Origin of the sequence: Rubrobacter marinus (genome assembly GCF_011492965.1) — a bacterium.
Classification (GTDB): domain Bacteria; phylum Actinomycetota; class Rubrobacteria; order Rubrobacterales; family Rubrobacteraceae; genus Rubrobacter_F; species Rubrobacter_F marinus.
On record NZ_CP045121.1, the window covers coordinates 1,523,146 to 1,579,283 of the forward strand.

56 protein-coding genes and 3 pseudogenes (1 of these 59 running past the window's edge) are annotated in these 56,138 nt (G+C 68.6%); 18 read left to right on the forward strand and 41 right to left on the reverse strand.

What is annotated here, in order from left to right:
• The 7 genes and pseudogenes from GBA65_RS07790 to GBA65_RS07820 all read right to left on the reverse strand — a co-directional run.
• On the reverse strand, nt 1-641 hold the 5' portion of the coding sequence (locus GBA65_RS07790) for a glutamate-cysteine ligase family protein (RefSeq protein WP_166396093.1). 958 nt of this gene lie to the left of the window's left edge; the window shows 641 of its 1,599 coding nt (coding positions 1-641); it begins with the start codon at nt 639-641; its stop codon lies beyond the left edge, outside the window.
• 392 nt (nt 642-1,033) lie between these two features.
• Nucleotides 1,034-2,074 (reverse strand): cytochrome d ubiquinol oxidase subunit II, encoded by a 1,041-nt coding sequence (cydB, locus tag GBA65_RS07795; RefSeq protein WP_166396094.1) that lies wholly within the window; start codon nt 2,072-2,074, stop codon nt 1,034-1,036.
• A gap of 16 nt (nt 2,075-2,090) precedes the next feature.
• Nucleotides 2,091-3,452, reverse strand: a complete 1,362-nt coding sequence (locus GBA65_RS07800) for a cytochrome ubiquinol oxidase subunit I (protein WP_166396095.1) — start codon at nt 3,450-3,452, stop codon at nt 2,091-2,093.
• Between the two features lie 125 nt (nt 3,453-3,577).
• Nucleotides 3,578-5,314 (reverse strand): thiol reductant ABC exporter subunit CydC, encoded by a 1,737-nt coding sequence (cydC, locus tag GBA65_RS07805; RefSeq protein ID WP_166396096.1) that lies wholly within the window; start codon nt 5,312-5,314, stop codon nt 3,578-3,580.
• Nucleotides 5,311-5,559 carry a hypothetical protein gene (locus GBA65_RS25095; RefSeq protein WP_166394801.1) on the reverse strand — a complete coding sequence of 83 codons (249 nt, stop codon included), beginning with the start codon at nt 5,557-5,559 and terminating at the stop codon, nt 5,311-5,313. Before GBA65_RS25095 ends, cydC begins: the two co-directional genes overlap by 4 nt.
• A 42-nt stretch (nt 5,560-5,601) precedes the next feature.
• Nucleotides 5,602-6,680 (reverse strand): annotated as a pseudogene (locus GBA65_RS07815) (ABC transporter ATP-binding protein/permease); the annotation flags it as partial.
• A 20-nt stretch (nt 6,681-6,700) separates the two neighbouring features.
• A complete protein-coding gene (locus GBA65_RS07820; protein ID WP_166396098.1) occupies nt 6,701-6,850 on the reverse strand; it encodes a hypothetical protein in 150 nt (49 codons plus the stop codon).
• A 1,277-nt stretch (nt 6,851-8,127) separates the two neighbouring features.
• Here GBA65_RS07820 and GBA65_RS07825 point away from each other — a divergent pair.
• The 8 genes and pseudogenes from GBA65_RS07825 (at nt 8,128) to GBA65_RS07850 (ending at nt 18,075) form a co-directional block, all read left to right on the forward strand.
• A complete protein-coding gene (locus GBA65_RS07825) occupies nt 8,128-9,723 on the forward strand; it encodes a 4Fe-4S dicluster domain-containing protein (protein WP_207956225.1) in 1,596 nt (531 codons plus the stop codon).
• Nucleotides 9,724-9,738: 15 nt separating this feature from the next.
• On the forward strand, nt 9,739-12,396 hold the full coding sequence (locus tag GBA65_RS07830; protein WP_207956226.1) for a molybdopterin-dependent oxidoreductase: 2,658 nt from the start codon (nt 9,739-9,741) through the stop codon (nt 12,394-12,396).
• A gap of 100 nt (nt 12,397-12,496) precedes the next feature.
• Nucleotides 12,497-14,458, forward strand: coding sequence for a SulP family inorganic anion transporter (locus GBA65_RS07835; protein ID WP_228281741.1), 1,962 nt, complete (start codon nt 12,497-12,499; stop codon nt 14,456-14,458).
• A gap of 91 nt (nt 14,459-14,549) precedes the next feature.
• A pseudogene (locus GBA65_RS26250) lies at nt 14,550-15,064 on the forward strand (MBL fold metallo-hydrolase); the annotation flags it as partial.
• A 95-nt stretch (nt 15,065-15,159) separates the two neighbouring features.
• On the forward strand, nt 15,160-15,294 hold the full coding sequence (locus GBA65_RS25100; RefSeq protein ID WP_266096556.1) for a hypothetical protein: 135 nt from the start codon (nt 15,160-15,162) through the stop codon (nt 15,292-15,294).
• A 50-nt stretch (nt 15,295-15,344) separates the two neighbouring features.
• The gene (locus tag GBA65_RS22915; RefSeq protein WP_207956228.1) at nt 15,345-15,947 is read left to right on the forward strand and encodes a rhodanese-like domain-containing protein; all 603 of its coding nucleotides are present in this window, start codon (nt 15,345-15,347) and stop codon (nt 15,945-15,947) included.
• An 86-nt stretch (nt 15,948-16,033) separates the two neighbouring features.
• On the forward strand, nt 16,034-16,366 hold the full coding sequence (locus GBA65_RS07845) for a rhodanese-like domain-containing protein (RefSeq protein ID WP_207956229.1): 333 nt from the start codon (nt 16,034-16,036) through the stop codon (nt 16,364-16,366).
• 8 nt (nt 16,367-16,374) lie between these two features.
• Nucleotides 16,375-18,075, forward strand: a complete 1,701-nt coding sequence (locus GBA65_RS07850; RefSeq protein ID WP_166396101.1) for a SulP family inorganic anion transporter — start codon at nt 16,375-16,377, stop codon at nt 18,073-18,075.
• A gap of 63 nt (nt 18,076-18,138) precedes the next feature.
• Here GBA65_RS07850 and GBA65_RS22920 read toward each other — a convergent pair whose 3' ends face one another.
• From GBA65_RS22920 to GBA65_RS07860, 3 genes are all read right to left on the reverse strand, one after another.
• Nucleotides 18,139-18,474: a YgaP-like transmembrane domain gene (locus GBA65_RS22920; RefSeq protein ID WP_228281742.1), complete on the reverse strand. Its 336-nt coding sequence runs from the start codon at nt 18,472-18,474 to the stop codon at nt 18,139-18,141.
• Nucleotides 18,366-18,737, reverse strand: a complete 372-nt coding sequence (locus GBA65_RS26255) for a rhodanese-like domain-containing protein (RefSeq protein ID WP_207956231.1) — start codon at nt 18,735-18,737, stop codon at nt 18,366-18,368. The genes GBA65_RS22920 and GBA65_RS26255 overlap by 109 nt, the downstream gene beginning before the upstream one ends.
• Before the next feature lie 243 nt (nt 18,738-18,980).
• Entirely contained in the window at nt 18,981-19,325 is a 345-nt protein-coding gene (locus tag GBA65_RS07860) for an ArsR/SmtB family transcription factor (protein WP_207956232.1), read from the reverse strand.
• 481 nt (nt 19,326-19,806) lie between these two features.
• Between GBA65_RS07860 and GBA65_RS07865 the strand changes: the two genes are divergently transcribed.
• The 3 genes from GBA65_RS07865 to GBA65_RS07875 all read left to right on the forward strand — a co-directional run bounded on the left by GBA65_RS07865 (nt 19,807) and on the right by GBA65_RS07875 (nt 21,198).
• Complete coding sequence (locus tag GBA65_RS07865) at nt 19,807-20,052, forward strand: PRC-barrel domain-containing protein (RefSeq protein ID WP_166396103.1); 246 nt, start codon at nt 19,807-19,809, stop codon at nt 20,050-20,052.
• A 225-nt stretch (nt 20,053-20,277) separates the two neighbouring features.
• On the forward strand, nt 20,278-20,733 hold the full coding sequence (locus GBA65_RS07870; RefSeq protein ID WP_166396104.1) for an NADH-quinone oxidoreductase subunit J family protein: 456 nt from the start codon (nt 20,278-20,280) through the stop codon (nt 20,731-20,733).
• Between the two features lie 24 nt (nt 20,734-20,757).
• Nucleotides 20,758-21,198 carry a DUF6069 family protein gene (locus GBA65_RS07875; RefSeq protein WP_166396105.1) on the forward strand — a complete coding sequence of 147 codons (441 nt, stop codon included), beginning with the start codon at nt 20,758-20,760 and terminating at the stop codon, nt 21,196-21,198.
• Between the two features lie 159 nt (nt 21,199-21,357).
• Here the strand turns inward: GBA65_RS07875 and tatA are convergent, their stop codons facing one another.
• The 4 genes from tatA to GBA65_RS07895 form a co-directional block, all read right to left on the reverse strand.
• A complete protein-coding gene (gene tatA / locus GBA65_RS07880) occupies nt 21,358-21,633 on the reverse strand; it encodes a twin-arginine translocase TatA/TatE family subunit (protein WP_166396106.1) in 276 nt (91 codons plus the stop codon).
• 156 nt (nt 21,634-21,789) lie between these two features.
• Nucleotides 21,790-23,403, reverse strand: a complete 1,614-nt coding sequence (locus tag GBA65_RS07885; protein ID WP_166396107.1) for a chitobiase/beta-hexosaminidase C-terminal domain-containing protein — start codon at nt 23,401-23,403, stop codon at nt 21,790-21,792.
• 139 nt (nt 23,404-23,542) lie between these two features.
• Nucleotides 23,543-23,863 carry a DUF4352 domain-containing protein gene (locus GBA65_RS07890; protein ID WP_166396108.1) on the reverse strand — a complete coding sequence of 107 codons (321 nt, stop codon included), beginning with the start codon at nt 23,861-23,863 and terminating at the stop codon, nt 23,543-23,545.
• Between the two features lie 119 nt (nt 23,864-23,982).
• The gene (locus tag GBA65_RS07895; RefSeq protein WP_166396109.1) at nt 23,983-24,648 is read right to left on the reverse strand and encodes a response regulator transcription factor; all 666 of its coding nucleotides are present in this window, start codon (nt 24,646-24,648) and stop codon (nt 23,983-23,985) included.
• 375 nt (nt 24,649-25,023) lie between these two features.
• On the opposite strand from GBA65_RS07895, the gene GBA65_RS07900 reads away from it, so the two are divergent.
• Nucleotides 25,024-26,964: a multicopper oxidase family protein gene (locus GBA65_RS07900; protein WP_207956233.1), complete on the forward strand. Its 1,941-nt coding sequence runs from the start codon at nt 25,024-25,026 to the stop codon at nt 26,962-26,964.
• A 98-nt stretch (nt 26,965-27,062) separates the two neighbouring features.
• Complete coding sequence (locus tag GBA65_RS07905) at nt 27,063-27,467, forward strand: hypothetical protein (RefSeq protein WP_166396110.1); 405 nt, start codon at nt 27,063-27,065, stop codon at nt 27,465-27,467.
• Nucleotides 27,468-27,561: 94 nt separating this feature from the next.
• Here the strand turns inward: GBA65_RS07905 and GBA65_RS07910 are convergent, their stop codons facing one another.
• The 10 genes from GBA65_RS07910 to GBA65_RS07950 form a co-directional block, all read right to left on the reverse strand.
• On the reverse strand, nt 27,562-28,386 hold the full coding sequence (locus GBA65_RS07910; RefSeq protein WP_207956234.1) for a PPK2 family polyphosphate kinase: 825 nt from the start codon (nt 28,384-28,386) through the stop codon (nt 27,562-27,564).
• Nucleotides 28,387-28,441: 55 nt separating this feature from the next.
• The gene (locus GBA65_RS07915) at nt 28,442-28,924 is read right to left on the reverse strand and encodes a hemerythrin domain-containing protein (protein ID WP_166396112.1); all 483 of its coding nucleotides are present in this window, start codon (nt 28,922-28,924) and stop codon (nt 28,442-28,444) included.
• A gap of 158 nt (nt 28,925-29,082) precedes the next feature.
• Nucleotides 29,083-29,937, reverse strand: coding sequence for a magnesium and cobalt transport protein CorA (locus GBA65_RS07920; RefSeq protein WP_266096557.1), 855 nt, complete (start codon nt 29,935-29,937; stop codon nt 29,083-29,085).
• Nucleotides 29,938-30,145: 208 nt separating this feature from the next.
• Complete coding sequence (locus tag GBA65_RS07925; protein ID WP_166396114.1) at nt 30,146-30,784, reverse strand: YIP1 family protein; 639 nt, start codon at nt 30,782-30,784, stop codon at nt 30,146-30,148.
• A gap of 302 nt (nt 30,785-31,086) precedes the next feature.
• The gene (locus GBA65_RS07930; RefSeq protein ID WP_166396115.1) at nt 31,087-32,133 is read right to left on the reverse strand and encodes an FAD-binding oxidoreductase; all 1,047 of its coding nucleotides are present in this window, start codon (nt 32,131-32,133) and stop codon (nt 31,087-31,089) included.
• 273 nt (nt 32,134-32,406) lie between these two features.
• Complete coding sequence (locus tag GBA65_RS25105) at nt 32,407-32,535, reverse strand: hypothetical protein (RefSeq protein ID WP_266096558.1); 129 nt, start codon at nt 32,533-32,535, stop codon at nt 32,407-32,409.
• Complete coding sequence (locus GBA65_RS07935) at nt 32,532-33,155, reverse strand: universal stress protein (RefSeq protein ID WP_166396116.1); 624 nt, start codon at nt 33,153-33,155, stop codon at nt 32,532-32,534. The genes GBA65_RS25105 and GBA65_RS07935 overlap by 4 nt, the downstream gene beginning before the upstream one ends.
• 41 nt (nt 33,156-33,196) lie before the next feature.
• Nucleotides 33,197-33,478 (reverse strand): universal stress protein, encoded by a 282-nt coding sequence (locus tag GBA65_RS07940; protein ID WP_166396117.1) that lies wholly within the window; start codon nt 33,476-33,478, stop codon nt 33,197-33,199.
• The gene (locus GBA65_RS07945; protein WP_166396118.1) at nt 33,475-34,116 is read right to left on the reverse strand and encodes a hypothetical protein; all 642 of its coding nucleotides are present in this window, start codon (nt 34,114-34,116) and stop codon (nt 33,475-33,477) included. Before GBA65_RS07945 ends, GBA65_RS07940 begins: the two co-directional genes overlap by 4 nt.
• Before the next feature lie 162 nt (nt 34,117-34,278).
• On the reverse strand, nt 34,279-35,025 hold the full coding sequence (locus GBA65_RS07950; RefSeq protein ID WP_166396119.1) for a LuxR C-terminal-related transcriptional regulator: 747 nt from the start codon (nt 35,023-35,025) through the stop codon (nt 34,279-34,281).
• Nucleotides 35,026-35,309: 284 nt separating this feature from the next.
• On the opposite strand from GBA65_RS07950, the gene GBA65_RS22930 reads away from it, so the two are divergent.
• Entirely contained in the window at nt 35,310-38,549 is a 3,240-nt protein-coding gene (locus GBA65_RS22930) for a PAS domain S-box protein (protein WP_207956235.1), read from the forward strand.
• A 286-nt stretch (nt 38,550-38,835) separates the two neighbouring features.
• Here the strand turns inward: GBA65_RS22930 and GBA65_RS07975 are convergent, their stop codons facing one another.
• The 16 genes and pseudogenes from GBA65_RS07975 to GBA65_RS08045 all read right to left on the reverse strand — a co-directional run bounded on the left by GBA65_RS07975 (nt 38,836) and on the right by GBA65_RS08045 (nt 51,943).
• Nucleotides 38,836-39,237 carry an Hsp20/alpha crystallin family protein gene (locus tag GBA65_RS07975; RefSeq protein ID WP_228281743.1) on the reverse strand — a complete coding sequence of 134 codons (402 nt, stop codon included), beginning with the start codon at nt 39,235-39,237 and terminating at the stop codon, nt 38,836-38,838.
• Nucleotides 39,238-39,366: 129 nt separating this feature from the next.
• Nucleotides 39,367-40,405, reverse strand: a pseudogene (locus GBA65_RS26260) (zinc-dependent alcohol dehydrogenase family protein).
• A 246-nt stretch (nt 40,406-40,651) separates the two neighbouring features.
• A complete protein-coding gene (locus GBA65_RS07985) occupies nt 40,652-41,251 on the reverse strand; it encodes a GNAT family N-acetyltransferase (RefSeq protein WP_166396121.1) in 600 nt (199 codons plus the stop codon).
• A gap of 349 nt (nt 41,252-41,600) precedes the next feature.
• On the reverse strand, nt 41,601-42,497 hold the full coding sequence (locus GBA65_RS07990) for a universal stress protein (protein WP_166396122.1): 897 nt from the start codon (nt 42,495-42,497) through the stop codon (nt 41,601-41,603).
• A gap of 548 nt (nt 42,498-43,045) precedes the next feature.
• Complete coding sequence (locus tag GBA65_RS26265) at nt 43,046-43,324, reverse strand: GyrI-like domain-containing protein (RefSeq protein ID WP_207956237.1); 279 nt, start codon at nt 43,322-43,324, stop codon at nt 43,046-43,048.
• Nucleotides 43,325-43,802: 478 nt separating this feature from the next.
• Complete coding sequence (locus GBA65_RS08000) at nt 43,803-44,579, reverse strand: DUF4386 family protein (protein WP_166396123.1); 777 nt, start codon at nt 44,577-44,579, stop codon at nt 43,803-43,805.
• Nucleotides 44,570-45,292 (reverse strand): DUF4386 family protein, encoded by a 723-nt coding sequence (locus tag GBA65_RS08005; RefSeq protein WP_166396124.1) that lies wholly within the window; start codon nt 45,290-45,292, stop codon nt 44,570-44,572. Before GBA65_RS08005 ends, GBA65_RS08000 begins: the two co-directional genes overlap by 10 nt.
• A 173-nt stretch (nt 45,293-45,465) precedes the next feature.
• Nucleotides 45,466-46,197: a hypothetical protein gene (locus tag GBA65_RS08010; RefSeq protein WP_166396125.1), complete on the reverse strand. Its 732-nt coding sequence runs from the start codon at nt 46,195-46,197 to the stop codon at nt 45,466-45,468.
• 308 nt (nt 46,198-46,505) lie between these two features.
• On the reverse strand, nt 46,506-46,718 hold the full coding sequence (locus GBA65_RS08015; RefSeq protein WP_166396126.1) for a hypothetical protein: 213 nt from the start codon (nt 46,716-46,718) through the stop codon (nt 46,506-46,508).
• A 364-nt stretch (nt 46,719-47,082) separates the two neighbouring features.
• Entirely contained in the window at nt 47,083-47,634 is a 552-nt protein-coding gene (locus GBA65_RS08020) for a DUF998 domain-containing protein (RefSeq protein ID WP_166396127.1), read from the reverse strand.
• A 65-nt stretch (nt 47,635-47,699) separates the two neighbouring features.
• Nucleotides 47,700-47,978 (reverse strand): nitroreductase/quinone reductase family protein, encoded by a 279-nt coding sequence (locus GBA65_RS08025; protein ID WP_166396128.1) that lies wholly within the window; start codon nt 47,976-47,978, stop codon nt 47,700-47,702.
• A 774-nt stretch (nt 47,979-48,752) separates the two neighbouring features.
• Nucleotides 48,753-49,739, reverse strand: coding sequence for a zinc-dependent alcohol dehydrogenase family protein (locus tag GBA65_RS08030; RefSeq protein ID WP_166398402.1), 987 nt, complete (start codon nt 49,737-49,739; stop codon nt 48,753-48,755).
• Nucleotides 49,740-49,782: 43 nt separating this feature from the next.
• A complete protein-coding gene (locus GBA65_RS08035) occupies nt 49,783-50,163 on the reverse strand; it encodes a TraR/DksA family transcriptional regulator (protein ID WP_207956238.1) in 381 nt (126 codons plus the stop codon).
• Nucleotides 50,164-50,317: 154 nt separating this feature from the next.
• Nucleotides 50,318-51,409: a lycopene cyclase family protein gene (locus tag GBA65_RS08040; protein WP_166396129.1), complete on the reverse strand. Its 1,092-nt coding sequence runs from the start codon at nt 51,407-51,409 to the stop codon at nt 50,318-50,320.
• Nucleotides 51,410-51,473: 64 nt separating this feature from the next.
• Nucleotides 51,474-51,602 carry an RDD family protein gene (locus GBA65_RS25110; RefSeq protein WP_266096559.1) on the reverse strand — a complete coding sequence of 43 codons (129 nt, stop codon included), beginning with the start codon at nt 51,600-51,602 and terminating at the stop codon, nt 51,474-51,476.
• Nucleotides 51,599-51,943, reverse strand: a complete 345-nt coding sequence (locus GBA65_RS08045; RefSeq protein ID WP_166396130.1) for an RDD family protein — start codon at nt 51,941-51,943, stop codon at nt 51,599-51,601. The genes GBA65_RS25110 and GBA65_RS08045 overlap by 4 nt, the downstream gene beginning before the upstream one ends.
• Before the next feature lie 922 nt (nt 51,944-52,865).
• Between GBA65_RS08045 and GBA65_RS22950 the strand changes: the two genes are divergently transcribed.
• From GBA65_RS22950 to GBA65_RS08060, 4 genes are read left to right on the forward strand one after another with little or no spacing between them, the layout of a single operon-like run.
• Entirely contained in the window at nt 52,866-53,024 is a 159-nt protein-coding gene (locus GBA65_RS22950; RefSeq protein WP_207956239.1) for a hypothetical protein, read from the forward strand.
• A 40-nt stretch (nt 53,025-53,064) separates the two neighbouring features.
• Complete coding sequence (locus tag GBA65_RS08050) at nt 53,065-53,451, forward strand: flavodoxin domain-containing protein (protein WP_207956240.1); 387 nt, start codon at nt 53,065-53,067, stop codon at nt 53,449-53,451.
• A complete protein-coding gene (locus GBA65_RS08055) occupies nt 53,448-54,311 on the forward strand; it encodes a hypothetical protein (RefSeq protein WP_166396131.1) in 864 nt (287 codons plus the stop codon). Before GBA65_RS08050 ends, GBA65_RS08055 begins: the two co-directional genes overlap by 4 nt.
• Before the next feature lie 48 nt (nt 54,312-54,359).
• Nucleotides 54,360-54,620, forward strand: coding sequence for a hypothetical protein (locus GBA65_RS08060; RefSeq protein WP_166396132.1), 261 nt, complete (start codon nt 54,360-54,362; stop codon nt 54,618-54,620).
• A gap of 595 nt (nt 54,621-55,215) precedes the next feature.
• Here GBA65_RS08060 and GBA65_RS26270 read toward each other — a convergent pair.
• Nucleotides 55,216-55,761 carry a Crp/Fnr family transcriptional regulator gene (locus GBA65_RS26270; RefSeq protein WP_407691050.1) on the reverse strand — a complete coding sequence of 182 codons (546 nt, stop codon included), beginning with the start codon at nt 55,759-55,761 and terminating at the stop codon, nt 55,216-55,218.
• Nucleotides 55,762-56,138 lie beyond the last annotated feature (377 nt).

Genomic DNA, 56,138 nt, shown 5'->3' on the forward strand with positions numbered 1-56,138 from the left:
GCGTGCAGAAACCTCCCGCGCCCTATGACGCGGGACTTGAGCCAGTAGCGGGGGGCGTTGCGCATGACGGTTCCGGCGGGCAAGGGGTAGGTGCCCAGAGGATAGAGCCTGAGGCCGAGGCTTTCGCACGCTCTCAACGCCAGGCTCAAGTTGCTCAGGTAGACGTCGGCCAGAGCTTCGAACGTGGGGCTCGGGGGCGTGAGGATCTCGACCATGCCCATCGCGCACTCCCCTTTGAAGCAGGACGGGTCGAGCCCTGTTTCCCGGGCCTCCTCGCGGCAGAGCCCGAGGAAGCGATCCGCCTCCTGACGGAGCTCCCCCTTCTCGTCCACCAGAAAGAACTCCTGCTCCAGGCCGATCCTGCGCGTCGGGACCCATAAGCCGATGTCCTCGAGAGCATCGGCGCGCGTTGTGTCCGTGATGGTCTCGGACTGGGGAGGGGCGTTCCCAACGCCGTAGGGTGGGACGACGGTTGGGTTCGCCGACGAAACCCCCTTGGCCTCCGCACCTCGCGCCACCGGGACTGAGGAGTCGCTCCTGGAGAAGGGCGTCTCGACCGGCTTATCGGCGGCTACGGGCACCTCTGCCGAATAAGGGAGCTTGCCTTGCGCTTCGAGGCGCGTGGTGCCGTCGGTGATCACGCTGGGGAAGCCCCTTCGCGCGTTGCGATCCTGCCCGTCGGTTCCCGGGAGGTACGCCCCTCGCTAGCGGACGGCTCCTCGCGGTCGCTGGGAGTTTCGGGGGATCGGCCGGAGCCTCTAGTGCGGACGACCGGTCGTCTGGCCCCCGGCGCGCTTCTGGGCACGTGCTCCACGCGCGCGGGGGGCTCCGTAAAGCTGTGCGCCACGGCGGCCTTTATGAGCACACCTTCCTCGTGTTCCTCCACCGGTGCTCGTAGCCCCTGCTCCCGGGCACCGGCCTTTCCCACCACGCGGACCAGATTAGCGCTCGCCGTCCGTCCCGCATTGACCACAATTGACCGTATGAGTAACAAATCTTGATCGGGGGCCAAAGGACGTTGCCCGACGACTTCCTAATAACCTTCGTCCTCGAGACGCACCTTGCCGCGGAAGAGGCGGTAGATGACGACGAAGTAGACCGCGGCGAGCGCCATGCCAATGCTCCACCAGACGAGCCCGACCGCCTGGCTGTAGTCCGAGGAGGCCGCGTTGAAGATCGTGAGGCTGTTCCTCGGGTCCACGGCGGGGAGCACGTTCGGGTAGACGGCGAAGACGGTGCTGGTGAGCATCCCGACGATGTAGGCGCCGGAGGAGAGGAAGGCCGCCCGGTCGCGCCCCCTGAACGCGAAGTAGACCGTGCCCGCGAGGCCGGCGGCGGCGACGAGCGGCAGGACGTAGCCGTAGGGGCGCTCGGAGAAGCTCTCGAGCATCCAGGGGCTCACCCAGAACGTGGCGGGGGTGGCGACGGCGGTGAGCAGGACGAGGGCGAGGGAGAAGGCGCGGGAGAAGCGGAGGGCGCGGGCGTTCAGCTCGTCCTCGGTCTTCAGGGCGATCCAGTTCGCCCCGTGCACGATCAGGGTCGTCAGGGCGAGGACGCCTATGAGCACGGTGTAGGGGTCGATGATGCCGGGGTTTTCGGAGAATGGGTTAAAGTCCGTCCACAGCGGCTGGAAAAAGTCGCCGTCCTCGTTCAGCGGGACGCCGCGCACGACGTTGCCCAGGGCCACCCCGAAAAAGACCGCCAGGAGCGCGCTCCCCAGGAAGAAGCCCGCGTCCCAGAAAGAGGCCCAGAGGGGGTTCTCTATGTGCCCGCGCAGCTCTATGGAGAGGCCGCGGATTATGAGGAGCCAGAGCACGACGAAGAGGGGCAGGTAGAAGCCGCTGAAGCCCGAGGCGTACAAGAGCGGGAAGGCAAAGAAGAGGGTGCCGCCGGCGGCGATGATCCAGACCTCGTTCCCGTCCCACACCGGCCCGATCGAGCGCAGGACCAGGCGTCGCTCCCGCTCGCCTTTGGCGACGAAGGGGTGGATGGCCCCCGCCCCGAGGTCGAAGCCGTCCAGGAGGACGTACACGGTGATCATCAAGGCCACCGCTATAAACCAGACCGTTTCCACGGGGAGGCTCCTTTCTTCAGGTGGTCGCGGGCTCGGAACCGGGGACGTCCAGCTCGCCCTCTTCGGCCTCGGGGCCGTGGCTCACCTCGCGCACCATCAAGACGGCGTAGAGCAGGCCCATGACGAGGTACATCCCGGCGAAACCTATGAGCGTGAAGAGCACGCTGCCGGAGGAGATGAGCGGGGAGACCCCGTCGGCGGTGCGCATGAGGCCGTAGGCGAGCCAGGGCTGCCGGCCGAGCTCGGCGGTGAGCCAGCCGGCCGTATTCGCGATAAACGGGAACGGGATGGCGAGCATCAGGGCCCAGAGCATCGGGCGCGTCCGGTAGAGCCGGCCGCGCCACAGGAGGAGGGCCGCGATGACCAGGAGCCCTATAAAGATCGTCCCGAGGCCGACCATGACGTGGTAGGAGTAGTAGAGGAGCGGGATGTTGTCCGGCCAGTCCTCCCTGGGGAACTCCTCGAGGCCCCGGATCTCGGCGGTCGGCGAGCCGTACATCAGGATGCCCAGGCCCCCGGGCAGGGCGACGGCGTTGTCGATGCGCCTGTTCTCGACGTCCGGCTGCCCGATGAAGACCAGGTCGCCCTGGCCGGTCTCGAAGTGGCCCTCGATCGCGGCGAGGGTGACCGGCTGCTTCTCGGCGAGCAGGTCGCTGTGGGCGTGGCCCGTCGGCCAGAGCATCCAGACGCTCGCGACGACCCCCACGATCACGCCGACCTTCAAGAAGATCCTGCCGTAGGGCTCGGACCGGCCGGAGAGCAGATAAAAGGCTCCGAGGCCGGCCATGGCGAACGCCCCGCAGACCGTGGCGCCGCCCATGGTGTGGGCGTACTGCGGGATCATCCACGGGTTCGTGAGCACGGCCCAGTAGTCGTTGAGCTCGATCTCGCCGTTCTCCAGCGTCCGGTAACCCACGGGGTTCTGCAACCAGGCGTTCGTCGTGATGATGAAGTAGCCCGAGGCCCACGTGCCCAGGAAGACCATGAGGGAGGAGAACCAGTGGACCCTCTGGCCGAAGCGGCGCTCGCCGAAGAGGAAGAGCCCGACGAAGGCTGACTCGAGGAAAAAGGCGAAGGCGCCCTCCATCGCCAGGGTCTGGGCGATGATGTCGCCGGTGAACGCGGAGAAGCGGGCCCAGTTGGTGCCGAACTGGAACTCCATCGGGATGCCGGTCACGACGCCCATAACGAAGGTGATCGCGAAGATCTTCCCCCAGAACCGCGCCGCCCTGTTCCAGGTCTCGTTGCCGTTCCTCATGTAGACGCTCTTGAGGATGAACACGAGCAGCGCGAGCCCCATGGTGAGCTGCGGAAACAGAAAGTGGTAGGCCGCCGTGAAGGCGAACTGCAATCGGCTTGCCAGCAACGCGTCTTCCAAATCCTTACCTCCCGTCGAGACGGCCCCCGCGGGTCCGCCGATGTTTGCATTCGAGTCCCCGGGCCGCGGAGCGTTTCGCGGCCCGGCGAAAGCCGGTCATTCGAGGCGAACGGGAGGCTTCTCCTTCACGCTGTTGCCAGCATCCCGTTCTGCACGTCGCGCATCCTGTTGTAGAGGCCGCCCGCCCCCGCGAGCTCCGCGTGCGTGCCGCGCTCGACGACGCGCCCCGCGTCGAGGACCAGGATCTCGTCCATCGCCTCCAGCCCGACGAGGCGGTGCGTGACCAGGAGGAGGCTCTTTTCCTGCCCGGGGTCCAGAATGGAGGAGAGCAGCTCCCCCTCGGTGAGGCGGTCGAGGTCGGCCGTCGGCTCGTCGAGGGCGAGGATGGGGGCGCCCTTGAGGAGCGCCCGCGCCACGGCGAGCCGCCTCCTCTCGCCGCCGGAGAGGCGCGAGCCGCCCTCCCCGACGTACTCGTCGAGCCCCTCCGGCAGGGCGCGCACGAAGTCCTCCAGACGAGCCCTCCGCAAGACCCTCCGGAGCGCGCCCTCGTCGGCCTCAGGATCGGCTACGAGCAGGTTCTCGCGCAGGGTGCCGGCGAAGACGTGCGGGTCCTGGGGCGCGACGGCTACCCCCGCGCGGAGGTCGTCGGCGGCGTAGGAGCGGGCGTCTTGGCCGCCGAAGCGGACCGAGCCCTCGTCGGGGTCGTAGAAGCGCAGGAGGAGGGCCAGGATCGTGCTCTTCCCGGAGCCGCTCGGGCCGACCACGGCGACCTTCCGGCCGGGCGGGAGCCGGAGGGAGACCTCGTCGAGCACGGGCGGGCCTGCGGGCTCGTAGCGGAAGCTCACCCGGTCGAGCTCGAAGGCGTGGTCTTCGGGAGGGGGGAGCGGATCCTCCGGGTCCCGTGCCCCGGGCTCTGCGTCCGTGACCTCGAAGAGCCGCCGGCCGGCGCTCAGGGAGCGGTCGAGGGAGCGGAAGGCGGTCCCGAGCGGGGCCACGGCTTCGAAGCTGCCCAGGACCACGAGCGCCAGGAAGGCGAGCCAGACCCCTTCGATCTCGCCGGCCGCGACGAGCGGGACCGAGAGGACGAGGACGGCCACGAGCGCGAGGCCCGTCATCGTCTCGGTCGCTGACTCCTGCAGCCCCGCGACGAGGGCCGACCTTCTCTGCGTCCCCTCGAGCTTGCGGTCGAGGGCGGAGATCTCCTGCTTCTCCGCCCCCTCCCGGCCGAAGGCGAGGAGGTCGCGCGCCCCGCTCACGCCGTCCAGGATGCGCGCGCCGAGCTCCGCCCTCAGCCCGAGCTCGCGCCGGCCGAGCCCCCGGGAGAGGCGGCGGACGAGGAGCGGCACCCCGACGCCGGTCGCCGCGAGGAACCCCAGGGCGACGAGGGCGAGCGTCCGGTCGAAGGGAAGGAGGACGGCGAAGGTCAGCAGGGAGACCAGCACGGCCACGACGAAGGGGGAGAGGATCCTCAGGAACACGTTCTCCAGCTCCTCGACGTCGCGGACGAAGCGGGAGAGCAGGTCCCCCGAGCGGTAGCCCGAGAGGCGGGCGGGGGCGAGGGGCTCGAGGCGGGCGTAGAAGAACGTCCTGAGGCTCTGGAGCAGGCGGAAGGTGAGACCGTGGGAGACGAGCCTCTCGGCGTAGCGGGAGAAGGCGCGCGAGACGCTGAAGAAGCGCACGAGGTAGACGGCGAGGGCGAGCTCCCCGAGTAGGGGCTGGAGCGCCGCGGCGGAGATCACGTACGCCGCGGTCGCCAGCAGGCCCACCCCGCTCACGACCGTCGCCGCGCCGAGCGCCGCCGAGAGCGCCACCCTCCCTCCGTAGGGCCGGAGAAAGCCGAGCAGCCGCAGGAAGAGCCTCACGCCGTCACCCCCGCCACGGAGGCCACGACGAGCCGGGCGTACGCGCCGCCCCGCGAGAGGAGCTCCTCGTGGGTGCCGACCTCCACGATGCAGCCGTCTTCCAATACGGCGATCCTGTCGGCCGCCCTCGCGGTGTTCAGGCGGTGGGCGACGACGAGGGTGGTGCGGCCCCGGGCGAGGGGGGGCAGAGCTTCGGCGACGAGCCTCTCGCTCTCGGGGTCGAGGCTCGAGGTGGGCTCGTCCATCACGAGGATCGGGGCGTCCTTGAGGAAGGCGCGGGCGATGGCGAGCCTCTGCGCCTCGCCGCCCGAGAGGCGGGCCCCGCGCTCGCCGACCGCCGAGTCGTAGCCCCGCGGGAGCCGCCGGACGAACTCGTGCGCCCCCGAGAGCTCCGCCGCCCGCTCGACCTCGGCCCTGCTCGCCCCGGGGCGCGCCATCCGGATGTTCTCGAGCACCGTCCCGTGGAACAGGTGGGGCCGCTGCGGCACCAGCGCCACCCCTCCCGCCAGACTTCGACCGGCAGCGAGGAGATCGGCGCGCCGTCCGCGTAGATGCCCCCCTCCCGCGGGACCGAGAACCCGAGCAGGAGGTCCACGAGGGTGCTCTTCCCCGAGCCGCTGCGCCCCACGAGCGCGGTCGTCGTGCCGGAGGACAAGGTGAGGTCGACGCCCCGGAGGGCCTCGCGCCCGCTCCCCGGGTAGGCGAACCGGACGCCTACGAGCTCGACGGTTGGTGCACCGGTGGGTGGGGGAGGGGTGGTGCGTGCCTCGCGACGCGGCGCGGCGGGGGTTTCGAGGACCTCGAGGATGCGGCTCGCCGCGGCCCTTCCCTCCAGTGCCGCGTGCCTAGTGGCGCCGAGCTCGCGCAGAGGCTTGTAGAACTCCGGGGCGAGGAGGAGCACGAGGAAGGCCTCATCGAAGGGGATCGCGCCGTTGATCAGGCGCACCCCCAAGGAGACCGCGACGAGAGCGATGGCGGCGGAGGTCATGAACTCCAGGACGAGCCCGGAGAGGAACGCGTAGCGCAAGACCTTCATCGTCCGCACCCGGAACTCCTCGCCCACGCGGGCCACCCGCTCCCTCTCGTCGCCCGAGCGGCCGAAGGCCTTGAGCGTCGGCAGCCCCCGCAGGGCGTCCAGGAAGTGCGCACCCATGCGGGAGAGCGCCGCCCACTGCCGTCCGGCGTGCTCCTCGGCGTAGGAGCCGACCAGGATCATCATCACCGGGATCACGGGCGCCGTCCCGAGGAGCAACAGGGCGCTCAGGGGGTCCATCGCGAAGACGAAGCCGGAGACCATGAGCGGAACGAGGACGCTCAGGTATGTCTGCGGCAGGTAGCGGGCGAGGTACGGCTCGAGCTTCTCCACGCCCTCGGTCGCGGTCGTCGTCAGCTCGCCGCAACGCTCCCCGCCGCGTACGAGGGCCCGAGGCGAAGGACGTGCGAGAACAGACGCTCCCTGAGCCCCGACTTGACCCGCGCCGCCCCTTTGAGGGCCACGACCTCCCTCGTCCACAGGAGCGCGCCCCGCGCCAGCACGGCCCGAGCAGGAGCAGGACGACCGGCGCCAGGCGCGCGAGGTCCTCCCCGCCTACGAACGCGCCGGCCACCACCTCGCTCAAGAGCGCCATCTGCGCCACGGTGATGGCGGCCGCGAGCAGCCCCACCCGACCACCGCGGCGAGGGAGGCCCGGGCGGAGCGGACGAGCCCGAGGAGCGCGCGATCGGGGCGCCGGCCCGACGCCCTCGCGCCCTCCTTCGCGCGGCGCCCACCGGCGACGCGGCGGTCAACCCGCGCGCCCGGGTCGCATCCGACGAGCCCTCCCGGTCGCAGGAGGGACGCGCACCCGCCCCCTCGACCGACAGCCCCTACTCGCAAGATCCCGTAAACGCAAGTTCCCCGGCGACCCGGCGTCGACCCGATCAAACCCACCTCCACGCGGCCCTCCTGTTCTCCGAACGGTCTTCTCCAACCAAGCTCCGGGGGCGGCGCCCGGTTCCGGCAGAGGGGCGCCATCCCTCCACGCCACGAATCTTCCTCCCCGCGGAGCCGGGAGGCGCGGACCCTCTGGACCATCCTTCTAGCCAAAATTGATCACTATGCCTCCGTAAGGACGGGTAGATCGGCGGCTCCCGTCGGGCTCGTGACCCGCTCCACGGCGCCGGGGCTGCTACGGGCTCGCCGTCGGTGGGCGCCGGGGAGAGCGAACATGGACAAAGCTGACCAGAGAGATGACCCATCCCGGTCATGCCGCTCCCCTCTACCCCCGGTACGATCGGCGTGGAAGCAGACGAAGGCAGCGGGAGTCATGGGTTCGCAAGGTTCACGCCCCGGAATGCGGGCCGCGCCTCCGGAACGGCGCGGCGCAGGCGCCGACATCCCGAGGAAGTCGGCGCCTGCGCCGCGCCGGAAATGTCCCTCCGCCGTCCCTCGGAGAGCCGACCGCGGAGCCCGAGAGAAGACGCTTGCGCGCTTCTACATTGCTAAATTACAATATTGTAATACAAATATGTGCTGACAACGACGGAAGGCGCATCCGAGGAGGAGAGATGGGCGTTCGGGTGTACGGAGAGATGGACGAGAGGGCGCGCGGGCACTCCGGGCAGGTTGAGGGATCTCGCCCGGCGGTGTGGGGGAGGGGGCGGCGCCGCTCTGGCCGGGTCGAGAGCGGGGAAGGTGGGCCTGCCCCCGGCTTCGCGTCGCGAGGCGCGGCGGCGAGTGCGGGCGAGCTCTCGGCGATGGTCGGGGGCGGGGGCGCTGCTCGCGGGGACCCCGCTCCGGGCTCCGGGCTCGGGCATCTCGTGCGGTGGCGCTCATGACGAGCTACGGCTTCGTAATAGACAACCGCAAGTGCATCGGCTGCCACGCGTGCACGGTCGCGTGCAAGGCCGAGCACGAGGTGCCCGTCGGGGTGAACCGGACGTGGGTGAAGTACGTGGAGAAGGGCGAGTTCCCCAACACCGAGCGGGCGTTCCACGTGATGCGCTGCAACCATTGTGAGGATGCCCCGTGCGTGGAGGCTTGTCCGGTAACGGCGTTGTACGTCCGGGACGATGGGATCGTGGACTTCGACTGGGACCGGTGCATCGGGTGCAACGCCTGCATCCAGGCCTGCCCTTACGACGCCTTGTACACCGACCCGGGCACCCATACCACGGCGAAGTGCAACTACTGCGCCCATCGGGTGGACGTGGGGCTCGAGCCCGCGTGCGTGAACGTCTGTCCGGAAGAGGCCATCATCAGCGGCGACATTGACGACCCCGAAACCCCGATCAGCCGCCTCCTCGCCCGCGAGAAGGTTACGGTCCGCAAGCCGGAGAAGGGCACCAAGCCGAAGCTCTTCTACATAGACGGCGACGAGGCCGCGCTGACCCCCGGGGACGCCCCGCCCTCCTCGGACTACATGTGGGGCAACCAGCGGCGCGGCGTCGGCCGGTTCGTCCCGGGGAACGGGCACGGCGACGGGGCTGGCGTGATGCAAGGCGTCATCCCGCTCGGCCGCAAAGGCGGAGGGGGCTCCCCGGCCGCGACGGAGACGAAGAGGCTGTCCGGGGGGGCGCGGAGGACCTACGACGCCCCGAACAAGGGGGTCGCGTGGGGCAAGGAGGTCCCCGGCTACGTGTGGACCAAGGCGATAGCGAGCGGCTCGGTCGCCATCCCGTTCCTGATCGCGGGGCTCGGGGTCGCGGTGGAGGGCGCGGCGCTGTGGGCGGGGACCGTACTCGGCCTGGTGTTCATGGTGGCGACCGGGGCTTGCTGGTCCTGGACCTCGGGCGTCCGGACCGCTTCCACTACGTGCTGCTCAGGCCCAGTGGAAGAGCTGGCTGGTGCGGGGGCATACATCATCACGGGCTTCGGCGGGTTGCTGGCGCTGTGGGCGGCGCTTGATCTCCTCGGGATCGGGGCGGCGACGGCGGTGCTGGCGTGGCCGCTCGTGGCGTTCGCGGTCGCGACGGCCGTGTACACGGCGTTTCTGTTCGGTCAGGCGAAGGGGCGGGACTTCTGGCAGAGCCCGGCGCTCCCGTTGCACATGCTCGCCCACGCCGTGGTGGGCGGGGCGGCGGCGCTGTACCTGGCGTCGCTGTTCGTCGGGGGGCTCGAGCCCCTGCGCGAGGTGTTGCGGTGGACCCTCGGGGCGGGGGTACTCGTCGCGCTCGTCGTGATGTGGGTCGAGCTCGGGATGCGCCATCCAACCCTCGATGCCGAGCGGGCGGCGAAGATGATCTACGCGGGCCGCTACAAGGTCCTGTTCTGGGTGGGGTCCGTGCTCCTCGGCTCGCTGGTCCCGCTCGCCGGGGTGGCGGTCGGCGCCCCGCTCGCGGTCGCGACGGCGGCGGTGCTGTCCCTGGTGGGGATGCTCGCCACCGAACACGCGTGGGTCGAGGCCCCGCAGACCATACCGCTCGCCTGACCCAAGGGAGAAGAGATGCGCACACGGAAGCCACGCCGCTCCTTCGTCGAGCGGGCCGCGGCGAGGATAGGGCTCATCCCGAAGCTGGACGAGCCGGAGGATGTAGCCGGAGAGATAGAGCGTCTCTCTCCGGGCTCGGCCCTTACGGGCTTTCCGCCGCCGGAGAGGTGGGACGACTGGGTCGAGTACGAGGCGAAGGGCTGGACTCGCGGGGAGAAGCGGCGTTACCAGATCGTCCCGACCGTCTGCTTCAACTGCGAGTCGGCGTGCGGGCTCCTGGCGTACGTGGACCGGGAGAGCGGGGAGGTCAGGAAGTTCGAGGGGCACCCTTTGCACCCCGGCAGCCGCGGGCGCAACTGCGCGAAGGGGCCGGCGACCATCAACCAGGTCAGGGACCCGGAGCGCATCCTCTACCCGATGAGGCGCAAGGGGAAGCGCGGGGGCGGAGAGTGGGAGCGGGTGAGCTGGGACGAGGCGCTCGACGACATAGCGTCGCGCATCCGCAAGGCTCTGGAGGATGGCCGCAACGACGAGGTCATGTACCACGTCGGGCGGCCCGGCTTCGAGCACCAGCACATGGAGAGGATCTTCCGGGCCTGGCGCGTGGACGCCCACAACTCCCACACCAACGTCTGCTCCAGCTCCGGGCGCTTCGGGTACCAGCTCTGGGGCGGGTTCGACCGGCCCTCGCCGGACTACGCGAACGCCAGAGCCATCCTGCTCATAAGCGCCCACCTGGAGAGCGGCCACTACTTCAACCCACACGCCCAGAGGATCATCGAAGGAAAGACGAAGGGCGCGAAGCTCATCGTCGTAGACCCGAGGCTCTCGAACTCCGCGGCGATGGCCGACCACTGGCTGCCGGCCAGGCCCGGCTCGGAGGCGGCGCTCCTGCTCGCGATGGCCAAGGTCATCCTCGACGAGGGGCTCTACGACGAGGAGTTCCTGCGCGACTGGACCAACTGGCGGCAGTACCTCGAAGAGGAGCACCCCGAGAAGGACCCGGACTCCTTCGAGGCGTTCGTCCGGGCGCTCGGGGAGGACTACGCGGGGTACACCCCCGAGTACGCGGAGGCCGAGTGCGGGGTCCCGGCCGAAAAGGTGGTGGAGGTTGCGCGCGTGATCGGGCGGGCCGCCCCCGCTGTGGCGGCGCACAACTGGCGGGCCGCTGCCGCCGCAAACCTCGGAGGCTGGCAGGTCTCGCGCTGCCTGATGCTCCTGAACGTCCTCACCGGGAGCTGGGGCCGGCGCGGGGGCACGAGCCCGAACGGCTGGAACAAGTGGCTGCCCCATTTCTGGGAGGAGCCGCCGCCCCAGGGGGTCTGGAACACCTTCACCTACCCCGACGAGTACCCTTTAGCGCAGTACGAGATGAGCCCGCTCCTGCCCTACTTCCTGATGGAGGGACGGGGGAGGCTCGAGGTCTACTTCAGCCGCGTCCTGAACCCCGTGTGGACCTACCCGGACGGGTTCTCCTGGATCGAGGCCCTCACGGACGAGGACGCCGTCGGCTGCCACGTCGCCCTCACCCCGACCTGGAGCGAGACGGCGTACTTCGCCGACTACGTGCTGCCCCTGGGCCACGGCCCCGAGCGCCACGACCTGATGAGCCAGGAGACGCACGCGGGGGTGTGGCTCTCGTTCCGCCAGCCGGTGTTGCGGGAGGCGGCCAGGAGGCGCGGAGAAGAGGTCCGGTATACGTACGAGACCAACCCCGGCGAGGTCTGGGAGGACGACGAGTTCTGGATCGAGCTGAGCTGGCGCATAGACCCGGACGGCGAGATGGGGATAAGGCGCTTCTTCGAGAGCCCCTACAACCCCGGCGAGAAGCTCACCGTCGACGATTACTACCGCTGGATCTTCGAGAACGCCGTACCCGGCCTCCCGGAGAAGGCGGCCGAAGAGGACCTTACGCCTCTGGAGTACATGCGAAAGTACGCCGCCTTCGAGATTAAGCGGGAGGTCTACGAGCGGAACATGCGCGAGCTCGGTCCCGAGGAAATCGAAGGGGCCAGGGTCGGGCCCGACGGGACCGTAACGACGCCGGAGAGCCGCGACGGCGGCGTGATCCGGGCGAACCGGCGCGTCCCGCACGTCGGCGTCCACGTGGGCGGAAAGGCGCGTGAGGGTTTCCCGACGACGAGCGGGAAGCTCGAGGTCTGGTCTCCAACCATGGCCGAGTGGGGCTGGCCGGAGTACGCTACCCCCGGGTACGTGAAGAGCCACGTACACCCGGAGAACCTCCAAGAAGGGCAGCTCGTGCTGAACGCCACCTTCCGCCTCCCGACGCTCATCCACACCAGGAGCGGCAACGCGAAGTGGCTGAACGAGATCTCGAACAAAAACCCGGTCTGGGTCCACCCGAAGGACGCGCGCGAGCGCGGCATCGAGACCGGCGACCTCGTGCGGGTGACGACCGAGATCGGCTACTCCGTCAACCACGCCTGGGTGACGGAAGGCATCTCGCCCGGCGTCGTCGCCTGCTCCCACCACCTCGGCCGCTGGCGCCGCAAGGGGGACGAGGCGGACCGCTGGAGCAACTCCCTCGTGGACATAACGCGTGCCGGCGACGGCTGGCGCCTCAGGCAGATCGAAGGCCCCGCCCCTACGCAAGCGTCGACCCCGACACGAGCCGCATCTTCTGGGGCGACGGCGGGGTGCACCAGAACCTGACCTTCCCCGTCCACCCCGACCCCGTAAGCGGGATGCACTGCTGGCACCAGGCTGTCTACCTGACGAAAGCTCGCCCGAAGACCGCTACGGCGACGTCTACGTGGACACCGAAAAGAGCCGCGAGGTCTACCGCCGCTGGCTCGCCATGACCCGCCCCGGCCCGCGCCCCGACGGCCTCAGGCGCCCCGAGGTCTTCGACCGCCCTACAGGCCGGACCGGAAGGTCTACTTCGTGGACGGAAAATGACGCACTCGGCATGACGGAAGGGACGGACAACCGCGCGCAGACCCCTAAGCCTTCGGGAGCCCTGGCGAAGGCTTTCCCGGCCTACGCCTGGCTCCGGGGGTACGACCGGGAGGACCTGTCCAAAGACTTCACGGCGGCCCTGATCATCACGGTGATGCTGGTCCCGCAGAGCATGGCCTACGCGATGCTGGCGGGGCTGCCGCCGATCTACGGGCTGTACGCCTCGATCGTCCCGACGATCGTGTACGCCCTGTTCGGCACCTCCCGGCACATGCCGGTCGGCCCTCCGGCGCTGATGGCCCTCCTGACCCTGACGTCGGTCTCGGCCCTCGCCCGGTCGGGGACGGAGGAGTACATTGGCCTCGTCCTCCTCCTCGCGCTGACGGTCGGCGTCGTGCAGCTCGCCATCGGTCTCCTCGGGATGGGGTTCATAACCAACTTCATCTCCCGCCCGGTCCTGAGCGGCTTCATCTACGCCTCCGCGGTCATCATCCTGCTCAGCCAGGTGAAGCACCTGCTCGGGATAAGCCTCCCGGAAGGGACCTCGATGCCGGCGCTGGTCGCGGAGATATGGCGCAGCATCGGCGAGACGAACCCCATCGCCCTCGCCCTCGCGGTCTTCGGCTTCGCCACGATACTCGTCCTCGCCAGGGTCGCGCCGCGGTTGCCCGGGTCCCTGATCGCGGTTGCGGCGAGCACGCTCGCCGTCTTCCTCTTCGCCCTCGACGGGAGGGTGGACATCGTCGGGGAGGTGCCCCGCGGGCTCCCGGACCTCTCCCTTCCGGTCCTCGACGTAGAGGCGATCCGGGCCCTCCTCCCCGCGGCCCTCGTCGTCGCCTTCGTCGGGTTTATAGAGTCGATCTCGGTCGCCAAAGCCGTCGCCGCCAGGGAGCGTTACAAGATCGACTCGAACGCCGAGCTCAGGGCTTTAGGGCTCGCCAACGTCGCCGCGGCGTTCTCCTCGGGCTTCCCGGTCGCGGGCTCCTTCTCGCGCACGGCCGTCCAGTACCAGTCGGGAGGCCGGACGCAGGCCGCCTCGATCATGACCGCCCTGATGGTTGTCGCGACCATCCTGTTCCTGACCCCCCTCTTCTACTACCTGCCGAACGCGGCGCTTGCGGCCGTGATCGCCGTCGCCGTCTACGGGCTGCTCGACTTCAAGGAGGTCCGGCGCGCCTTCAGGACCAGAAGGGCCGACGGGCTGGCGCTCCTGATCACCTTCGCAGTAACCCTCCTCGTCGGGGTGGAGCAGGGGATCATCGCCGGAGCCGCCTTCGCCCTGCTCGCCTTCGTCAGGCGCACGGCCTACCCCAACACAACCGAGCTCGGCTACGTGGAGAGCGAGGACGCCTTCCTCGGCCTGCGCAGCTACCCCGAAGCGAAGACGTACCCCGAAGCCCTGATCGTGCGCTTCGACGCCCGCCTCTACTTCGCCAACATCCCCTTCCTGGAAGAGTGGCTGATCTCCGCGGTCGCCGACCGCTCGCGCCTGAAGTGGATCGTCCTCGACTGCCGCGGCGTGAATGGCATCGACTTGACCGCCATAGAAGGACTCGAAAACCTGGTCTCCAAGTACCGCGCCACGGACATCGAGGTCCTGCTCACCCACGTAAAGCTCCAGGTCCGTAAACCCCTCGAAGCCGCCGGCTGGAACGAAAAGTTCGAAGGCAGCATGAGATACCCAACCACCAGAGACGCCCTCAGAAACATCGGCCTCCTCGACGAACGAGAGGCCCGTGCCACCCACAACGGCCCCCGCCCCGACACACCCAACCCCCCCGCGAGCCCGACGTACCCGCAAAACCTCGGAGACTAGAGCCTATATACATAACCGTATTGACATATAGAGATTAAAGGCTATCATCAGGTCAACGCCGGAAAGGACCGGAGGCGCGAAGGAGGCAGTTATGTTGTTCGAGAGGATCTACGACGAGGACCTGGCGCAGGCCAGTTACTTTATCGGGTGTCAGCGGGCGGGTACTGCGGTTGTCGTGGACCCCCGGCGCGACGTGGGGGTCTACCTGGAGAAGGCCGAGAAGCACGGCATGCAGATCCTCGCCGTCACCGAGACGCACATCCATGCGGACTACCTCTCGGGTTCCAGGGAGCTTGCGGCTGCGACGGGGGCGACGCTGTACCTCTCCGACGAGGGCGACGCCGACTGGAAGTACGGCTTCGAGGGCGAGGGCTCTACGACGGGAGCGAGATCCGGGTGGGCAACGTCGTGCTGACGGCCGTCCACACGCCGGGCCACACCCCCGAGCACCTCTCGTTCCTCGTCACCGACGGCGCTACGGCGGACGAGCCCGGGTACATGCTCACCGGCGACTTCGTCTTCGTCGGCGACATCGGCAGGCCCGACCTACTCGACGAGGCCGCGGGCGGTAAGGACACGCGCTTCGGCGGGGCCAGGCAGATGTTCGCCAGCCTGCGCGACAAGTTCCTCACCCTGCCCGACCACGTACAGGTCTGGCCGGGACACGGGGCGGGGAGCGCCTGCGGCAAGGCTTTGGGGCCGTGCCCACCTCCACCGTCGGCTACGAGCGGCTCTTCTCGTGGTGGGGAGCTTACCTCGAACGGCGGGACGAGGATGGGTTCGTCGAGAAGCTGCTTGAGGGCAGCCCGACGCGCCTGTCTACTTCGGGCGCATGAAGCTCCAGAACAAGTCCGGGCCTGCGCTGCTTGGGGAGAGGCCGCCGCTCGTGCGCCACGAAGGCCGCGCGCTCGCCGGGGAGATCGAGCGGGGCGCGGTCCTGTTCGTCGACACCCGTTCGCGCGGGGCGCTCGCCGACGGCATGGTGCCGGGTGCCCTGAACGTCCCGGCCGGCAGCAGCTTCGTCACGTGGGCGTCGTGGGTGGTAGACCCCGAGGGGGACGACAGGCCGATCGTGGTGCTCGCAAAGGACGAGGCCGAGGCGAAGCTCCTTCGCGACCGGCTCTCGTACGTCGGCATAGACCGCGTCGAGGGCTACGTCACGGACCTCGAAGGGCTCGAAAAGGAGCCCGTGCCCACCGTCTCCCCGGAAGAGCTCGACGAGATGGAAGACCCCTTCGTGCTCGACGTGCGCGCTAAAGGCGAGCACGAGGCCGGGTACATCCCGGGGGCGATCCAACTGCACGGCGGGCGCGTGATGTGGCACCTCGACGATCTGCCGGGGGATAAGCCCATCGTCATCCACTGCCAGACCGGCGCGCGCGCAGCCGTCGTCGCGAGCGCCCTGAGGGCCGCGGGCTTCGGCCCGGTGCTGGAGCTCGAAGGCAGCTACGAGGGCTGGGCCGCCCGCAAGCAGCGGGTCCCCGCGTAGGACGGGCCGCCGCAAGGGGAGGCGCCGCGGGACGGCTACCCCGCGGCGCCTCCGGCATGTCCAACCTCTTATCCAACGGAGGCATCGTGGTGTATCAGCAGAGTTTTTCAGAAGACGCTTTTCAGGAGATCTTCCCGGAAGAGGTCGAACGGTGGCGGCAGAGGGGCGCTCGCATCGTCGACGTGCGCGAGAGGTGGGAGTACGAGGGGGGGCACCTGCCGGGGGCGCGGAACGTCCCGCTCGGCGAGCTGCCGGAGCGCGTGGAGGAGCTGCGGGGAAGCCCCGTGGTGCTCGTGTGCGCGAGCGGGAACCGCTCGGAGGGGGCCGCGCGGTTCCTGAGCCGGAGCGGATTCGGCGAGGTGGCGAACCTTCTGGGCGGGACGGCCGGCTGGGCGCAGCGCGGCCGGCCTCTAGAGTAGGCCGGAGGATGTTCGAGAAGGTGGTCCCCGCGGCCGGCTGGCTGCGTCGCTACCGGAGCGAGGACCTCGCCGGGGACGTGTCGGCGGGCCTGATCGTGGCGGTGATGCTCGTCCCTCAAGGGATGGCCTACGCGATGCTCGCCGGCCTGCCCCCCGTGGTCGGGCTGTACGCCTCGATCGTGCCGCTCTTCGTGTACGCCCTGTTCGGGTCCTCGCGCCAGCTCGCGGTCGGGCCCGTCGCCATCGTCTCCCTGTTGACCCTCACCGGCGTCTCGGCCGTCGCCGAGCCGGGCACGGGCGAGTTCGTCGCACTGGCGGCGCTGCTGGCGCTCATGGTGGGGGCCATACAGTTCGGGCTCGGGCTGCTTCGGGCGGGCTTCGTCGTCAACTTTCTCTCCCACGCCGTCGTCAGCGGGTTCACGTCTGCGGCGGCGATCGTGATCGGGCTGAGCCAGCTCGGCCAGCTCCTCGGCGTGAAGCTCGAGTCGAGCTTCTCCGTCCCGTTGCTGCTGTGGGAGGCGGCGGGGAGGCTCGCGGAGGTCGACCCGCCGACGCTCGCCATCGGGGTCGGGAGCATCGTCGCTCTGGTCGTGTCCAAAAGGGTCTCGCCGCGCTTCCCGGCGCCGCTCCTGGTTGTGGCCGCATCGACCCTTTTGGTCTACGCCTTCGGCCTGGACGAGCGGGGGGTGAGCATCGTCGGCGAGGTGCCGGGCGGCCTGCCCGCTCTCGCGCTACCGGCGATCGACGCGGGCGCGGTCGTCGCCCTGATCCCGACCGCCCTCACCATCGCCTTCGTCGGCTTTATGGAGTCGATAGCGGTCGCAAAGTCCATCGCCGCCAGGGAGAAGTACGAGGTCGACGCGAACCGGGAGCTCGTCGGGCTCGGGCTCGCCAACGTCTTCGGCTCCGCGTTCTCGTCGTACCCGGTGACGGGCGGGTTCTCGCGCTCGGCCGTGAACTACGGCGCCGGGGCGCGCGCGCCGCTCGCCTCGGTCATCACCGCAACCCTCGTCCTCCTGACCCTCGTCCTGTTCACCCCGCTGTTCTACTACCTGCCGAGCGCGGTGCTGGCGGCGATCGTGATGGTCGCGGTCTACGGTCTGATCGACGTGGGGGAGCTCGTGCGCCTGTTCAAGGTCAAGCGGGCCGATGCGCTGACCCTGGTCCTGACCTTCGCCGTCACGCTCCTCGTCGGCATAGAGCAGGGGATAATCGCCGGCATCGTCTTCTCGCTACTCGTCTTCGTGTGGCGCAGCGCCCAGCCTCACACGACGGAGGTGGGCTACCTCGCGGACGAGGACGTTTTCCGCAACGTGAGCCGCCACCCCGAGACCCGGACCTTCCCCGGGGCCCTGATCGTGCGCGTCGACGCCTCGCTCTACTTCGCGAACACGGCGTTCCTGAAGGGCTGGCTCGACGACGCGGTCTCCCGCCGCCCGGACCTCCGGTACCTGATCCTGGACTTCTCCGCCGTCAACGACATAGACGCCGTGGCCCTGGAGACGCTGGAGGGACTGGCGACGGAGCTCGGGTCTCGCGGGATCGAGCTGCACTTCGCCGGCATGAAGGGCCCGGTGCGCGACGTCGTCGCCCGCTCCGCCTGGCCGAAGGAACTGGGGAAGAACGCGACCCACCTCTCCGTGAAGCACGCCCTCGACCGCCTGGACCTCTGGCGCCAGCCGAGCAAGGCGCCCCAACCCACGGCATAAGCCCGCGGGGGCGCGGCGGTAGATCTACCGCCGCGCCCCCGCGATAGCCCGGGAAGTGCTTGCTCAGGCCGCCGAAAGCTCCTTTCCCTCCTTGAGTGCGCCCACCATCGCGTCCACGTCACAGTTCGCCCCGCGGTTGTAGGGCAGCTTCGAGAGCACCGACGCCATCCCGCAGGTGTCCGTAACGCCCGCAAAGACCAGCCCTGCGCCGACGGCCGCGGGCAACGCCCCGAAGCGCGGGCTCACGGTCAGGGCGAGCACCCCGCCGGCCGCCGCCAAAGCCCCCGCGACTATCCGGACCTGACGCTCCATGGAGATGCGCCCCCGCCCGCGCTCGACCGGCTTGCCGGCCGCCACCCACGCCCCCATGCCCCCCTCGAGGACGTGCAGGTTGGGCATCCCGCCTCCGACAGGGCCTCCCGAGCCTTCCGGGCCCGCCCCCCCGACTGGCACACGAGCACGACCGGCTCCTCGACGTTCTCGCGGATCTCCCGCGCATGCTCCCCCAGGAGATCCAACGGAACGTTGTACCCGCCCCGAATATGCACCGACTCGTACTCCCCGGGCGTCCTCACGTCGAGCACCCGCACGTCCGGGCGCTCGTCCATCAACTCACCCAAACGCTCCACGTCGATCACCGCGGGTATAGTGGCCGTCTGCATAACGCCTCCTTCGACAGACTACGTACTTCAGCTATTTTATATGACCACATTAGTATGTGGTCATAATAAGGAGGGTGCGCGCCGCCGGGGCGATGTTCGGCCGTTGGTCTGCGGGTAGGCGGTTCGGCTGCTCGGAGCGCTGGGGGCTTTGTGCGTTGGGGTGCGGCCGTGCGGGACCTTCCGCCGGTGCGAGGCTTCGGTGATCGGCGCGTTGTCGGGGAGGAGGTATAAGGTTGGGGCGCTCTAGGAGCTTCTGGAGAAGCCGCCGAGGTTCGCCTGGAGGCGGTCCTGGATCGAGCCGCACATCAGGTCGCAGAGCTCGAAGATGGTGGGGTCGGCTATCCTGTAGTAGGCGTTGAGGCCCTGCTTTCTACGCCCGACGATGCCCTCTTCGAGCAGCATCCTGAGGTGCTTTGAGACGTTGGCCTGAAGCGCGCCCGTCTCCTGCACGAGCTCCGATACGGTCCTCTCGCCGTCCATGAGGGCGTAGATCAGACGCAGCCTCATCGGCTCGGCGAGCGCCTTGAACCGCTCCCCCAGCATCTCGAACGCCTCGTCGCTCAGATCTTTGCCGCTGTACCTGGCCACGTCCGTCCTCCACATAAAAAATCACATTGCCATACGGTAATAGTCTAACACCGCCGCTCCTGTGGTCCTCTCGATCCCGAGTGTCCCGTTGTTTCGCGACGCCGGTCTCGGGCGATCGCCGGCGCCCCGCGTGCGTTATCGCGCGGGTCGTTTGACCGCGCGCACGGCGGTGCTCCTCTGCCCGCGTTCGTCCCCGATCCGGCAGAGGTTCGAGAGGCCGCGCGGCGGGCTTGGCGTGGCGGACGGCCCCGCCGACGGGGCTAGACATTTTTGATCAGGCGTATGAGCGCGTTGGATCATTACGCCACGGAGTATGGGAGGTAAGGTTCGGCCGTATCGGGGCGCAAGCGTGAAGGGAAAGGCGCGCCGACGACGGTAGCAGCGTGGTGCGAAAGGGACGGGTTGAGGCCTTGAGGGATCTGTGCCGGCGTCGCCTAGACGACCATTACCGTCGGCGGAAGTCGCAGAAAGAGGCTCAGCGATGCGCACGGCGACAGACCGCAGTAGGCTCACCGACCGGATCGGGGCGCCGGAGGATTACGTCGGGTACGGCGTCCACGACCCAGAGGGGCGCAGGATCGGGAGCGTGAAGGAGCTGTTCGTGAACCGGCGCGGGGAGCCGGAGTACGTCAAGCTGCGGACGGGGCTCTTCGGGCTGAGGACGTACTTGCTGCCGGTGGACGTCGTGCTGGTCGACGAAGAGCACAGGGTCCTGAACCTGCAATGAAGCTCCCGAGCGCCGGATGCCGAACGGGGGTGGGGCGTGACCGTCGCGTTCGTGTTCCTCGCCTCGATGACCCTGCTCTGCTCCCTCGGGTGGTCCTGAGCCGGAGCGTCGTGCGTTCCGCTCTGTTCATGTCGGGGGCGTTTCTGGGGTGGCGGGCTTCTACGTGATGCTCAACTCCCCTGTGCTCGCGGCGTTTCAGGTGCTCATCTACGTGGGGCGGTGACCGTGGTGATCCTATTCGGGATCATGTTCACCCAGAAGCCCCAGGCGAGGCGCTTCGGCGCGATCTTCAACGGGCAGCTCTGGCCCGGCGTCCTGGTGGCGGCGGGGGTCGGGGCGTTTCTCGTCTACGTGGTGTCGGCTCAGGGATGGGCCGGAAAGGCTCCGGGCAACGGGCCGAGGGACGCGGCGGAGCTCGGGCGGATCCTGCTGGGCGTCGCCGGCGGTGGGAGCGAGGTCTTCGCCCTGCTCTTCGTGCTGGCGTCGGTGCTGCTCATGGTGGCGTTGGTGGCCGCCATCGTGATCAGCTACCGCAAGCACGCGCCCGCGTCGCCCGAGGAAGACGACGTCTTCGTGGGCCGCGACAGGACCGCGTCTCGCGAGGAAGGGGCGCTCGACGGGCTCCCCGGCCCCGCGTCGCCCCCTGAGGGGAGCCCGCCATTGGTGCATCGAGACTCGTAGCAAGCGAGAATGAGGAGGAGGAAGATGCAGAACACGCAGCCCGCGCCCATCGGAACGGCCGGTATAAGCCACCGGCGCCTGCTGCTGGCCGCCCCGCTGGCCGCGGGCGCGGCGGCGCTGGCCAACGCCCTCGTCTACGCGATCGCGTCGGCTCTGGGGACCATCCCCACGGACGTCCCCGTCCCGGCCTCGGGGGAGCCCATAACGCTGTCGCCCGTGATCGTGACGTCCGTGATCGGGGCCCTCGGCGCGGCTGCGGTCTTCGCCGTTATCGCCGCGATCTCGTCCCGGCCGGCGCGGTTGTTCTGGTGGGTCGCCCTCGTGGTCCTCGCCCTCTCGTTCGCCACGCCCTTCACCATCCCCGGCGCCCCCGCCGCGATGATCGCCTCTCTGCTGCTGATGCATGTCGTGGCCTGGGCCGTCTCCGTAGCGCTCCTCGTCCGGCTCCCCGCAGCGCGGCGTTGAGGCAAGGTCTTCTCTGCGTGGCGGGTAGAGGCTCCTAGTAGCCCACGGCACCGCTCCGTCGAGCGGTCTGGCCGAAGCGGGGGCTCGGCTGGGGGTGCGTCGAGTAGGCCCCTCTCGACGCGACCGCTCCTGCTCGTCACCCCGGATCACCGCCGTCGATCACGAGGTGGGGGAGTGGGGACGTCCGTCCTTCCTTCGGGCCGCCGGTGGACCTGCCTCACGGGGCGTTTTCGCCGGGGGTGCATCGTCTTCTTCGAGTTCGCGTCGGCCCGGTCGCTCCTTTTGGCCGCCGTGGTCCTCCTGGAGGCCCTTGTGTAGCTCCCGCACCCCGGTGCCCAGAGACCGCGCCAGGTCGGGAACGCGCCGGGTCCCGAAGAGCAGCAGGACTATGGTGAGGATGATCAGCAGCTCCGTCGGTCCCAGGTTGGGGATCATGCGTTCCTCCTTTGTTGGTGACTTCTCCTAACCGGCCTCGCCCTGCCGTGCCCCCGCGCTTGGCGCCTCGTCGGGCTCTCTCGTACCGGCGCGGGGCGGCCGTTCCGGTCTTTGGAACGGCCGCCCCCTCGCCTACGACAGGAGTTCGGGTGACGTTCAGCGGATCACCCTGAACGTCCTGTTGGGGCTGATGCTCGCACGGGTGTCGGCGTCGCCGGCGAAGCTCGCCCTGACCGAGTAGAGGCCGGTGCGGGTCGGCTTGTAGCGGAACGAGAACGTGGAGGCGACGTTGCGCACCGCGACGATCCGGCCGCCGCGCCTGATCGTCACCTTCACCGGCCTGCCCGGATGCGCCGGGGTCAACCTGCCCGAGATGAGGCGGGTCTGGCCCAGCTTCAGGTTCGAGCGCGCCACGGTCAAGGCAGTCGAGCTCGGCGTGATGATCACGTCGGGCTGCCTGACGATGTAGACGAACGACGCGTCGCGGCGGTTGCCGGCACCGTCTACGGAGAATGCGTTGATCGTGTGTACGCCTAGACCGAGCGGGATCCTCTGCCCGTCGTAGAGCCTGCTGTTGTTGTTCGGCGGGAACCCGTCGGTCGTGAAGCGGATGGCCTCCCCGCCGTCGGAGATAAGGGCGACGCCTACCCCATTAAGGTAGGTGCCCGGCGCGGGGTCCGAGGTCAGGACCGGCGGTATCGTGTCCTTGCGCATCGTCTTCGTGTCGGTCGGCGGCACCCCGTTGCCCGTGAAGGAGGCCGTGATCACGAAGTCGCCCTGCGGCAGGGCCGCAAGCTCGGCGGCCGGCACCGTCGCCTGCCAGGTCCTCTGGCCGCCCTGGGGGCCGCCAAGGGTCGCGTTGTTCGGTTGTCCGCCGGGGACGGAGACCGTGACGGCGCTCACTTGAGGCTGCGCGACGCCGCTGACGACCATGGGCGTGCCGACGTTGGCCGCGTTCACCACGGTGCGGTCGACCGTCGTGATCGCGGTGCGGGAGAAGGCCGGGCACTCGGGCGTGGCGGGGCCACCGGCGGTCCCGATCGGCCCCGCGACGGTGGACTCGAAGGAGTTAGCGCCCGCCGACGGCTTGACGTACTGGAGCGTCACGTCCCCGCCGGCCCCTCCGAGAGCCTGGTTGAAGTTGCCGGCCGCGTCGGGGAGGACGAACTCCCGCACGCCGGCGGGTTCACGCCTCGCCTCGATGAACTCGTCGCCCTCCGCCACGAGCCCGGTGATGGGGGCGGCTACGTCGAACGTGCCCGGGGCGGTCTCCACGCCCCTCGCGGTGCCGACCACGGCCCCGCCGACCTCCTCGAAGGCGAGGTCGCGCACGAACGTGAAGTCCACGTCCGCCGTGTTCGCCGTGTTCGTAACCTGGACCTTGTCGCCCGGGAGGATGTCCGGCGTCGCGTCGGGCGCGTTCGGGTCCAGCGAGTTCGGGCCCCAGCAGTCCCCGTTGGGGAAGGCGCCGCCGCCGAGGTGGTTGATCTCCAACAGCCCGGTGGCGTCTGTTTGCTGGGTGGTGGAGCCGACGACCACGTCGTTCGGGCCACGCAGCACGTCGACCCGCATCGCGGTGTTGGCCGGGTACGCCTCCAGCAACACGAAGTCGAGCGAGTAGTCGACCTCGAGGTTGCGGTTAGCCCCGTTTACGGCCCCAAACGATGGCGAGGCGAGCGCTACGCCGAGCGCCAGGGCGGTAAAGGAGGCGCCGAGCAGCCCCTTGAGGCCGACCCTGCGCCCCGTGTGTTTCCCGTAGGCTGTATCCATTTCCGTTCCGTCCTTCTGTTGCCTGCCGCCGCTCTCTCCGGTTGCTTCTCGCCGTGGGCGCTAGGGGGGACGCGGCCTCGCGTCCTCTCCGGAAGACCGTTTCGCCGTGTTCACGTCTCCTCACTTCGCTCCGATTGTCTTACTGGTGGCCGTGGCCGTCTCCGGCCGGCTTCTCGGCGCCTCGGCCGGCCGGCGCTTCTTCTAACGCGACCGGGCGAGCGCCTCCGAAAGAGAGCCGTAGGTCCTCCTTCCCCTCCGATACCTGGAAGACGAGCGTCCCGGTCGCGGCGCTGCCGGGGGGCACCTCCTTGGCGTCGAGCCGGTGCCGGATCGGCCCGGTCTCCTCGACGCTTTCGCCGGAGACCCGGAAGTCTTCGGGCGAGGGGGAGAGCGGCGCGAGCCCGGCGTCCGACTCCCGGGCCGCAGCGGCGACCGGGCTCTTCGTTGCTTCCGCATCCAAGGTGCATCACCTTCCCGAACGAGGCGTCCTACGAAAGTGAATGTTGCTACTTGGGGGCAGGACGGGCACCACTAGAACGGGCGATCTTTTATTGGCCCCCTACGGTTAACCCCTTTGCGCTAGCTCCGACGGGACGCCGGGGGAATGCTGACGAGGCCGTGGCGGAGGGCGAAGGCCAGGGCGCCCACCCGCGAGCGCACGCCGAGCTTGGCGTAGATCCTGACCAGATGGGCGTGCTCCGTCTCCCGGCTCATGCCGAGCCGCCCGGAGATCTCCTTGCCGTCCAGCCCTTCGGCGAGGGCTTCGAGAATCTGGCGCTCGCGCGCGGTAAGGCTGGACGCGGCGAACAGCGCGATCTTGTCGCGTTCCCTGCGGCGGCTGCCGAGACGCAGCAGCTCGAACATCTCCTTCGAGGCGTAGATCTGCTCCCCGTCGCGCAGCTTCCGTATCGTCTCCAGGACCTCTGCGATGTCGGCGGACTTGTGCAGCACCGCGCTCGCCCCCGCCTCGATCGCGCGCCCGAACATCTCCCGGTCGACGGAGGAGGTGAGCACCAGGATGGGGACGCTCGGGTTCCGCTCGAAGATCTCGGAGATTAGCTCTATGCCTGTTCCGTCGGGCAGATGGAGGTCTACCACGGCGAGATCCATGTCTTCGAGCAGGGGACGGGCCTCGGCGAGGGTGCCCGCCTGACCGGTGACGGTGAAGCCCGGCTCGCCCTCGAGGGCGACGGCCAGCGCCTCGCGCAGGGCCGTATGGTCTTCCACCAGCAGCATGCGGGTCATGGCTTCGATCGTTCCTCGTCTCCGATGTTTGTCGAAGCGTATCGAACCGTAGGCGTCGAGCCCTGACCAAAGCTGCTCATCCCCATGACCAAGGTTGCGCATCTGCGAAGAGCCGCATCGGCTAGGGGTCGCGGCGGCCGCGCCGCCGGCGTCTCAGCGAGCGGCCTCGCTGCCTCCGTAGGAGTTGGGTCGGCCCGCAGCACGGCCTCCCGTGCTGCGGGCCGACGATTGGGCTAGCGCGGGTTGGCCCAAGAAGGTTAACCCCTTTCCGCTGCAAAAAGTTCACGCGCATGGGAGATGGCGGGGGCGGCGCCCGGTGCGACGATTGGGTTGGCGGCAGGACCGCCGCAGTACCGCGCAGGAAAGGGAGCAGCGATGCAGTCCGCTAACAAACCGAACCCCAGGATGCTGACTCGCAAGGACCTGCTGAAGCTCGGTCTTTTGGGCGGGGCGGCGTTGTTCTTGCCCCTTGAGCGCGTCGCTCGCACCCAGCTCGCCTCCCCGCGCATCCCGGAGGACCAGATCCCGACACTCCTGCCCCCCTTCGAGAGGAACCTCGCGTACCCGCCGGTCCTCCAACCCGTGGGGACCCGCGGCCTCACCGACTACTACCAGATCACGCAACGGGCCGCGAACGTGGAGATCGTGCCCGGATTGCAGACCCAGATCTACGGCTACAACGGCATCACGCCCGGCCCGACCATCGTGCAGCGTAGGGGCCGCACGACCGTCGTGCGGCAGATCAACGCCCTGCCCGAGACCACGGTCCACCCGGATCAGACCTACCGGACCACGACCGGGACCCACCTGCACGGGAACGCCTCGGCGCCCCAGTTTGACGGCTGGGCCGAGGACGTGACCGCCCCGGGCGAGGGCAAGGACTACGTCTACCCGAACGAGCAGGACGCCCGGATGCTCTGGTACCACGACCACGCCGTCCACCACACCGCGAACAACGCCTACATGGGCCTCGCGGGGCTGTACGTTACCCGCGACGAGATCGAGGACCGGCTGCCGATCCCGAAGGGCCGCTACGAGCTGCCGCTGGTCCTGAAGGACCTCATCGTCGCCGAGGACGGCTCGCTTCTCTTCGACAACGGCGGGGAGAGCAGCCTCTTCGGCGACATCGTCACGGTGAACGGCGTGCCCTGGCCCCGCGTCGCGGTCGAGCCGAGAAAGTACACCCTGCGCTTCCTCAACGCCTCCGTCTCCCGCGGCTACAACCTCGCCCTCTCGACCGGCGACCCGTTCACCGTGATCGGGCACGACGGCGGCCTGGACCCCTCGCCCAACGACGTGACGAGCTTCCGTATCGGGATGGCCGAGCGCTACGAGGTCGTAGTCGACTTCGCCAACAGGAGGGGGCAGCAGGTCGTCCTGCGGAACCTCGGCCTCCCCAACAACGTGGACTTCCCGCAGACGGACGTCGTGATGCGCTTCGACGTCGGCGACACCGTTACGGACCCCACAAACAACGAGGTTCCGGCCCAGCTCAACCCGAGCGACCACCCCTTCAGCCCGATGAACCTCACGGAACAGGACGCCGTGCGCACCCGCGTCTTCGAGTTCGGCCGCAACGGCGGGCTGTGGACTATAGGCGTGGACGGGGGGCCGGGCCGGATCTGGGACCCGAACAGGGTGGACGCGAACCCCGCGCTCGGCGACGTGGAGATCTGGGAGTTCACGAACAACTCCGGCGGCTGGTTCCACCCGATCCACACGCATCTCATAGACTTCAAGATCCTCTCCAGGGACGGAGGATCTCCCCACCCCTACGAGGGCGGACCCAAGGACGTCGCCTACGTCGGCGAGGGAGAGACGGTACGCGTCATCGCCAGGTTCGGCCCCGAGAGGGGCAAGTATATGATGCACTGCCACAACCTCGTGCACGAGGACCACGACATGATGACCCAGTTCGAGGTCGGCTCCGGCGGCCCAGACCCCGAGTCGGTCCCCGCGGTACCCGTGAACAGGCTGGGACCGCTGGTGCCGGTCCTGCCGCCTCCGCCGCCGCCGCCCGCGAACACCGCGCCGGTCGTAACGCCCCTCACGCCGCGCCCCAACTCGACGATCCGCGGCCTCAGGCCTACCATCGCGGCGGTGATGCGCGACGCCGAGACCGACCTCGCGAAGGCGAACATAAAGCTGTGGATCGACGGCCGGCGGGTGCTCGGGTTCACGTACGCCCGCTCCTCGAACAGGCTGGCGTACAGGCCGCCGCGCCCGATGCGTGCGGGGCTCCACGCCGTGCGGATAACCGCCAACGACGGCAGGGGGCGCTCGACCACGAAGACGTGGAGGTTCCGCATCCGCTGATCGCCGGCGGGGCGGGCGAGCGCACCTCCCCTCGCCCGCCCCGCATCTCCTGGGGCTATGCGCGCGGGGGTCGGGACCATCAAACTGAGGAGGCCGCGGTGACGAAGATGCGTGTGCTGCTGGCGAACGAGCCGCTCTCGTACCGGGAGATTTTGGCCTGGGTTCTGATGATGCTCAAGCCAACGTGGGAGGTGCGCGTGGCCGAGCCCGGACAGATCGACGCCGAGGTTCGCGCCTTCTCGCCGCACTTCGTGATCTGCAACCGCGTGACCCCTGCGGTGGAGGCGATGGCCCCGGCCTGGGTCGAGCTCTACCCCGACTTCGGCCCGCTCTGCAGGGTCCGCTCCTCCGACGGGCGCTACGCCGTCTCCGAGATGGAGTTCACAGACCTCCTCGGCCTCGCCGAGGGAGCGGAGCAGCTCCTTGAGCCCCGCGATGGTCAGGGGGAGATCCGGGAGCTCACTCGGGCAGGCCCCCTCGGCGCGTGTCCTCCGGAAGAATAGGCTCGTCTCCCCGTTTTCGGTCAGCAGACACGGCCAGGAAAAGACCGGCCCTTTCAGGGAGGCGAGAGGAAACGGGCGGCGATGCTCCGCTCCGTCAGCCCCGTTGGAGCCGTTCGGTCGGGTACTGCTCGGGGTCGAAGGCGGGGGGGTGCTGCGGGTCAATCTCCCGCAGGGCGTCGACGAGAAGCTGGGCGACCACGATGCTGCTGAAGCGCCTGTTGTTGGCCGGCACGACGCACCAGGGGGCGCGAGGGGTGGAGCAGCGTCCCGACAGGGTCTCGTAAGCCCCCATGTAGGCGTCCCAGTGCTCGCGTTCCTCGAGGTCCTCCAGGGCGAACTTCCACAGCTTGTCCGGCCTCTCGAGGCGGCGGTGCATCCTCTTCAGCTGGTACTCCTTGGAGATGTGCAGGAAGACTTTTACGAGGCGCGTGCCGGAGTCGTGGAGCATCTTCTCGAGGCAGTTGATGTGCTCGTAACGGCCCTCGACGAGGGACGCGGGGACCGTCTCATGGACGAGCGGGACCAGGACGTCCTCGTAGTGGGAGCGGTTGAAGACCCCGATGTGGCCTCTGGCCGGCGTCCGCCGGTGGATGCGCCAGAGGAAGTCGTGCGCCAGCTCCTCTTGGGAGGGGGCCTTGAAGCTTACGACGTAGCAGCCCTGGGGGTTCACGCCGCGGAAGACTCGCCTTATGGTGCTGTCTTTCCCGCCCCCGTCCATGGCCTGCAGCACGAGGAGCAGCGAACGCTTCCCCTCGGCGTACAGACGCTCCTGTAGGCCCGAGAGCTTCTCCAGCTCCCCGGCGAGCAGCCCTCTGGCCTCCTTGCCTCTCAAGCCCTGCGTCTCCTCCGGGTTCACGCCGTCGAGCCGGAACGCGGCGCTCGGCTCGACGCGGTACCGCTCGTGGTAGCGCTCGCCCACTACCGCTGGTAAACCTTCAGGCCGCCGGTGCGCTCCAGGGTTGCCTTGAGGCGCGTCATGGAATCGCCGAGGGGCTTGGATCGCCGCCGTAGCGAGCGGACAGCCGCTCGGAGATCTCCTCCAGCGCCTCATTCGGGAGTCTCTCTTCGAGGTAGCGGTACTCTTGCTCCTCCTCCAACACGCCGCGGGCCAGCCCGTAGGCGAACTTTTGTAGCGTGAAGGACCCCACACGGCCTCGCGCAGCCTCACCACCCAGCCGCGAGATCTCCTTGCGTATGCGGGCGTGTCCCAAGAGCATGCGCGTCACCGGCTCGAAATCGTCCCGGACCGTCCCGTAGCGCGCCAGGACGGGCAGGAGTGCCTCTTCCTCCTTGCGGAGGTGACGGCTCACCCGCTCGCAGAGCTCCGAAAAGTCGGGCGCCGACGCTACGGATGAGGGGACATCACCCGAAAGTGCGTCCTGAAGGGCTCGCGCTCTCCGTAAAAGTTCGCGGTGCTCCTCCATGAGTTCGTCGAAGACGAAGATCTTCTGCTGCACGGCTTTCGCCTCCTTCGGCGGGTCGGACACGAGCTTGGTCCGTCTCGGACGACTTCGGGTTGGACGACTCCAACTGTAAGGGGGTAGGCGCGGGTCGGCCTGAACAAAGCAGGTCAACGGGCTGACCAAAGTTGTTCAAAGCGGCATACGTCCGTCGGCTAGAGCCAGCCGGCCCGCTTGAATGCCCGGTAGAGGAGCAGGGAGATGACGAGCATGAGGGCCAGGGAGAAGGGGTATCCCAAGGCCCAGCCTAGCTCCGGCATGTGGCGGAAGTTCATCCCGTAGAGCCCCGTGACCAGCGTCGGCGCCAGGAGGATGGCGGCCCACGCGGAGATCCTCTTCGTTTGGTCGTTCTGGTTTATGCCGATCAGGGTGAGGTTGACGCTCAGGATGCTCGTGAGCAGCTCCCGGATGTCCTCGACCCGCTCCGTGACCCTGAGGACGCGGTCCCGCGCCCCGCGCAGCCGGGACCTCGATTCGCCCTCCTCGCCCTCGGCGAGGCGCTCGATCACCTCCGAGAGGGGATTCGTCGCCCTGTGGAACTGGACCGCCTCCCGGTAGAGTTCGTAGACGCGGCGCGAGACGCCGGGGTGGCCTTCGAAGACCTGCGTCTCGACCTCGTCCGTGTCCGTCTCCAGGCCCTCGACCACGGGCTCGTAGCCGCCCACCACCTCGTCGACGATTGCGTAGAGCACGGCCTCGGAGCCCAGCCTGTCGGGGTCCCCCTCGACCCTCCGCCTGGCCGTCCCGAGGGCGCGGTACTCGCCGCGTCCGATGGTGACGACGAAGCTCTGCCCCACGAGCACCTGGATCTCCCCGAACTCCACCGTCTCCGACTCGTCCGCGTAACGGGCCGTTCTCAGGACGACGGACAGTAGCCCGTCTATCCTCTCGATCCTCGGCCTGTGGTGCGAAACGCCCAAAGACTCCGCGACGGGCACCGGGACCCCGAACTCTCCGGCAACGGCCCTAACCTCCTCCGCCGTAGGGTCGTGCATCTCGACCCAGGACATCGCGCTCCCGGCTCCGTCGGTCCCCGGCGAAGGGGAGCGGGCGCACGGAGTGCCCGCCCGTCTCCCCCCGACGTACAAGGCGCGGTCCGCGATCATCGGACGAGCGGAAGGCGGAAGACGCGCGCCGGCCCGGGGCGGACCTCCCGCCCCGGGCCGGCGCCCCCGCCATACGAGGGGTGTGTCAGGCCTTCTCGCACCCGTCGCCCGCTCAGGAGAGGCGGCCGAGGGCGAAGGCGCCCGCTACGACAAGCACGATCAGCACGAGGAGCGCGATCGCCGCGACCGGGAGCAGGACCACGAGGGCCGCGCGGCCGGTCGTCGTGCCGTGCATCTCCCGGACGCCCACGACGCCGAGGTAGAGACCGTAGAGCGCGAGAATCCCGCCGACGAGCGGGATCCAGTTGACCAGGTTCGTCACCGCCGCGTAGCAGACGACCCGGAAGGTCGCCTCGAAGCCCGAGTTCTGCGGGCCCGCGAAGAGCACGACCAGAAGGTGCACGACGGCCGCGAGGACGAAGAGCCCCACCGTGCTGCCTATGGGCACGAAAAGAACCGACGCCAGAAACCCCAGAAAGCTCGCTTCGGCGGCCTCGAACCTGACGCCGCCGAGGGATGCATCGGCCCAGGCGAACCTCAGGAGGCCGCCGAGGACGGCGGAGACGAGGGCGCAGATCAGGGCGAAGACCAGGGGCGAGAGGTAGTCGCCCCGACGGGGGAGCCTCCCGAAGAACTCGGTGGGCCTCGTCACCACCCGGCGCGTCACGTCGACGAAGCTGTTGAAGGGATCCGAGAGGTTGTAATCCCCGCCCGGCGAACGGGCCGGTCCCGGTACCGCTCCTACGTTCATGTTCGCTCTCCTTCCTCGGAGCTCGTCACCTATAAGCGCCACCCTAATTCGGGGGGAACCGCCCGGCGTCGTCCAGATGGACCATCCCCCTGAGCAATCCTCGCCAAAAGGCAGCAATTCCTGGGCGGTAATCGATGATTGCCAGTCGAGCATAAGAGTCGTGGTCGGGGCACAAACGCTCCCTTACGTCACGGTGCGGGCGCGGGCCGATCCCGCCGATCGGCGGAGAAGGGGGCGAGCATCACCGGGGGCGCGGGCGTTACGGAAGCGAAGAGCGCCCGTCCCTGGTACGGCCTGTACTCCTACTCGCCCAATGCCAGCAGCAGCACGTCGCCGGAACGGGACACGGTGCCCTGGAAGGCGTCCTCTGGCCGCGAGCTCTCGAGCTCTTGCGAAAGGCCCGCGACGGTGACCAATCGCCTGGCGGCGTGGGGGGGCGGTTGGGCCGGTGCCACCGGGAAGAACCTCTGCCCCCATACCCGCCAGGCCTCGCGCACGTCGAGCTCCTCGCCGCCGTGGACCTCGATCACCCTTTTGCGCAGGGCCCACCAGTCCTCCGAGTCCCTCGGGCGCGGGTAGACGCCGTAGAGCAGGTAACGCTCCCTCAGACCCCGAGCAGCCGCCATCACCGGGCTCACGAAGGCCAGGTGCCAGAGCGGCGTGGCAGCGGCGGAGTCGACCAGGTCTGCGACCGCTCCGGCCACGCCGTCGGGGCCGGGGAACGCGGCCCCGACGGGCAGGTCTGCGTCGGAGCGGCGCGTTCCGATCCTGGCCGCCACGACGACACCGCTCGCCTCCACGGGGCCGAAGAAGGCCCCCAACTCCTCGCCCCCCACCTCGCGCATCTCGCCGCCTCGCGTTACCACGTCGACGGAGAGGACGTTCTCCCGCAGCCGGCCGTGCTCGAAGGAGCCCACGCCGAGGCCGTCGGTGGCGAGCCAACCGCCCACGGTCGCGCGGGGGGCGCTGGTGGGGTAGACGGCGATCCCTCGCCCGCGGGCACGGAGTGCGTCCTCGAGCTGCAGCCAGGTCGCCCCCGGCTCGGCCTCGACCCAGGGCTCGTCGCCGTCGGGGAGCCGCACGCGGCGCATCAGGTCGAAGCGGACGATTACGCTCCCTTCGACCGCCCGGGGCTCCGTCCCCGTGCCGGCGCCGAGTGGGGACAGGGGCACGGAGTAACGCGCGGCAACCTCCGCGAGCCACCGGACCTCCTCGACGCTCATGGGCGAGACGGCAGCCAGGGCGGCGTCGGCGTTCGCTACCTCACCGGGGTGAGGTGGTCTCAGACGGTCCTCGAAGACCTCCGTCAGGGCTCTTATCGCCTCTTCGTCGCGCCGAATCTTCGCCATACGCGCACCTCCGGTCCGTGAACGCCAAACTCAGCATACCGCCGGTGGGGTCGCGCGCCCTGATCCGATCTGACGGTTCGACCGGCCAAAGTTGACCATCCCCGCAGGCCAGCACGAAACCTTTCGAACGCCGCAGGCGACCTCGGGACCGCTCCTGGTCGCCCGGTGCGGGACCTTGTTGCTCGACATCGAGCGACGGCGGTCCCGCATCCTGGACCGCCCGCGTGAGGTCCCCGCAAGCTCACATCCAGGTTGGACCAAAAATCCCTCCGCTTACCTCCTCGACCGCCACCAGCTCGCCGAAGACCTCGCCCTCTCGACCTCGAACGTCAGGCCGACGATGCCACTACGGTTCCTGTAGTAGCTCGTCAGCCCCTCCGCCTCGATCGCCGCGGCGGTCACGAGGGGACGCGCGTCCGGCGGCCCGCTGTGGACGCCTCCCCGGCGTTCGCCCGCGCGGAGCCACCGCTGACGTGCGGGTAGACCAGGATAGGACCGGTGGCCGCCCTCAGGACCTTCGAGGAGACGCTGCCGAACCTCGCCCTTCCGATCACGCCGAGCCCCCGGCTTCCTACCGCCAGAAGGCTTCTGGACTCTTCGCCGGCGCGCAAAATGGCGGCGGCGGGATCTCCCTCCACCAACCGCGTTGTCAGGCCGTTGCCGGGCCGTTGCCGGAGGTTCCGTGCCCGCTTCGCGAGGGCGTCCTCCTCTCGGGCGCGTTCCTCGTCCAGCCTGCGGCGGTCCTCGGGGCTCCACCCCCCGATGGGCTCGGGCGGGTAGCGGTACGCCCGCACCAGCACGATCCCTGCCCCGAAGACCGCGCCGATGGAGGCGGCCAGGCCGGCAGCGCCTCCGGCGGCCCCGGAGCCGTCGTCCCCTACGATCACCCTCTCCGGAGGCCAGGCGTCCTGCCCACCGCGCACGACGAGTACCGGGAACTTCGAGTGGTGGACCACGCCCTCGGAGACGCTGCCCAGCAAGATGCGCCCGATGGCCCCGTGCCCCCGGCCGCCCACGACCACGAGGGCCGGCTCGACCTCCTCGGCGAGGCCTAGGATCGCGTCTATCGGGGGCCGTGCAGGAGGCGGGGCTCCGCGACGATGCCGCCGAGAGCTTCAATCTCGTCCACCTCGGCCTCCAAGACCCTGCGGGCCTCCCGCTCGTACAGGTGGTAGTACTCGGCCCCCGCAACCGAGGGGTAACCGGGGTGTACCGGGTTCCAGGCGTGGGCGACGCACAGCTCCGCGCCCATCCCCTTAGCAAGGTTCGTCGCCGCCCGCGCGGCGAGCCTGGCGTCCTCGGAGCCGTCGGTGGCCAGCAGGATCCTCTTCACCGAAACGTTCATCTCTCCTCCTCTTCTCCCCCGGATTTCCTTTCTGTGCGCCCGGTCCGGGCATTGCGCCCGATCTCGCGGGGCGCAGGATGGTGTACGGTCCGCCCGCGACGGGCGTCGTGGGCCACGAGTGGTTCGGTGCCGTGGTAGCCCTGGACCACGACAACGCGCCCAACAGCGCCAGGACGGCGGCGGGGATGAGGGGCCACCCCATTCGCCCGGCCTCGCCTCCGCCGATCGGTCACGTGCGCGAGCAGGCCTAACGCAACCGCCGGGCCCAGCAAAAGTGTCCCGGCTACGGTGGCCTCCCCGAGGCCCACGGGGAGACCCGCCATGACTACTGCCACGGTCAGGGCGGCGCCGCCCGCAACGAGCACCCACGGGCGCTTGCGCCCGGCGAGGTATACGGCGAAGAAGCCCACCCCTATGCCGCCCAGCAGGAAGGACCCTGCCCATCCCGCGGCGGTGCCCGCAGAGATCGTCCGCAGGAGCGCCGAGGCCGCGATACCCAGGAGCGAGAACCCCGGTAGCGCCGCCCACGGGCGTCCGGCGACGTCCCCGAAGAAGGCGTAGAGGAAGGCCAGCCCGGCACCGCCGAACAGCACCGGAGGGATCAGGCCCGCGCCCGGGGCGCCGAGGGTCGCGAGCATCAGCCAACAGCCCGCGACGACCAGCAGCGCGCCCCACAGGTTCCGCGACCGTTCCGGCTCCGAAGAAGACCCTCCCGCTCGCGCGGTCCGACCCGGCGCCCCCGCGCGGTACCGCTTACCGTTCTGAGGCGACCGTTCGGAAAGCACGTAAGAAGCCACCCTTCATTCGTCGAGCAGGCCGGCCTTGCGGGCCTTGGCGAGGGCCTCGAGCTGCGAGTGGGCCCCGAGGGCCTGCAGGAGCGAGCGGACGTGGTTTCTCACGGTGGCCTGCGAGAGGTAGAGCTCGCGGCGGATCTCCTTTACGCCCTTCCCGTCGGCGAGCATCCCCAAGACCTCGCGCTGCCTCGGCGTAAGCTCCGGAGCGTCCCTGTGCTTCGGACGGGCGGCCGTGGCGGTCTCCTCCCTCGGGGAGAGGCGTAGCAGGCCCCGCGCCATCTCCAAAGTGTCGTGCGCCCTCTGTGCGTCTCGCACGAGGTGGACGAGGTAGGTCCCCGCTTTGGTGTCCAAGCCGAGCACGCTCACCCCGATCCAACGCCCGCCGCCCATGCGCGTCTCGATGCGGGCGTCGTAGCCGGGTATAGGTTGCCCGTCGCGGCCCAGCCGCGTCGCGGCCCAGGCCCGGGCGCTGAACGAGCCGCCATCCTCGCACTCGCCGACCAGCACCTCGTAGAACGGCATCCCGACGGCCTCCTCGGCGAGTATCCCGGTGAGGGACTCCATCCGCGAGTCCCAGTAGAGGATGCGGTGATCTGGGGCCACCGCGAAGACCGCGTCCATCGTGCGCGCCCCCACGAAGCCCTCCACCACCGGGGGAAGGACCCCCGCGCCGTTCTCGTGTCCCTCCTTCGCGAGGAGCGGGACGGTCGTCTCCGTTCGGTCCTCTGTTCTAGCGTTGAGCGTCTTCTCCATCGCCCTTCCCCTCAGGCTTGATCTCCCTTACGCCCTCCATGATCGGCGAAGGCAACAGGCTGGTCATGAGAAAGCTCGATCATCTTTGTCTGGGCGCCCGTACCACGACCGGCTGGGCAAAATTGCCCATGCTTCTCGCCAGGTCGTGCGATAATCTCGGCGAACAGGGGACGCGACTGTGAGTGCATCGCCTGAAGGGAACCGATGGAGAAGGTCCTTCGAGGGCTGGATCTTCGCCCGCCCTCCGTGGTCGTAGACCTTCGTGGCGGGGAGGTGGTGAGGCCGTGGTGGGTGGATCGCAGAACGGCAAGGAACGGCCGTCGTGGGAGAACGAGAAGGATTACGGGGTGGCTGTCGAGCTGGCGGGCCTGGGTCTGGCGCAGATCGACGCATCCAGCGGCCGTCTCCTCGCCGTGAACGAGAAGATGTGCGAGATCACCGGTTACTCCTCCGAGGAGCTCTTGGGCATGACGTTCGGGGAGATCACGCGCGCCGAAGACCGCGACGGGGACCTGGAGGGTTTCCGGAGCGTGCTGCGCGGCGAGAAGCCGGAGCATCCAGTCGAGCAGCGCTACGTACGCAAGGATGGCTCGGCGATCTGGGTCGATTTGAACGCGAGCGTCGTGCGCGACGAGTACGGCCGGCCTCTGCGCATGATGGCGGTGGCACGGGACGTGACGGAGCGCAGGGAGGCCGAGGAGCGCTTCCGGGTGCTCTCGGAGGCCACGGTCGAGGGCGTGGTCGTGCACGAGATGGGGACCATCCTCGAGGCGAACCCGTGCTTCGCCGCGATCTTCGGCTACGACGGGACCGAGGAGGTGGTCGGCAGGACCATGCCGGAGTTCGTGACGCCGGAGTCGGCCGAGCTCGCGATGCGTCACTTCCGGGAGGGCTTCGAGGGCTGGTACGAGGGCGTGGGGGTGAAAAAGGACGGGACGACCTTCCCCATAAAAGCGGTCGGAAGGGAGAGCGCGTATCGCGGGCGCCCCGTGCGCGTCTCCGTGGTGCGCGACACTACCGAGCGCAAGCGAGCGGAGGAGAAGCTCCGGGGGAGCGAGGAGCGCCTGCGCACGATCGTCGACGCGGAGCCCGAGTGCGTCAAGGTGCTCGGCCCCGACGGCACGCTGCTGGAGATGAACCCCGCCGGCCTCGCCATGATCGAGGCGTACTCCTTCGAGGAGGTGCGCGGCAAGCCGGTGCACAAGATGGTCTCCCCCGAGTACCGGGACGCGTTCGTGGCGCTTACCGAGGAGGTCTTCGCCGGCGGATCGGGGGAGCTCGAGTTCGAGATCGTGGGCCTCAAGGGGACGCGGCGCTGGCTGGAGACGCACGCCGCACCCCTTCGCGACGCCAAAGGCGAAGTCTTCGGGCTGCTCGGCGTGACGCGCGACGTCACCGAGAGGAAGGAGGCCGAGGAGAAGCTGAGGGCGTCCGTCAAGGAGCTCTCGGACCTGAAGTTCGCCCTCGACGAGTCGGCGATCGTCGCGTTCACCGACCAGAAGGGCCGCATCACCTACGTCAACGACAAGTTCTGCGAGGTCTCGGGCTACTCCAGGGCCGAGCTGATCGGCCGGGACCACCGCCTCATCAACTCCGGCTACCATCCCGAGGGGTTCATCAAGGACCTGTGGCGCACGATCGCGCGCGGCAGGATCTGGCGGGGGGAACTCAGGAACAGGGCCAAGGACGGCTCGATCTACTGGGTCGACACGACGATCGTGCCGTTCCTCGACGAGAGGGGCAAGCCCTACCAGTACGTCGCCATCCGCTACGAGGTCACCGACCGCAAGCAGGCCGAGGAGAAGCTGAGGGAGAGCAACGCCCTGCTCCAGTCCGTGATCGAGGGGTCGAGCGACGCCATCTACCTCAAGGACACCTGGGGCCGCTACCTCATGGCCAACTCTTCTGCCGCGGCGATCATCGGCAGGCCCGTAGAGGAGATCCTCGGCCGGGACGACTCCGAGTTGCTAGACGCGGAGACGGCAGCCTCGGTCATGGAGGTGGACCGTCGGATCATGAGCGCCGGCGAGACCTCGCGGGTCGAGGAGCGCGTGCCGGTGGCGGGAGAGCCGAGGACGTTCCTCTCGACGAAGGCGCCATACCGCGACCACCGCGGCGAGGTTACGGGCCTGATCGGGGTCTCCTCGGACATCACCGACCTCAAGAGGGCCGAGGAAGAGCTGCGCGAGATCCGGGAGGCCGAGAGGAGCCGCATAGCCCGCGACCTCCACGACGTGGTCTTGCAGGACCTCGTCTACGCCCTGCAGACGGTGCGCTCCCTCGACGAGGGGCAGACCTCGGCGCGAAACGGGGGCCATGACGCCCGGCTGCACGAGGCCGCAGCGGCTCTGCAGAGGTCCGTCCAGGGTCTCAGGGGGGCCGTCTACGACCTGGGTGCCGAAGAAGGGAAAGGGGCGTTCCTGCGCTCCGTGGAGGCGCTGGTGGAATTGAACAGGCGCATGAACCCCGGCTGCGAAGTGGAGATGGAGGTGGGGGAGGGCTTCCCCGAAGAGATGCCGGAGGGGGTCGGGGATCAGCTCTTGCGCATCGTGCAGGAGTCGCTTGCCAACGCGCGTCGCCACTCCGGAGCCGGCCGCGTGAGGGTCTTCGCCGGGTCGTCGGGCGCAAAGCTCTGGGTGGAAGTCTCGGACGACGGGCGCGGCTTCGAGCCCGACGGTACCCGCGCAGGGATGGGCACCAGGGGCATGAGGGAGAGGGCCCGCGCTTTGGGGGGGAGCCTACTCGTGTCTAGCAGGCCCGGCGGCGGCACGCGCGTACGGGTCGAAGTGGATACGAGTAGGAACGGAGGAGGTGTCGCCGAAGACTCCGCCGTCCTGCGTCGAGCACGCGTCCTGATCGTCGACGACCACGCCTCCTTTCGAGAGGGCGTCGCGTCCGCCCTGGAAGACGAGCCGGACCTCTCCGTCGTGGGGCAGGCGGGCTCGCTCGCCGAGGCGCGGGAGTGGCTCGAGGGCGAGGCGGCGGACGTGGCGGTGCTCGACCTCGGGCTCCCGGACGGCCACGGCGCCGAGCTGATCGGAGACCTGCGCGCCGCGGATTCCGAGGCGCAGGCCCTGATCCTGAGCGCCACGGACGACCGCGCGGAGATCGCGCAGGCCGTCGAGCTCGGGGCGGCGGGGCTCCTCCACAAGTCCACCGGCATGGAGGAGGTCGCGGACGCCATACGCCGCATAAGGGCGGGCGAGGCGCTGCTACCGCTCGAGGAGGTGATCGACCTCCTGCGCCTCGCGGGCGCGCGCAAGGATCGGGAGCAGGAGGCGCGCACCGCGATCTCGAGTCTCACGGAGCGCGAGAAGGAGGTGCTCTCGCTGCTCGCCGAGGGGCTCGAGCCCGAGGAGATAGCGAAGAGGCTCCACGTTAGCGCCAAGACCGAGCGCAACCACGTCGCCAACATCCTCAAGAAGCTCGGGGTCCACTCCCGGCTCCAAGCGCTCGTCTTCGCCGTGCGCCACGGCCTCGTGGAGATCGGCAAGCCCGAGAACCGGGCGCGTAACCCGGTTTAAAACAGTCCTGCGTAAGCACCCGAGCGCACGCGTCGAAGGCGACCGGGCCGCGGCAACGAGAAACGAGCCCGATTGCGGTTCGCATCACCGTTGCGCGAGGCCCGTAGATCGAGCTCCGTTCTGGCCCAACGGGCGAACTCCAGGACCTCCCTGCCGGAGACGGAGAACGCCCTGTGCTCCCTTGGGGAGGTCGGAACGTTCCTCAACGAGTGGCGGTTTTCCTCGTCCTAGACCAGCTTGAACCGTGGCCTGGGAGGCGGGCTGCCCGCCTCCCAGGCGTGGCCGTCTACTCCAGCTCTATCTTTTTGGGCAATTCTTCCACCGCCGGGGCGCTCCCCGGGATCTTTACCTCGAGCACCCCGTCCTCGAAGCTCGCCTTGATCTCGTCGGCGTCGACCCCTTCGGGCAGGGTCATACTCCTCCTGAACGACCCGTAGCGGCGCTCGCGGACCAGGTAACCGGCAGTTTTCTGCTCCGTCTCCTCCTTGTGCTCGCCGGAGATCGCGAGCACGCCGTTGTGGACGGAGACGTCTACGTCCTCGCGCTTGACGCCCGGGAGCTCGGCGCGGATCACCATGCCGCCGTTCTCGGCCGTGACGTCGATCGCCGGGGCCCACTCGGTCGTCTCCGCAGCTTGGGGGAGGCGCCCGAAAGTCCCGCCGAACAAACGGTCCATCTCGCTCTGCAAGTCTCTGAATCCCCTAAATGGGCTCAACATCTCGGTACCTCCTCGTGGGTAGTGGTGCTCGTACAATAACCGTCCGCGTCATCCCTATACTTCGCGACCTCCTCCCGGCGTTCGTGTTCGTCTCCCGCGCTACGCCTTCAGGACGACTTTGAGCGCGTCGGTGTGGGCGGCGTCGGCGAACGTCTCGTAGGCCTCCTCTATCTCCCCGAGCCCGAAGCGGTGGGTGGCGAAGGGGGTGGGGTCGAGCCGGCCCTCGGCGACGAGCCTCAGGAGGGTCGGGGTGGAGTAGGTGTCCACGAGGCCGGTGGTGATGGTGACGTTCTTGATCCAGAGCTTCTCGAGGTGCAGCGTCGCGGGGGCGCCGTGTACGCCGAGGTTGGCGACGTGCCCACCGGGCCTGACGAGCTCGGTGCACAGCTCGAAGGTCTCGGGGACGCCGACCGCCTCCATCGCCACGTCCGCGCCGAGCCCGTCGGTTAGCTCCATCACCCTCGCGACCGCGTCCTGTGTGGAGGGGTCGATCGTCTCGTCCGCACCGAACTTTTTCGCCTGCGCAAGACGGGAGTCGGCGAGATCGATGGCGACGATCCTGCTCGGAGCGTAGAGCTTGGCGGTGAGCATCGAGGCGAGGCCGATAGGTCCCGCGCCCACGACGGCGACGGTGGCACCGGGCTCGACCCGCCCGTTCAGCACTCCGACCTCGTAGCCGGTGGGGAGGATGTCCGCGAGGAACAGGATCTGCTCGTCGGATAGCCCTCGGGGATTTTGTAGAGGCCGTTGTCGGCGAATGGGATGCGGGCGTACTCGGCCTAGGTGCCGTCGACGAGGTGGCCGAGGATCCAACCGCCCCCTCGAGGCACTGCCCGTACGCACCCCCCCGGCAGTATGCGCACCTCCCGCACGACGAGATGCACGAGACTAGCACTTTGTCCCCCTCGGCCAGGCTTTCGACGCCCGCGCCCTTCTCGACGACGGTACCTACGGCCTCGTGGCCCAAAATCCCCCCGCTCGTAACCTCGGAGACGTCGTCCTTGAGAATGTGCAGGTCTGTGCCGCAGATGGTCGTCGTATCTATCCTGACGACCGCGGCGGTAGGCCGCTCGATGGCAGGGTCCTCCTTGGATTCCCAAACCTTCTCTCTCGGACCGTGGTAGACCAGCGCCTTCATGGGCTTCGAACTCCTCTCGCTCATGGCTTCTGCGACGGACCGGAGCCTCGGAGGTATGCGGGGGACCTGCCCATATCAGTCGGAGTCTCGCTCAGAAGAGCGGAGCAATCATGGCAGATCGTAACCATCCGTCTAACGCAGGTTGACCAAACACGCCTACAAAAGACGGCCCTGAGAGTACCAATGCATCCAAGGCGAAGGTCTCGCCCGTGCGTGACTCCTGATGGGTCTCGACGGTGGGGGATCTCACCTCCGGGGCGCGGCCGGGGGCACGGCGGACGAAAGCTCGATCTCCACGTGCTCCACACCGTCCTCGTAGCGCAACTTCTCCGGCAGGTTCAGGTCCCTGAGGAGGTTGAGCATGCGGGCATTCTCAGGGAGCACGACCCCGGTGAAGATTCGGACGCCCCTCCTCCTGGCCGCTCCTATTAAGCGGCGGGTGAGCTCCAGCCCAAGACCCCACCCCTGCCAGTCGTCCTCCACCGCCGCGGCGTACTCGGCCCTGCCTGCCCGTCCCTCCCGGTAGAAGCTGGCCATCCCGACGATTTCCTCCGGATCCTCGGGGTCGAGCGCCACCAGGGCGAAGCCTCCGGCACCTTCGGCGTCGGCGAAGTAGGCCGCCATCTTGTCGCTCAGGTCGGGCTTGGCGCCGAAGTACCTCAAGTAGACGGAGCGCCCACTCAGGCGGTGGTGGAAGCGTTGGAGGGCCGCGGCGTCGGCGGGAAGCACCGGCCGGTATGCCACGCGCTCGCCGTCGAGCAGCTCCACGAACCCCTCGTCCCCGTTTGGCGGGGCGGCCGTGTCCACGGCGTTGTTTGCGGCTTTGTCTGCGTCCGAAGGCTTCATCTCGGGCCCTCCTCCTCGCACGATAGACCTCTAAGCTCGTCTACCCGCAAGCTATTCGAGGCCAGTAATCCGAGCGTGAGTAGGATGGGTCATTCGTCTAGTCAAGGATGTCCAGAGGCGGCGAGGGGGAACCGCCCGAGGCAGATGCTCGCTGTTTCCGCCGTGTGCCCCTGCTGCCATCCCGCGGCATGCCATGAGGACGTGCCTTTTCGAGGGGCTGGTTCAGAAGGGCCGGGGTAACGGCCCGGAGGCGTATGCGGCGGCCCACGACTCCTCGCGGCTTGCCTCTCCGAGCCTTCGCCGGCCCTTCCACCCGAGCGCGTTCTCCTCGCAACGCCCGGGCCCGCTCTTAAGCGTCTTGGGGGTAGACGAGCACGGGACCGGGGGCGGCCCGCAGGACCTTGGTCGAGACGCTGCCTAGGAGGGGCATCGTGACGGCCCCCCGGCCACGATCTCCGGCGCCGGCCCCTCGTCTGCCGACGGCGATGAGCGTTCCCCGCGACGCACCGGCCTCGTCGAGGATGAGCGCGGCGGCGTCGCCTACCCTCGCTACGTTCCGGGGCGGACGCGCGAGCGATCTCGCTAGCTCGGAGGCCCTCCGCCGCAGGGCCTCCTTCTGACCCGAGCGGTGTTCGTCCTCCCGAGTCCGGGCGTCGTCCAGCCTTCGGGGTGGCCTCGGGAGGCCGCGCACCAGCGTGGCTTCCGAGCCGAAGAGCCCCCCGATCCTCGCCGCCAGGTCTCCGGCCCTCGCGGCCTCTTCCGAGCCGTCGTCACCGACCACGATCTCCGACGGCGGCCAGCAACCTTCACCGCCGCGCACGACGAGCACGGGACAGGGCGCCCTGTGGACCACCCCCTCGGCGACGCTGCCTAGCACGAGGAGCTCGACCGGACCCAGGCCGCGGCTCCCGACGACGATGAGGCCGTTCTCCAGATCCTCGGCCAGGTCGACGATCTCCTCCACGGGATCCCCAAGCTCCAGGCGGGCCTCCGCTACGGCGCAGCCGCGCCGCTCTATACTCCTGACCTCCCGCTCTAGCAGCTCCCGGGCTTCGTCGGCGAAGAGGAAGGCGTACTCCTCCGGCGCCTCGAAGTGCCTGACGTAGTCCGAGATGTCCTGCCCCACGTGCACCACCCGCAGCGCGGAGCCTGCTCGCGAGCAGAGATCGGACGCGACCCGGGTAGCCAGTGCCGCGTCCGGCGAGCCGTCGGTGGCGAGCAGTACCTCTGCCGGTAGACCGTTCATATGATCGAAAACCCCTTTCCGTGTAATGCTTTGGGGCCGGAGACCGTCGTTGGTGGTCGGGGTCCCGTGTCCTGGTACTGGGCCGCCTTGCCGGGCCATCCCTCGCCGCGCCCTTCTTACTCGCCCAACCGGTCGCGATCCCTCTTCTCTGTTGGAGGCTCAGCTCGCTCCACCGCTCGTTCGGATCGTCCGCTCCTCCTTCGGGTTACCGATCTTCGCTTCAGAGGTTAGTCGAGGGAGGGGCCGCTACCCTGAGCAGATCTCGCCATCGCGCTGGTCAAAGTCGCCCAAATCCATGCGCGAGGAACCACGATCGCTCCGTACCGCACGCGGCGATGCGCTTGCGGAAGCCAAGCAGTGGCGACGATGCCTCGGTCGGCCGTCCGCGAGCCCGGCCGAACGCGCCAGGGGCCTCCTCTTGTCGCGCTTCGTGTCAGGCCGTGGGCGTCCTCTGGTGCTAGTTTAAGAAGAACGCTAGCTAAGACGCCGCCTCGAAGCTTGGCTTCATGCTCTTTCGCCGCTGACTCCCGCGTGAGGTTCGCGCCGGTTCAGCGGGGAACGCGGGAGCCCCCCGCTGCCGCATCCGGCAATGCGCGCGCCTGCGGGGATCTACTCCACGCGAACGGTTGTCGTATGACCGTCTTGAGCTTCTCTGGCGCGGTTCGACGGGGATCGCCCAGGTAGATCTCGTGGTGCTTGCCGCGCATCTCGTGCCCCTGATCGGCCATAAGCTCGTGCAGCTCGCGTATCGTCGGGCCTTCCTCGGAGTAGGGGCCAGAGTACAGGATCCGGGCCGATGGTCCCTCGCGTAAGGGCTCCAGCCGCATCTTCGGGAGGCGGGCACTGGGCCCCGCTTCCTCTCGACACGCCCCTTCGCCTCCTCGACCATCTCCTCCGTCACGAACTCGGGATGCATGATCATCATCATGGTCCACTTCCAGACGAACTTGTTCGCAACGCTGAACTGCGTCATGTCGTCGGCCCACCAGAGGTCTTCGAGCGGCATGACCGGGTAGTCGACCGCCGCTGCGCCCTTCCTGGGCATGAACTTGAGCGTGTAGGAGACGGCGTACAGGGCCTCCACGGCTTCGCGGTGCTCGGGGGAGATATTGGGGTCCCCTTCGCCGTCGACAATCAGGAAGCTCATCTCGGGGACGTCCACAACGCCGATCTTTCTCGCCGATGGGTTGTAGAGGTGCTTGAGCTCCTTCTTCGGGTCCACCTTTTGCACCTTCTTCCTCCTCTCCTTCGTCTTTTCGCGTTTGGCGGTTCCCTCTCCGATGCGATAGACGCCGAAAAGTGTGGTTATGCCTCTTGCTGCTTTCCTGATGCCCGAGCCAACCGGAAGAGCTTGCGGGCGACGAGGACGTTCCACGCCACCACCAGGAGCCCCCCGGGCACGGCGAGCAGCATCGCCACGCCCAGGGCGTCGGGGACGAGCGTCGTCCAGACTGTGAACGCAAGGAGGAGCGAGAAGCCCAGGATGCCGAAGTAGGCCGTCGGCCTGCCGAAGGCGCCACCGCGCAGCATGACGAGGGAGATCGCGATCTGGGCGACCGAGGGCAGGACGAAGCCGACGAGGCTGCCGGGGGTGAAGTCCGCGCCTCGAGCGAGGATCGCCTCCCCCGCGGCGGCTAGGGCGGCCCTCTCGGCTTCCGTAGAGGCCGCCGTGTGTTCCCCGCTCAGGACGAACATGGGGACGGCGGCGTTGTTCGAGACGTAGACCGCCCCGCCGAACAGGAACAGCACGAGGGCGAGTGCCGCGAGCGCCTCGTCTATCCGCCTGTGGACGGCGTAGAGAGCGAGGAAAATGGGGATACCCAGGATCAGGTTCAGCACGTTGAGGAGGCCGAGATCTCGGAAGGCGTAGTACACATCATCGCGAAACAGCGCGAACCAGTCGACCGCGGACTGTGCTCCGGGCTGTACCTCTCCCCGGGGCAACACCGCCGAGACGAGGATGTCCAGAAGGACTAGCAGGACGCTCGTCAGAGCGGCCGTACCGCCGGTTTTGTAGAGAACTTTCGGGCTCGTATCCGCGGCCTCCGTCCTTACAACCCGGCTACGCCTCCTCAGCAGCATTTCGTCATCCTCGCGGTCGCGTGGATGCCGTCTCCGTCTACCTCCCCTCGAGGTGTCCTTGTCAGCCCGAATAGCCTCAGGGCTATCAGGACGTTCCAGGCCAGAAGGGGAAGGACCGAGATGGTGAAGAGGATGAGGCCCACCGTCCCAGGAACGTAGAGTCCCCAGTTGAGAATGGCCGCCGCGAGCCCGGCATAGGCGGTCGGCCTACCGAAGATACCGCCCCGCAGCATCACGATCGGGACCACCAGCAGGTAGACGCTGAAGAGGTTGATGCCGACGTGGAAGGCGGTGCCGTGGAAGGTGGCGAGCATCGCCTCACCCGCCGCCAGAAAGAGGTCCCTCTCGGCGTCCGTGGTCGCAGCGGCGTACCGGTCGCTCAGGTAGAGCATCTCCAGGGCGGGCCGCGCCACGACGAAGGCCACGGACTGCAGGAGGCCGAGGACCAGGGCGATCGCCATGAGGGATTCGGCGGCTCGCCTCAGCGCGACGAAGAGAGCGAGGGTGGTCGCCGCGCTGAGGACGGCGTTGACGACGAACAGGAGCTCGAACGCAAGGAGCCCCCCGAGCTTGCTCTCCCGGAACAGATCGAACCACCCGAGCGCGGTCTCGGGCTGCCCCCAGACGACGAAGACGACCGCCTGCATCGGGACGAGCGCCGCTCCGAACAGCGCCGCCGCGCCGCCGACGCGGTAGAGCCACCTCCACCGCATCTCCGCGGCCTCGCCACGGAGCCCGGCTGCGTGCTAACGACGGGCAGATGGGGGAGAGGCACCTGGCGTTTTCATCGCGGTACTCCTTAAGACCTCTGGTTTCTATCCACCGGACCGGTCGCGGCGAGGGCAGAGCGTACTCGCCGCGACCGGTCCGCCCCGTTCGGCGGCGATCAAGCCGTTCTCGGTCTGGCGGGCGCCGCGGCGTCCCCCTGGCCCCTGAGCCTGCGCAGTACCGCTACCTTGACGATCAACGCAAGCGAGGCGAGGCCGAGGATGAAGAAGGGGATGTCCGGCACGTACAGCAGGGCGACCATCGCGGCGCCGACCATCACGGCGTAAGCCGTCAACACTTGGAAGAGCATCCGGTTGCCCGCCGGGTACTTCAGGAACAGGAGGCTCAGGGCGACCGTGGTCGTCGGGCAGCCCATGAGCCCGTAGGTGTCGAACAAAAGCTCCGCCGGGTCGAAGACGAGGCGGACGCCGAAGACGTACGGCGGGTACCAGAAGCCCCACACGAGCATGGGTACCGCGACGAGTAGGCGCCACTTCTCGATGCTTCTGAAATCCAGGTCCAGCCTCGGCTCCCTCAGCTCCCGGTACCACTGGTACAGCATGATCAGGAGGAAGACCGGGGTCGCCCCGTACACCGCGAGGGCGGCGAGGCCCATCCTCTCGTACAGCTCGATGCTCATCCACACACCGACGAAGACGAACAGCCAGGCGTAGCTGAGGGCGAAGTAGGCCGCGAAGGCCCTCCGGTAGCGGCTGCCGCAACGGAAGATCAGGTAGAACAAGGCGAGCGTTGTGAGGTGCCAGATCAGGGCCACCCACGCGAACGCGGCGCGGTACTCGCCGACCAGCTGCCCCACGGTCTTTCCGAACTCGACCCCGAAGGGATCCATGTCCGCTCCTTCACGAAAAGGTCGGGCGCGAACCCGCGCCAGCGAGCCTCGCACTCACGATGCCAGCTTAACTCCAGGGCGGCGTCGTGCCCTGGCAAGGATTAACCACTTCGTGCCCCAAGCGCATCATTCGGTTTGCGGAGCGGCATCGACACCAGACGCTTCGGCTTTGGCTGTCGTCGATCGTCTCCTTACCGCTACGTTCCTGCCACGGTCACCTATTCACGCCTCTCCGGGAGCAGAACCGGCGCGCGTGCGGCCCGTCGCACGTAACCGAGGACCGGCGCTGCTCGATAACGCGGTTGGGCTCAGTCGTGGCCAGAACCTCCCCGGCTTCGGCCGCCCAGCCTGCCCAGGAAGGGGGAGCCGGCGCCGAGCAGGAACCCGAAGTCGTACCAGTTGCCACTCCTCTCGGCGTTGTAGACCGGGAACTGGTCCCACGCGCCGAAGACGTGGACGATAAGGACGATCCAGGCCGTAAGCCCGTTCCAGAAGCCCCAGAGTAGATCTGCCCACCACACGAGGATCCTCCCGTCTTTGTATTTTCGAGTCACCCATTCGACCGGATCGCAAGGCGGGCCGATGCGTTCGCCACGAGCCCGCGGGGAGCGGCGCAGCTCCCGAAGGACCTCGAAGTATCCGTGCTCCACGCTGAAGGTGGCCAATTGTGTGACTCGTCGCTGGACGGCATGTCCGGCAACCGCCACCGACTAACCCGAAATCACGCTCCCATTGAAGTCATGCTGGGGCTGTTTCGCCTGGGCACGCAGGAGACCGATGGCCAACACTGCCACCCAGAGCATGGTGGTGTAGATGTTGAAGCGCTCCTCGAGCCCGCCCACGGCGTCGGGCCGTTCGTGGCGATTTGTTCTGCTTGCAAGCTCGTCAAGGCGCCGAATACGAGGACCGCGACAATCGTTGCGTACGAGTAGTACCGGAACCGCTTCCCGAGCAACGCGGCCCGAAGCCCATGGCCAGCACGACGCACAGCGACATCAGCGCCGTCGCCGGGATGTGCATGACGTTGCGCAGCGTCTCCTCGCCCGTTGCAAGGGCCTCGCGCGGGCGCATCGGGAAGAGCGCGCCGCCCGCGAAGCCGAAGGCCGCGTACCCGAGCAGCAGTACGCCCGTGATACGCGCCGCGCGTCTCGGACCGGCCAGCATCCATACGCCCACGGCGAAGGCCGCCACGAGCAGGGTGTACGGGACCACGTTCAGCGCGACCATCAAGGGCCTCGTCGGTGCCCCCTGGGCCGTCAACTCGCTGAACCATTGGTCGGCATAGCTGTAGCCCTCGTACCGCAGGGTACCGAGGACGTCGCCTGCGACGTACAGCACCGACGAGGCGACTCCGCAGCCGAGCAAAATCCGTCGTACCGTACCCCTCCCCCTCCGACGCTGCGCGAGCGAGACTCTGTTCGTCTTGACGGTGTCCATGACGTTCTCCTTCTCTACTCCACTTCTGGCGAACCCACGGCTCGGCCATCCGTCCGATCCCCGGTCTAGCCTGCAGGACCAGCCGGTGCTCCTTCATCTGAACGGATAGGTACGAGGCGCACCATGGGTATGCGGCGGCTGGTCCGCCTCCCGTACCTGGCAACCTCGGGCGCGGCCCGCAGTATGCGTGGCCATAGGGCGGCGTCCTCCTCGTCCGATAGCTCCTCGGCTCGCGCCCGCAGCGTGCGGCCGTCGACCTCGACCCATACCAGGGGGTCGGCCTTGAGGTTGAAGTACCAGCCCGGGGGATGGGGTAGACCGGAGTTGGCGGCCAGAACGATCATGTCCCCTGCACCGTCCGAGAAGAATTGCAGGGGACCGTGCGCTTCTTGCCTGACCTACGGCCGCGCGTGGTGAGGAGCAGAGCCTGCCGGCCCACAACCGCACTATGCGCCCCTTCGTCAGCCTGAGCAGGAAGGCGGCGATCCCGACGGAGCGCGTGTCCACCTCGTGCTCGACGCGCGCCTTGATGCGCCCCACAAGCGAAAGCCGCTGGTCCTTTTCGTTCATCGTCGGGTTCCTCCTTTGCCGGGTGGTTCGTGCGCGAGCACGGCGGCTATCGCCCCGCGAGGGAAGAACGCGAGGGGCGCGAAGAAGCCGAGCACGAGGCCCGCCAGGGACTCGCCGCACAGAGGGCCAAGACCAATAGGTAGAACACCGCCGCAGGCACCAACTGCTCCACTTCTCGAGCACCTCCTACTGGGACGCCATACGTAGGAGAGCGGGCGCCACCGCTACCATCCGGCCTCGCTCTCCTGGCCGGAGTTTGTCACGGCCCACGGCCGCCGCCATGAGCAACCTTGATGCTCGCACCGGCAAATATGCACCAACAGCACAAGACCGAGATGCCCGCAAATGGTCACGGCGAACGACCTGCGCGTCGCGAACGGCACGATCGCAACGGCGGGCTTTCGCCGGACCCCGGTTAGCCCAGGAGCGATTCTGCGACGCCAGTCGAGTCACAGACGCGCGGGGCGGCGTACGCGGACGATTGCCCGATCGGGAGAGAGGCACCGCGGTCCTGCCCACGAAGAATGGCTCCGCCCGACACGCCTCTATTACGCCAAGGTCAGCACGGCGGCGCCGCGTATCTCGCCACGGCGCAGGGCGTTCAGGGCTTCGTTCGCCTCTTCCAGCGCGAAGGGGACGACCTCCGTGCGGACGGGCACCTGATGGGCGAGGGCGAGAAACTCCTCCCCGTCCCGGCGGGTGAGGTTCGCCACCGAGCGCACCTGACGCTCCCCCCACAGGAGCTCGTACGGGAAGGAGGGGATGTCGCTCATGTGGATGCCCGCGCACACCACCGCCCCGCCCTTCGCCACGCTGCCGAGCGCCGCGGGTACGAGGTCCCCCACGGGGGCGAAGATGATCGCCGCGTCGAGCTCCTCCGGCGGTGGCGCGTCCGAGGGTCCGGCCCAAGCCGCTCCGAGCTCCCGGGCGAAGTTTCGGGCCGCCTCGTCCTTGGGGCTCGTGAAGGCGAAGACCTCGCGCCCCTGGTGCACGGCGACCTGGGCGATGATGTGCGCCGCGGCTCCGAAACCGTAGAGGCCCAGTCGTTTGGCATCGCCGGTCATGCGGAGGGAGCGGTAGCCGATGAGGCCCGCGCAGAGGAGAGGGGCGGCCTGCAGGTCGGGGTAACCCTCGGGGATGGGGAAGCAGAAGCGGGCATCGGCGACGGCGTACTCGGCGTAGCCGCCGTCGATCTGGTAGCCGGTGAACCGGGCGGCGTCGCAGAGGTTCTCGCGGCCCGTGAGGCAGAACCGGCAGACACCGTCGGTCCACCCGAGCCAGGGCACGCCCACCCGTGCGCCGGGTTCGAAACGCTCGGCCCCATCCCCGACGGCCTCCACGGTGCCGACGATCTGGTGCCCCGGGATGAGGGGCAGCTTGGGGTCGGCGAGCTCCCCGTCTACGACGTGCAGGTCGGTGCGGCACACCGCGCACGCCCTCACACTCACGAGTACCCTGCCCGCGCCGGGCTCGGGTGTGGGCAGCTCGGCGGTTCGCAGGTGGGTGCCGGGCGCGTCGAGGATCATCGCGCGCACGGCGGTCGCCACCCCCTACGGGTTCCGATAGATCTTGCCAACGTCAAAGGCCGGCTCCCCGCCGTCGCCGGGCCTCGGGCGCGCAGGTCGCCTCGGGCACAGCCTCCAGCCTCTGCAACGTTATGAACTCTCCGGTGACGTCGCAGATGCCGTAGGTGCCCTCCTCGATCTTCTCCAGCGCGCGCTCGACGGCGCCGAGCCTGCGCCGGAGGCGCGTCTCGAGCCAGAGCATCGCTCCCCCGGCGTGCGCGCAAGCGCTTCCATCGGACAAGTTTTGCCGCGCCCCTTCCTCCCGGAAAGCGCCGCCGAGCTCCCGGCGGAGCAGGTCCCTCGCCTCCTCGAGCCTGTACCTCTGGCGCGACAAAAACCCGGCGTCCGAACGCGCCGAACGCATGCTCTTCGAACCCTCCTGAAGCGTCTCCATCCCGACCTTCCCCCGTTGCCTGCCCGAGGTCATCAGAGTAGGGGGTTCGAGGTTCCGCTTCCTGACCCATATTGCTCAATCCGTACGGTCACGTTGCTCGGGCCGACGCAGCTCTCGGAGCGCGGCCTGCCCGGGTGGCTACGTCGCACGACGGCTAGAGCTTGCCGAAGACAACGGGGTAAGCCGACCTCATAAGGGGTGGCAGCTGACGCAGCGAAAGCTCTTCGTCTATGAAGCTCAGAGACTGTGACAGAGGGATGGCGCGCATCACCTCGCGCAGCAGAGCCAGAGGCCTCCCAGGGTCGGCGGTAGCGAGCCGAAGAAAACCCTCGTCGAGCAGGCGCCAGTGTGGGCCCGTCCGCCAAGTGGTCGGCAGCGGGCGGCGTCGGCGCCAAAGGCGCGCCAGATGCTCCGTCTCCTCCGCTATGCGCACTATGCCGTAGCCGGCGCTCGGCTTGACGAGGCCGCGCTTCGCGCCCAGCAGGACGTGCCCCGGGCCGGCGGTGCGCGCGGGCGCGAATCCTAGCGGTATCTCGCCGTATTCCTCGTGGTCCACGGCGAAGCGTGCCCCCGGGTGCCGCGTCTCCAGGTACCGTAGAAGCGGCGCCCGGTCCGCCCCTTGCCCGGTCGGGCCGAACGAGGCCGACTCGACGAGGGCCTCCGCAGGTCCCAGCGGCAGCACGTACGCGAAGGACCGTTCGTCGAGCGGGTCGAACAGGGTGGCGGTCTCTGAGTCGAAGACCGGCCGGTCCGCCGTCACGCGGAGGCCGGTGCCACTCAAGAGTGCCCGCGGGCGTCCCGGCGTCGGGAACTCGGGGGCTACCTCGGGCGCGCTATCGAAGACCCGGCTCGTGCGCAGGGCGCCGTCGTCGGTGGCGACCTCGTAGAGGTTGCCGCGGCGCGAGATCGAGCGGGCCGTCGTGCGCAGCCACTCGACGCCCTCAAGCGCCGCGCACAGGTCGGCGAACACGTCGGTGGAGCGCACGAGCCGCATGGTGTGGGGGGCGATGGGTTCCGGCGGCGCGTCGGCCACCCTTGCCCGCCTCCAAGCGCCCACGGCGAAGTGGTCGAAGGGGGTAGCCCCGAGGCTCCAGTAGCTCCAGTGGACGGGCGGCTGCTCCAAAGGCGGAGACGGGTCCACGACCGCGACCCGCCCCGGCAGCGTCCCACGGAGCGCCTTCAACAGCAGGAGCGCGGAGAGGCCGCCGCCGACAAAGACGACGTCGTAGTCACGCGCGGCGATCAACCGTCCGCTCCGCGGCGCGCGATCCGGTGCGCTCCCAGCCGAACCGACGGGGAAGGAGCCCGTGTCACGCCCGGACCACGAGGGTGCGCGCCATCATGTCCCCGAGGCGTTGCCGCTTCTCGGAGACCAAGACCGCCACGAAGGCTACCCCGTAGCTCAGGAGCCCGTCCACGACCCTTAGTAGCGTCCTCAAGGCCGCGGCTTTCGGCCCGGGCGCCCCGCCGGTGTCCTCCCGTACCACCTTATGCCGAGGAGCATCTTCCCCAACGTCTGCCCCAGGTAGCCTTCCATGAGCACGTAGTAGAGGACGACGATCGCCCCGTACGCCACGCTCGGTACGGCCGGCATCGAGCCGTCCCAACTCGCGGGGCCTTCTTGTACGACGTTTCCGAAGAGCGCCGCCATCGCGACGAACAGGAGGCCGAACAAGAGACCGTCGACCAGCGTAGCCACCACCCTGCGCCCCGTGACGTATACGTCCCCTCTCGCGCCTGCGTCGGGCGGAACGACGGAACCTCCGGTGACCGTACCCATCTCTACCTCCTCTCCCAGGCGGCCGCAGGAGACCGCCACGAACGCTCTGTGCCCCAAGCCTGAATGATTCGGTGAGCGCCTGCGTGCCCCGCGTGGACCAACCGGGTGGCCAAGTTTGACCAACAAGGCCCGCGACGGGGCACCTCTCGCGCGTCACTTGCCGCCCGTTCAGCATGCGCGTCTCGCCGCCGGTGCCAACAGCGGTATTCCGCTTGTTCTACTCGCTCTCCGGGCTCAATCCGGTTGCGGGGCGCTTCGCGCTAGCTTTCCCGACTGTGGCGCGTGGCACCAGCGCCCTGTAGTTCCGGGTTGTGCCTTCGTAATGAGTTGGAGGTCGCCGCGGCGGCATGATGGAGGGCGACAGAGAGACCCCCGCGGGCCAGGTTTCCTGACGCCCGGCTCACGGCGAACGAGTTCGGGCACCAAGCGGGACTCGCTCTCGTGCCCGCGGAACGTCCGGTGGTCATACTCAAGGTGGTCCGCTCCTTCATCGAAGTCTTGGAGGATCGGGAGGGGTGCTCATGCTCGTCTCGCTCGTGGTCGGTTCGGGGACCGTCCTTTCTAAGGCGCCGGTGATGGAGGCGAGCCCACCGCCCAACCCGTCCGTGCACGCGTCCTCGTTACTATGTCGCCCGAGACCATTACCTCTCCAAATCTTGGAGGCCGCGGCCTCGCGGCTGCTCGCCGAGCGCCCGTAGAAGGGGCTTACCGGCGCACCCCGAGGTGTCGTTGGCGTGCGTCGAACGCAGGAACGCCCGGTTCTGGCGGTCGCGGCATGTGCCTCGGGCGCGGGGTCGGCGACTCCGAAGGTCGAAATGGATCAGGCGGAAGGCACGGATTGCTCAAGTCAGAGAGGACGCCCGGCACTAGAGTCGTTCGAGAAGCGAAGCGGAACGGGCACTCGGAAGGGAGGCCGCCGAACATGGCGAGGGTACTGGTGGTGTACGGCACTGGCGAGGGCCAGACGGCCAAGATCTCCAACTACGCAGCGGAGGTGGCGGGGGAACACGGGCACGACGCGAGGGTCGCGGACGTCAAAGAGCTTCCCGAGGGTTTCTCCCCGAGGGGTACGATGCGGTAGTCGTCGGGGCCTCCATCCATGGGGGAAGCACGAGGGCTACGTGCGCGACTTCGTCCGGGAGAACCGCGAGGTGCTCGAACGCGTCCCCTCGGCGTTCTTCTCCGTTAGCATGACGGCGCGCGAGGGGACCGAGGAGGCGTGCAAGAAGGTAGAAGAGTACGTCGAGGGCTTCGCGCAGGAGACCGGCTGGCACCCCGAGAGGGTCGGCGTCTTCGCCGGCGCGATCCCATACACGAGGTACGGGTTCGTAAAGAAGCGCCTTATCCGCTCCATGGCGAAGGAAATGGGCGTCGGCACCGACATCTCGCGCGACTTCGAGTACACGGACTGGGAAGCGGTGAGGCACTACACCGAGGAGTTCCTCGAGGAGGTCGCCCGGAACGCGAGCCCCGGTTCCTCCAGAAGCTACGAGTACAAGGGACGATGAGGACGATACGCGGTAAGGAGTACCGCTCCGCAGGGGATATGGAGGACAGGGGGACCGCGCGCACGAGGACCTGGCTGTGGCTCACCGCGCCCATCGCCGTTCTGCTTGCGATCGCGGCCGGGAGCGAGCTCTTCGTGGACGGCATCTTCCGCGGCGACGAGTTGAACTTCGTCGCGCAGGCCGTAGGCCAAGACGTCGTCACCCTCGCGGTCGCGCTCCCCGTTCTGGTGGTCGCCGCTATCCTCTCCGCTCGCGGCTCCGACAGGGCGCGGCTGGTCTGGCTGGGCAGCTTGGCCTACGTGCTGTACACGTACGCGATCTACGCGTTCCACGTCCGCTTCAACCCGCTCTTCCTCGTCTACGTGGCGCTCTTTGGCCTCTCGCTCTACGCGCTGATCGGGAGCCTTGCGACCACGGACTTCGAAGCGGTCAAGGCACGCTTTGCGAGCAGGAGGGCGGCGAGGGCTGCGAGCGTCTTCCTGGCGACGATGACGGTCCTGTTCTACCCCGCGTGGCTGGGCGAGGTGGTCCCGGCCCTCGTCTCAGGAAGCGTCCCCCAGAGCGTGATCGACGCCGGGACGCCGACGGGCGCGGCCCACGTCCTCGACATGGCCTGGATGCTCCCGGCGATGGCGCTGACGGCTTACTGGCTGTGGCGCGGGAGGGCCGTGGGGTACGCGCTGGCCGGTGCCCTCCTCACCTTCTCCGCCCTGATCACGCTCGCCATCATGGCGATGATGGTGGCGATGAACCTCTACGGCCAGCCCGTGGCGGCCCCCATGGCGGCGGTCTTCGGCGTCGTATCAGCGATCGGAACCGCCATGCTGGCGTGGTACCTGAGGGGGATGAGAGGCAAGTAGCTACCCGCCTCAGGTCGCTCAGCAAACCTCGCCGTAGCGGAGACGCCGATGCTTAGATCCCGGGCTACGGCACCTTACGTTCTCTCGGCCGCCATCGCCGTCCTGGCGCTCGTGGTATCGGCCGGTGGCCTCTTCGCCGGTGTGTATCGGGACAACGCCCCGATGACGGCGGCCTTCCGCGGCAACGACCTGGTGACGCTCGTCGTCGCCATTCCCGTGCTGGTCGTGGCTGCGGCCCTCTCGAGGCGTGGCTCGAGGCGGGCGTGGCTGGTCTGGCTGGGATCGTTGGGCTACGTGCTCTACAACTGAGTTTTCTACCTCCACGGGGCCGCGTTCAACGAGCTGTTCCCCATCTACGCGGCGCTGGTTCCCCTCTCGGTCCTCGCACTCGTCCTCGGGCTGGCGCGAACCGACGTCCGGGACGTCGCCCGGAGCTTCCGGGAGGGGACACCGAGAAACCTCGCCGTAATGCTTGGGACGCATAGCGGGACTTAGGCTGGCCGCGGAAGCGGTCGTTGTGAGCCCAAGCTAGGACACGAATCCTGTGACGCTAGGGGGGCACAAGCCCGACAGCAACCTAGGAAGGACGGTAGCGCGTCGCTACGAACTACCCAACAGGCACACATGCCGGTATCGGTACGACGGCCCCCGTTCGACGGCATCGGCGAACGGGCAGAGAAGCGCGCCTTTGCGGGCCGGAGGACGTTCATCGTAGGTGCCCGAGGCCGGAGATCAGGGGCGACCGCGGACGCCGTACGCCCCGCGCCGACGGTAACCGCGGGTACGGAGGGCCGAACGATGATCCGGTCGCGAGGCGATCCGCGGCTTCTATGACGAATCGTTCACCGATCGGCCTCGATCCGAGCTGGGGCAACGGCGGAGCGTAGAGGGCTCAGACGACGCTCTACGCTCCGGGTCCGCCCTCTGCGCGCTCGGCGAGGCCGGGAAGGTCCACGAGGACTATCATGCGCCCCCGGACTTCTATGAGCCCCTCCCGCCTGAGGTCGGTCATCGCCTTGGAGACGGCCTCGCGGGTCGAAGCGATCATGCTGGCGAGCTGCTGGTGGGTGAGGCGCAGCCCGATCGTCACGGTGCCTATCTCGTCTCCTTCGCCTTCCTCGCCGAACTTCCCGCGGAGGCTCAAGAGCAGCGCCGCCAAGCGGCCCGCGACCTCCCGCTGCAGGAGGCTCCCGAGGACCTCGTCCGTCTGCCTCACCCGCTCGGAGAATGCCGAGAACAAAGAGAGCGCGACCTCGGGCTTGCGCCTCACCAGCCACGCCAGGGCGGCCTTGCGGACGATCGCGACGCGTGCGTCGGTCACGGCCTCGGCGAACTCCTCGTGCGAGCCCCCCTCCGCCGTAAGGTCGAGGACGCCGAAGACGCCCGCGTCCTTGAGGAGGGCGGTCGTGGCCTCCTTGGCGTCCGCGCCGTAGATCCTGTAGGTCCTCACCACGCCCGAGAGCAGGAAGAAGAGCGAGTCGGCGGGGTCCCCGGAGTGTAAACCTCGTCGCCGGGACGAAAGCCGCGCTCGACCACCCTGAGGCCCGCCCTCTCGATCTCGCGGAGCAAGGAGGTCTGTGCGGGATCGGGGCGCCCTCGGCGGCGGCGCCCGAGGAACCGCGCCCCCTTTCCTCCCGCCCGCGCGCAGGGAGCCGCGCCCGCGCCCGAACGGCGATGCCATCACCCCGGCGAGGGCCGCGGCGTAGAGCACGGTGGCGACCGCGGGCCTATTGTGGACCTCGCTCGCACCCCGGAAGATCAGACCGGGCAAGGACGAGACGAGCTTGTTCGCGAAGCGTTCCATCTCAGCCGTCCTCCGCCGGGGAC

What these genes read in the sequence shown, in the direction of transcription:
- GBA65_RS08010 (WP_166396125.1), bottom strand. Translation starts at nt 46,197, where the DNA reads ATGGATCCCTTCGGGGTCGAGTTCGGAAAGACCGTGGGGCAGCTGGTC.
- GBA65_RS07825 (WP_207956225.1), top strand. Translation starts at nt 8,128, where the DNA reads ATGACGAGCTACGGCTTCGTAATAGACAACCGCAAGTGCATCGGCTGC.
- GBA65_RS22950 (WP_207956239.1), top strand. Translation starts at nt 52,866, where the DNA reads ATGGCGAGGGTACTGGTGGTGTACGGCACTGGCGAGGGCCAGACGGCC.
- GBA65_RS07985 (WP_166396121.1), bottom strand. Translation starts at nt 41,251, where the DNA reads ATGAAGCCTTCGGACGCAGACAAAGCCGCAAACAACGCCGTGGACACG.
- GBA65_RS26265 (WP_207956237.1), bottom strand. Translation starts at nt 43,324, where the DNA reads ATGCGGCTGGAGCCCTTACGCGAGGGACCATCGGCCCGGATCCTGTAC.
- GBA65_RS07950 (WP_166396119.1), bottom strand. Translation starts at nt 35,025, where the DNA reads ATGGAGAAGACGCTCAACGCTAGAACAGAGGACCGAACGGAGACGACC.
- GBA65_RS07875 (WP_166396105.1), top strand. Translation starts at nt 20,758, where the DNA reads ATGCAGAACACGCAGCCCGCGCCCATCGGAACGGCCGGTATAAGCCAC.
- GBA65_RS08025 (WP_166396128.1), bottom strand. Translation starts at nt 47,978, where the DNA reads ATGATCGTTCTGGCCGCCAACTCCGGTCTACCCCATCCCCCGGGCTGG.
- GBA65_RS07850 (WP_166396101.1), top strand. Translation starts at nt 16,375, where the DNA reads ATGTTCGAGAAGGTGGTCCCCGCGGCCGGCTGGCTGCGTCGCTACCGG.
- GBA65_RS08055 (WP_166396131.1), top strand. Translation starts at nt 53,448, where the DNA reads ATGAGGACGATACGCGGTAAGGAGTACCGCTCCGCAGGGGATATGGAG.
- GBA65_RS22920 (WP_228281742.1), bottom strand. Translation starts at nt 18,474, where the DNA reads ATGCCCAACCTGCACGTCCTCGAGGGGGGCATGGGGGCGTGGGTGGCG.
- GBA65_RS07900 (WP_207956233.1), top strand. Translation starts at nt 25,024, where the DNA reads ATGCAGTCCGCTAACAAACCGAACCCCAGGATGCTGACTCGCAAGGAC.
- GBA65_RS07830 (WP_207956226.1), top strand. Translation starts at nt 9,739, where the DNA reads ATGCGCACACGGAAGCCACGCCGCTCCTTCGTCGAGCGGGCCGCGGCG.
- GBA65_RS25095 (WP_166394801.1), bottom strand. Translation starts at nt 5,559, where the DNA reads ATGGACGAGCCCACCTCGAGCCTCGACCCCGAGAGCGAGAGGCTCGTC.
- GBA65_RS08045 (WP_166396130.1), bottom strand. Translation starts at nt 51,943, where the DNA reads ATGGGTACGGTCACCGGAGGTTCCGTCGTTCCGCCCGACGCAGGCGCG.
- GBA65_RS08000 (WP_166396123.1), bottom strand. Translation starts at nt 44,579, where the DNA reads ATGCTGCTGAGGAGGCGTAGCCGGGTTGTAAGGACGGAGGCCGCGGAT.
- tatA (WP_166396106.1), bottom strand. Translation starts at nt 21,633, where the DNA reads ATGATCCCCAACCTGGGACCGACGGAGCTGCTGATCATCCTCACCATA.
- GBA65_RS07925 (WP_166396114.1), bottom strand. Translation starts at nt 30,784, where the DNA reads ATGAACGTAGGAGCGGTACCGGGACCGGCCCGTTCGCCGGGCGGGGAT.
- GBA65_RS07930 (WP_166396115.1), bottom strand. Translation starts at nt 32,133, where the DNA reads ATGGCGAAGATTCGGCGCGACGAAGAGGCGATAAGAGCCCTGACGGAG.
- GBA65_RS08060 (WP_166396132.1), top strand. Translation starts at nt 54,360, where the DNA reads ATGCTTAGATCCCGGGCTACGGCACCTTACGTTCTCTCGGCCGCCATC.
- GBA65_RS08035 (WP_207956238.1), bottom strand. Translation starts at nt 50,163, where the DNA reads ATGGAGACGCTTCAGGAGGGTTCGAAGAGCATGCGTTCGGCGCGTTCG.
- GBA65_RS07885 (WP_166396107.1), bottom strand. Translation starts at nt 23,403, where the DNA reads ATGGATACAGCCTACGGGAAACACACGGGGCGCAGGGTCGGCCTCAAG.
- GBA65_RS07865 (WP_166396103.1), top strand. Translation starts at nt 19,807, where the DNA reads ATGCGCACGGCGACAGACCGCAGTAGGCTCACCGACCGGATCGGGGCG.
- GBA65_RS26255 (WP_207956231.1), bottom strand. Translation starts at nt 18,737, where the DNA reads ATGCAGACGGCCACTATACCCGCGGTGATCGACGTGGAGCGTTTGGGT.
- GBA65_RS07945 (WP_166396118.1), bottom strand. Translation starts at nt 34,116, where the DNA reads ATGCTCGCGACCCTCGGCGCCCCGGGCGCGGGCCTGATCCCTCCGGTG.
- GBA65_RS08020 (WP_166396127.1), bottom strand. Translation starts at nt 47,634, where the DNA reads ATGGACACCGTCAAGACGAACAGAGTCTCGCTCGCGCAGCGTCGGAGG.
- GBA65_RS07990 (WP_166396122.1), bottom strand. Translation starts at nt 42,497, where the DNA reads ATGAACGGTCTACCGGCAGAGGTACTGCTCGCCACCGACGGCTCGCCG.
- GBA65_RS07940 (WP_166396117.1), bottom strand. Translation starts at nt 33,478, where the DNA reads ATGAACGTTTCGGTGAAGAGGATCCTGCTGGCCACCGACGGCTCCGAG.
- GBA65_RS08005 (WP_166396124.1), bottom strand. Translation starts at nt 45,292, where the DNA reads ATGCGGTGGAGGTGGCTCTACCGCGTCGGCGGCGCGGCGGCGCTGTTC.
- GBA65_RS07895 (WP_166396109.1), bottom strand. Translation starts at nt 24,648, where the DNA reads ATGACCCGCATGCTGCTGGTGGAAGACCATACGGCCCTGCGCGAGGCG.
- GBA65_RS07920 (WP_266096557.1), bottom strand. Translation starts at nt 29,937, where the DNA reads ATGTCCTGGGTCGAGATGCACGACCCTACGGCGGAGGAGGTTAGGGCC.